Origin of the sequence: Geothrix oryzisoli (genome assembly GCF_022808865.1) — a bacterium.
GTDB lineage: Bacteria > Acidobacteriota > Holophagae > Holophagales > Holophagaceae > Geothrix > Geothrix oryzisoli.
This window is the reverse complement of sequence record NZ_JAKZLB010000004.1, coordinates 331,767-388,655: the sequence shown is the minus strand read 5'-3', so window position 1 is coordinate 388,655 and position 56,889 is coordinate 331,767. Positions and strand designations below refer to the sequence as shown.

The 56,889-nt window shown below is 65.7% G+C and carries 50 protein-coding genes, 1 tRNA gene and 1 pseudogene (2 of these 52 running past the window's edge); 19 read left to right on the top strand and 33 right to left on the bottom strand.

Features of this window, described 5'->3' with window-relative positions:
* On the top strand, window positions 1–2,270 hold the 3' portion of the coding sequence (locus tag MLE43_RS12960) for a serine/threonine-protein kinase (RefSeq protein WP_243304691.1). It extends 262 nt beyond the left edge of the window; 2,270 of the gene's 2,532 nt are visible here — the last part of the coding sequence; its start codon lies off the left edge, out of view; it ends in the stop codon at window positions 2,268–2,270.
* A 10-nt stretch (window positions 2,271–2,280) separates the two neighbouring features.
* Here MLE43_RS12960 and MLE43_RS12955 read toward each other — a convergent pair whose 3' ends face one another.
* On the bottom strand, window positions 2,281–3,027 hold the full coding sequence (locus MLE43_RS12955; protein ID WP_243304689.1) for a lysophospholipid acyltransferase family protein: 747 nt from the start codon (window positions 3,025–3,027) through the stop codon (window positions 2,281–2,283).
* Between the two features lie 45 nt (window positions 3,028–3,072).
* Here MLE43_RS12955 and MLE43_RS12950 point away from each other — a divergent pair, with 45 nt between their 5' ends.
* Window positions 3,073–3,291 (top strand): hypothetical protein, encoded by a 219-nt coding sequence (locus tag MLE43_RS12950; RefSeq protein WP_243304688.1) that lies wholly within the window; start codon window positions 3,073–3,075, stop codon window positions 3,289–3,291.
* A 13-nt stretch (window positions 3,292–3,304) separates the two neighbouring features.
* Here the strand turns inward: MLE43_RS12950 and ric are convergent, their stop codons facing one another.
* From ric to ispG, 3 genes are all read right to left on the bottom strand, one after another.
* Window positions 3,305–4,021 carry an iron-sulfur cluster repair di-iron protein gene (ric, locus tag MLE43_RS12945; protein WP_243304686.1) on the bottom strand — a complete coding sequence of 239 codons (717 nt, stop codon included), beginning with the start codon at window positions 4,019–4,021 and terminating at the stop codon, window positions 3,305–3,307.
* Between the two features lie 188 nt (window positions 4,022–4,209).
* A complete protein-coding gene (gene yidD / locus MLE43_RS12940; RefSeq protein ID WP_420843210.1) occupies window positions 4,210–4,440 on the bottom strand; it encodes a membrane protein insertion efficiency factor YidD in 231 nt (76 codons plus the stop codon).
* 67 nt (window positions 4,441–4,507) lie between these two features.
* Window positions 4,508–5,614, bottom strand: coding sequence for a flavodoxin-dependent (E)-4-hydroxy-3-methylbut-2-enyl-diphosphate synthase (ispG, locus tag MLE43_RS12935; RefSeq protein ID WP_243304681.1), 1,107 nt, complete (start codon window positions 5,612–5,614; stop codon window positions 4,508–4,510).
* A gap of 165 nt (window positions 5,615–5,779) precedes the next feature.
* Here ispG and MLE43_RS12930 point away from each other — a divergent pair, with 165 nt between their 5' ends.
* The 5 genes from MLE43_RS12930 to MLE43_RS12910 all read left to right on the top strand — a co-directional run bounded on the left by MLE43_RS12930 (window position 5,780) and on the right by MLE43_RS12910 (window position 15,469).
* Entirely contained in the window at window positions 5,780–6,115 is a 336-nt protein-coding gene (locus MLE43_RS12930) for an STAS domain-containing protein (protein WP_243304679.1), read from the top strand.
* Between the two features lie 4 nt (window positions 6,116–6,119).
* On the top strand, window positions 6,120–9,218 hold the full coding sequence (locus MLE43_RS12925; protein WP_243304677.1) for a BamA/TamA family outer membrane protein: 3,099 nt from the start codon (window positions 6,120–6,122) through the stop codon (window positions 9,216–9,218).
* 278 nt (window positions 9,219–9,496) lie between these two features.
* Window positions 9,497–9,721 carry a hypothetical protein gene (locus tag MLE43_RS12920; protein ID WP_243304674.1) on the top strand — a complete coding sequence of 75 codons (225 nt, stop codon included), beginning with the start codon at window positions 9,497–9,499 and terminating at the stop codon, window positions 9,719–9,721.
* A 597-nt stretch (window positions 9,722–10,318) separates the two neighbouring features.
* Window positions 10,319–11,506 carry a tyrosine-type recombinase/integrase gene (locus MLE43_RS12915; protein ID WP_243304672.1) on the top strand — a complete coding sequence of 396 codons (1,188 nt, stop codon included), beginning with the start codon at window positions 10,319–10,321 and terminating at the stop codon, window positions 11,504–11,506.
* A gap of 159 nt (window positions 11,507–11,665) precedes the next feature.
* A complete protein-coding gene (locus MLE43_RS12910) occupies window positions 11,666–15,469 on the top strand; it encodes a hypothetical protein (RefSeq protein WP_243304670.1) in 3,804 nt (1,267 codons plus the stop codon).
* Between the two features lie 168 nt (window positions 15,470–15,637).
* Here the strand turns inward: MLE43_RS12910 and MLE43_RS12905 are convergent, their stop codons facing one another.
* Both MLE43_RS12905 and MLE43_RS12900 read right to left on the bottom strand, forming a co-directional pair.
* Window positions 15,638–15,970 (bottom strand): hypothetical protein, encoded by a 333-nt coding sequence (locus MLE43_RS12905; RefSeq protein ID WP_243304668.1) that lies wholly within the window; start codon window positions 15,968–15,970, stop codon window positions 15,638–15,640.
* Window positions 15,971–16,114: 144 nt separating this feature from the next.
* Window positions 16,115–17,266: a hypothetical protein gene (locus tag MLE43_RS12900; protein ID WP_243304666.1), complete on the bottom strand. Its 1,152-nt coding sequence runs from the start codon at window positions 17,264–17,266 to the stop codon at window positions 16,115–16,117.
* A gap of 636 nt (window positions 17,267–17,902) precedes the next feature.
* On the opposite strand from MLE43_RS12900, the pseudogene MLE43_RS15115 reads away from it, so the two are divergent.
* Window positions 17,903–18,232 (top strand): annotated as a pseudogene (locus MLE43_RS15115) (SOS response-associated peptidase); the annotation flags it as partial.
* Window positions 18,233–18,532: 300 nt separating this feature from the next.
* Here the strand turns inward: MLE43_RS15115 and MLE43_RS15110 are convergent.
* From MLE43_RS15110 to MLE43_RS12850, 12 genes are all read right to left on the bottom strand, one after another.
* Complete coding sequence (locus MLE43_RS15110) at window positions 18,533–20,305, bottom strand: protein rep (RefSeq protein WP_420843209.1); 1,773 nt, start codon at window positions 20,303–20,305, stop codon at window positions 18,533–18,535.
* Between the two features lie 242 nt (window positions 20,306–20,547).
* Entirely contained in the window at window positions 20,548–20,754 is a 207-nt protein-coding gene (locus MLE43_RS12895; protein ID WP_243304664.1) for an excisionase family DNA-binding protein, read from the bottom strand.
* A gap of 139 nt (window positions 20,755–20,893) precedes the next feature.
* Complete coding sequence (locus MLE43_RS12890) at window positions 20,894–21,700, bottom strand: hypothetical protein (protein ID WP_243304662.1); 807 nt, start codon at window positions 21,698–21,700, stop codon at window positions 20,894–20,896.
* Window positions 21,701–21,981: 281 nt separating this feature from the next.
* Window positions 21,982–22,056 (bottom strand) — tRNA-Val (locus MLE43_RS12885).
* Between the two features lie 67 nt (window positions 22,057–22,123).
* Complete coding sequence (locus MLE43_RS12880) at window positions 22,124–22,282, bottom strand: hypothetical protein (protein WP_243304660.1); 159 nt, start codon at window positions 22,280–22,282, stop codon at window positions 22,124–22,126.
* Between the two features lie 85 nt (window positions 22,283–22,367).
* Window positions 22,368–22,490 carry a hypothetical protein gene (locus tag MLE43_RS14930; RefSeq protein ID WP_275976212.1) on the bottom strand — a complete coding sequence of 41 codons (123 nt, stop codon included), beginning with the start codon at window positions 22,488–22,490 and terminating at the stop codon, window positions 22,368–22,370.
* A gap of 90 nt (window positions 22,491–22,580) precedes the next feature.
* Window positions 22,581–24,413 (bottom strand): glutamine--fructose-6-phosphate transaminase (isomerizing), encoded by a 1,833-nt coding sequence (gene glmS, locus MLE43_RS12875; RefSeq protein WP_243304659.1) that lies wholly within the window; start codon window positions 24,411–24,413, stop codon window positions 22,581–22,583.
* Window positions 24,414–24,552: 139 nt separating this feature from the next.
* Complete coding sequence (locus tag MLE43_RS12870; protein ID WP_243304657.1) at window positions 24,553–25,446, bottom strand: FliA/WhiG family RNA polymerase sigma factor; 894 nt, start codon at window positions 25,444–25,446, stop codon at window positions 24,553–24,555.
* Between the two features lie 8 nt (window positions 25,447–25,454).
* Window positions 25,455–26,324 (bottom strand): MinD/ParA family protein, encoded by an 870-nt coding sequence (locus tag MLE43_RS12865; protein ID WP_243304655.1) that lies wholly within the window; start codon window positions 26,322–26,324, stop codon window positions 25,455–25,457.
* A 236-nt stretch (window positions 26,325–26,560) separates the two neighbouring features.
* The gene (locus tag MLE43_RS12860) at window positions 26,561–26,965 is read right to left on the bottom strand and encodes a YraN family protein (RefSeq protein ID WP_243304653.1); all 405 of its coding nucleotides are present in this window, start codon (window positions 26,963–26,965) and stop codon (window positions 26,561–26,563) included.
* Entirely contained in the window at window positions 26,949–27,455 is a 507-nt protein-coding gene (locus tag MLE43_RS12855) for a GNAT family N-acetyltransferase (protein WP_243304650.1), read from the bottom strand. Before MLE43_RS12855 ends, MLE43_RS12860 begins: the two co-directional genes overlap by 17 nt.
* Window positions 27,456–27,459: 4 nt before the next feature.
* A complete protein-coding gene (locus tag MLE43_RS12850) occupies window positions 27,460–28,029 on the bottom strand; it encodes a hypothetical protein (protein WP_243304646.1) in 570 nt (189 codons plus the stop codon).
* A 56-nt stretch (window positions 28,030–28,085) separates the two neighbouring features.
* Here MLE43_RS12850 and MLE43_RS12845 point away from each other — a divergent pair, with 56 nt between their 5' ends.
* Window positions 28,086–28,256, top strand: a complete 171-nt coding sequence (locus MLE43_RS12845; protein WP_243304643.1) for a hypothetical protein — start codon at window positions 28,086–28,088, stop codon at window positions 28,254–28,256.
* Between the two features lie 4 nt (window positions 28,257–28,260).
* Here MLE43_RS12845 and MLE43_RS12840 read toward each other — a convergent pair whose 3' ends face one another.
* From MLE43_RS12840 to MLE43_RS12820, 4 genes are all read right to left on the bottom strand, one after another.
* Window positions 28,261–28,899, bottom strand: a complete 639-nt coding sequence (locus tag MLE43_RS12840) for a 3'-5' exonuclease (RefSeq protein WP_243304640.1) — start codon at window positions 28,897–28,899, stop codon at window positions 28,261–28,263.
* Complete coding sequence (locus MLE43_RS12835; RefSeq protein WP_243304639.1) at window positions 28,896–29,318, bottom strand: hypothetical protein; 423 nt, start codon at window positions 29,316–29,318, stop codon at window positions 28,896–28,898. Before MLE43_RS12835 ends, MLE43_RS12840 begins: the two co-directional genes overlap by 4 nt.
* A gap of 76 nt (window positions 29,319–29,394) precedes the next feature.
* Complete coding sequence (locus tag MLE43_RS12830; RefSeq protein ID WP_275976211.1) at window positions 29,395–30,762, bottom strand: polysaccharide deacetylase family protein; 1,368 nt, start codon at window positions 30,760–30,762, stop codon at window positions 29,395–29,397.
* Window position 30,763: 1 nt separating this feature from the next.
* Complete coding sequence (locus tag MLE43_RS12820) at window positions 30,764–33,367, bottom strand: valine--tRNA ligase (RefSeq protein ID WP_243304635.1); 2,604 nt, start codon at window positions 33,365–33,367, stop codon at window positions 30,764–30,766.
* 218 nt (window positions 33,368–33,585) lie between these two features.
* Here MLE43_RS12820 and MLE43_RS12815 point away from each other — a divergent pair, with 218 nt between their 5' ends.
* Window positions 33,586–33,945, top strand: coding sequence for a cytochrome c3 family protein (locus MLE43_RS12815; RefSeq protein ID WP_243304634.1), 360 nt, complete (start codon window positions 33,586–33,588; stop codon window positions 33,943–33,945).
* A gap of 16 nt (window positions 33,946–33,961) precedes the next feature.
* Here MLE43_RS12815 and MLE43_RS12810 read toward each other — a convergent pair whose 3' ends face one another.
* The 5 genes from MLE43_RS12810 to MLE43_RS12790 form a co-directional block, all read right to left on the bottom strand.
* A complete protein-coding gene (locus MLE43_RS12810; RefSeq protein WP_243287683.1) occupies window positions 33,962–34,207 on the bottom strand; it encodes a CDGSH iron-sulfur domain-containing protein in 246 nt (81 codons plus the stop codon).
* Between the two features lie 476 nt (window positions 34,208–34,683).
* Complete coding sequence (locus MLE43_RS12805) at window positions 34,684–35,343, bottom strand: hemerythrin domain-containing protein (RefSeq protein WP_243304632.1); 660 nt, start codon at window positions 35,341–35,343, stop codon at window positions 34,684–34,686.
* A 5-nt stretch (window positions 35,344–35,348) separates the two neighbouring features.
* Window positions 35,349–36,299 (bottom strand): biotin synthase BioB, encoded by a 951-nt coding sequence (gene bioB / locus MLE43_RS12800; RefSeq protein ID WP_243304630.1) that lies wholly within the window; start codon window positions 36,297–36,299, stop codon window positions 35,349–35,351.
* Window positions 36,300–36,358: 59 nt separating this feature from the next.
* A complete protein-coding gene (locus tag MLE43_RS12795) occupies window positions 36,359–37,057 on the bottom strand; it encodes a response regulator (protein WP_243304627.1) in 699 nt (232 codons plus the stop codon).
* Window positions 37,054–38,961 carry an ATP-binding protein gene (locus MLE43_RS12790; RefSeq protein WP_243304626.1) on the bottom strand — a complete coding sequence of 636 codons (1,908 nt, stop codon included), beginning with the start codon at window positions 38,959–38,961 and terminating at the stop codon, window positions 37,054–37,056. The genes MLE43_RS12795 and MLE43_RS12790 overlap by 4 nt, the downstream gene beginning before the upstream one ends.
* 137 nt (window positions 38,962–39,098) lie before the next feature.
* Here MLE43_RS12790 and MLE43_RS12785 point away from each other — a divergent pair, with 137 nt between their 5' ends.
* The 5 genes from MLE43_RS12785 to MLE43_RS12765 all read left to right on the top strand — a co-directional run bounded on the left by MLE43_RS12785 (window position 39,099) and on the right by MLE43_RS12765 (window position 45,124).
* On the top strand, window positions 39,099–40,328 hold the full coding sequence (locus MLE43_RS12785) for an ammonium transporter (RefSeq protein WP_420843208.1): 1,230 nt from the start codon (window positions 39,099–39,101) through the stop codon (window positions 40,326–40,328).
* 95 nt (window positions 40,329–40,423) lie between these two features.
* Entirely contained in the window at window positions 40,424–41,587 is a 1,164-nt protein-coding gene (locus tag MLE43_RS12780; RefSeq protein WP_243304621.1) for an outer membrane beta-barrel protein, read from the top strand.
* Window positions 41,588–41,743: 156 nt separating this feature from the next.
* Window positions 41,744–43,876, top strand: a complete 2,133-nt coding sequence (locus MLE43_RS12775) for an alpha-ketoacid dehydrogenase subunit alpha/beta (RefSeq protein WP_420843207.1) — start codon at window positions 41,744–41,746, stop codon at window positions 43,874–43,876.
* A 67-nt stretch (window positions 43,877–43,943) separates the two neighbouring features.
* The gene (locus MLE43_RS12770) at window positions 43,944–44,735 is read left to right on the top strand and encodes a hypothetical protein (RefSeq protein WP_243304618.1); all 792 of its coding nucleotides are present in this window, start codon (window positions 43,944–43,946) and stop codon (window positions 44,733–44,735) included.
* Between the two features lie 185 nt (window positions 44,736–44,920).
* Window positions 44,921–45,124 carry a cold-shock protein gene (locus tag MLE43_RS12765; RefSeq protein WP_243287678.1) on the top strand — a complete coding sequence of 68 codons (204 nt, stop codon included), beginning with the start codon at window positions 44,921–44,923 and terminating at the stop codon, window positions 45,122–45,124.
* A 73-nt stretch (window positions 45,125–45,197) separates the two neighbouring features.
* On the opposite strand, the gene MLE43_RS12760 is transcribed toward MLE43_RS12765, so the two are convergent.
* The 6 genes from MLE43_RS12760 to MLE43_RS12735 form a co-directional block, all read right to left on the bottom strand.
* Window positions 45,198–45,548 carry a hypothetical protein gene (locus MLE43_RS12760; RefSeq protein ID WP_243304617.1) on the bottom strand — a complete coding sequence of 117 codons (351 nt, stop codon included), beginning with the start codon at window positions 45,546–45,548 and terminating at the stop codon, window positions 45,198–45,200.
* 88 nt (window positions 45,549–45,636) lie between these two features.
* Window positions 45,637–46,059: a hypothetical protein gene (locus tag MLE43_RS12755; RefSeq protein ID WP_243304615.1), complete on the bottom strand. Its 423-nt coding sequence runs from the start codon at window positions 46,057–46,059 to the stop codon at window positions 45,637–45,639.
* Between the two features lie 36 nt (window positions 46,060–46,095).
* A complete protein-coding gene (locus MLE43_RS12750; RefSeq protein ID WP_243304613.1) occupies window positions 46,096–47,646 on the bottom strand; it encodes a DHA2 family efflux MFS transporter permease subunit in 1,551 nt (516 codons plus the stop codon).
* A 7-nt stretch (window positions 47,647–47,653) separates the two neighbouring features.
* Window positions 47,654–48,652 carry an HlyD family secretion protein gene (locus MLE43_RS12745; RefSeq protein ID WP_243304611.1) on the bottom strand — a complete coding sequence of 333 codons (999 nt, stop codon included), beginning with the start codon at window positions 48,650–48,652 and terminating at the stop codon, window positions 47,654–47,656.
* A 1-nt stretch (window position 48,653) separates the two neighbouring features.
* Window positions 48,654–49,994, bottom strand: coding sequence for a TolC family protein (locus MLE43_RS12740; RefSeq protein ID WP_243304609.1), 1,341 nt, complete (start codon window positions 49,992–49,994; stop codon window positions 48,654–48,656).
* A complete protein-coding gene (locus MLE43_RS12735; protein ID WP_243304607.1) occupies window positions 49,991–50,605 on the bottom strand; it encodes a TetR/AcrR family transcriptional regulator in 615 nt (204 codons plus the stop codon). The genes MLE43_RS12740 and MLE43_RS12735 overlap by 4 nt, the downstream gene beginning before the upstream one ends.
* 165 nt (window positions 50,606–50,770) lie before the next feature.
* Between MLE43_RS12735 and MLE43_RS12730 the strand changes: the two genes are divergently transcribed.
* The 4 genes in view from MLE43_RS12730 to MLE43_RS12715 are tightly spaced (at most 27 nt apart) and all read left to right on the top strand, a layout consistent with a single transcriptional unit that may run on beyond the window.
* Complete coding sequence (locus tag MLE43_RS12730) at window positions 50,771–51,460, top strand: CerR family C-terminal domain-containing protein (RefSeq protein ID WP_243304605.1); 690 nt, start codon at window positions 50,771–50,773, stop codon at window positions 51,458–51,460.
* 1 nt (window position 51,461) lies between these two features.
* Window positions 51,462–52,769 carry a TolC family protein gene (locus tag MLE43_RS12725; RefSeq protein WP_243304603.1) on the top strand — a complete coding sequence of 436 codons (1,308 nt, stop codon included), beginning with the start codon at window positions 51,462–51,464 and terminating at the stop codon, window positions 52,767–52,769.
* Window positions 52,770–52,796: 27 nt separating this feature from the next.
* Window positions 52,797–53,942 carry an efflux RND transporter periplasmic adaptor subunit gene (locus tag MLE43_RS12720; protein WP_243304601.1) on the top strand — a complete coding sequence of 382 codons (1,146 nt, stop codon included), beginning with the start codon at window positions 52,797–52,799 and terminating at the stop codon, window positions 53,940–53,942.
* A 3-nt stretch (window positions 53,943–53,945) separates the two neighbouring features.
* Window positions 53,946–56,889, top strand: partial view of an efflux RND transporter permease subunit gene (locus tag MLE43_RS12715; RefSeq protein WP_243304599.1) — the 5' portion only. 257 nt of this gene lie beyond the right edge of the window; 2,944 of the gene's 3,201 nt are visible here — the first part of the coding sequence; its start codon is at window positions 53,946–53,948; its stop codon lies off the right edge, out of view.

Below are 56,889 nucleotides of genomic sequence, written 5' to 3'. Positions count from 1 at the left end.
TGGAGGGGGACACTCTCCGTGTCCTGGTGGGCCGGCCCCTGGAGGGGGGGCTCCTGCAGGACCTGGCCCGGCAGGCGGCTTCCGCCCTCTCCCACGCGCACCAGAAGGGCATCGTCCACCGCGACATCAAGCCCGAGAACATGCTCCTCACGGACGAGGGCCAGCTCAAGATCCTGGACTTCGGCATCGCCCGCCGCGGGGGCGATGACCTTGCGCCGGGGCCCACCTCCCACCACATGACCCTGGTCGAAACGACCGCGCCCGGCTACAGCCAGGGCACGCCCGCCTACATGAGCCCGGAGCAGGCCAACGGCCAGCCGCTCACCGGCCAGTCCGACCAGTTCAGCCTGGGCGTGGTGCTCTACGAGCTGGCCACGGCCATGCATCCCTTCCGCCGGGCCAGCCTGGTGGACACGCTCTACGCGGTGACCCGGGATGAACCGAAGCCTCTGGCCGAGCTGCGGCCCGACCTCCCCCGCACCCTCCGGGACGCCATCCACCGCCTGCTGTCCAAGGAGGCCAAGGACCGCTTCCCCAGCCTGCAGGCCCTGGCGGCCGGGCTGGCCGAGGACAACCCCACGGCCCAGACCCCCCATCTCGGCCAGCCGGCGCGCCGGCTCCGCCCGTCCAGGCTCCGGTGGCTCCTGGCCTCCGTGGCCACGCTCCTGGTGGTGGGATCGGGGGTCGGCGTGTTCCTGAACCGCCGGGCCCTGGCCACGGGGCTGGGCGCGGCGCGGCGGGCCTCCCGGGAGGACTTCACCAAGGGCCGGCGCGTGGTGGCCATCCTGCCCCTGGAGCAGCTGCAGCCGGATGCGGAGCACGCCTGGCTGAGCAACAGCTTCGCCGACGCCATGGCCTACGGCCTGGTCCGGCACGAGGATCTGCTGGTGGTGGACCGGCTGCGGGTGGTGGAGGCCATGAACGCCCTGGGGGATACGCCGGGACGCGCTCCCAAGGCCCTGGGCGAGCTGGGGCGCCAGCTGAAGGCCGAACTGCTGGTGCTGGGCAGCTACCAGGTGGTGGGCGACCAGCTCCGCATGGGGGTCCGGGTGGTGGACGTCGCCCACGGCACGACCCGGCATCAGTTCCAGCTGGACCGGCCCCAGGCCGACCTGTTGAAGCTGGAGGACGACCTGCAGCAGCGGCTGCCCCAGGAGATGGGCCTGGGCAGCGGTCCCGGCGCCCCGCGCATCCAGGCCCGGAACCCCCGCACCCGGGAACTCTACACGAAGGCCCTCCAGGTCATCACGGACGGCAACCAGGATTCCGTCCAGCTCGCCAACTCACTGCTGCTGTCCGCCATCGAGATCGAGCCCGACTACGCGCCGGCCCGGGCCGAGTACGCCTGGACCTTGGCGGAACTGGGGGCCACCCGGGCCCTGGGCCAGGGCCGATTCGAGGAGGGCCAGGCCCTGCTGCGCCAGGGGAAGGCCGCCGCGGAGGCGGCCATCAGCATGGACCCCGACGCCTCCCAGGCCTATCGCGCCCTCGGCTCGATCCTGCTCCGGCTGGGGGACCTGGAAGGGGCCAGCCGCTCGGCCCTCCAGGCGGTGCGCCTCGATCCGGCGGACCACAAGGCCTACGACGTGCTGGCGGACGTCTTCGCGGGCCTGGAGGGCGAGGACAACCACCAGGCCGCCCGCCGCTACTTCGAGAAATCGCTCTCGCTGTTCCCGGAGGGTTGGCAGGCCCACCACCGCTACGGGGTGCTGCTGCAGAACGAAGGGGAACTGGCGCTGGCCCTCCAGCACGCGGATCGCGCCATCTCCCTCCGGCCCGCTGCCGAGTACGCCTATGTCACCGCGGCAGATGCCCTGCTCTGGATGGGACGGGCGCAGGAGGCCGAGATCCGGCTGCGGGCCGGGCTTCGCGAGGTGCCGAATTCCAATGTCCTGCGCAGCCTCATGGCCTATGCCGCCTGGGAGCACCAGGACTTCGGCACCGCCGAGGGCTACCTGCGCGAGCTGGAGGGCGCCTGGCCCGCGGACCACTCCAACACCCTCCTCCTGGCGGGCCTGAAGCGGGCCCTGGGAGGCGATACCGCCGGCGTCCTGGCCCTCTTCGAGACCTACCGGCAGAAGCTCCTGGCTTCGGATCTCGCCGCCAAGAAGCACAACGAGAAGCGGGTGCTCTCCGTGAACCTCTACTTCATGGCCCGCATCGCCGCGAAGCTGGGGGCCGCCGTCGAGGCCCGGAACCTGGTGGATCTGGCCGACCGGCTGCATCCCGGCAAGCGCCGGGTCGCTGGCCAGGATCCCGCCTTCCGCTGAAGGCCGGCGGCTACAGCGTGCTCCGGGCCTCGGTCACCAGGACCTGGATGCGGCCGCGGACCTCGGTCATCAGGGCCTCCCGGTCCGCATGGTCCGAAGGGGCCACGGGTTCGCCCACCGCCACCACATACTGGCCCGGGCGCAGGCGGGCGCTACCCGGGGGAAGCACTTCCCGGCCGCCCACCGTGGCCATGGGCACGATGGGCACGCCGGCATCGATGGCCAGGGCGAACCCGCCCTTCTTGAAGGGCAGCATGTCGCCGGTGCGGCTGCGGGTGCCCTCGGGGAAGATCACCACGCTCTTACCGCCGCGGATCTCGTTGGCGGCTTCGTGGATGCTCTTGATGGCGCGTTCCCGGTCCCCCCGATCAATGAAGATCACACCTGCGACCCAGGCTGCCCAGCCGACGAAAGGCAGGTATTTCACTTCCTTCTTGGCGATGTAGACCGCGGGCACAGGCAAGGCGCCGATGAGGATCGGCGGATCCATCTGGCTCTCGTGGTTGGACATGAAGATCACGGGCTGGCGCCCGTCCCGGATGGCCTCGGGCAGGCGCTCCCAACCCCGCAGCGCGAAGGGGATCCGGCAGAACCAGGCCATGCCCCGGGCGTACAGGGGGCCGATCGTGAAGAAGGCGCGCCTCCGCCCCAGGAAGGGAACGGCCAGGAGGATGCCGATCACGACGGCCGGGACCAGGAGCGCGCCCCAGACGACCATCACAACCGCGCCCCACCCCGTGTTCCGCCAGTTGGCCACGACGCTCCTCCGTGCTATTCAAGCTAGCAGTTCTGGAGGTATCCCGTGGGCATCACCGAGCAGATCCTGGCCGACCACACCGCCCGGAAGGACCCCGACGGCGTCACCTGGTTCACCGCATCCGATCTGGCTCGGCTGGGCCTCCACGACCGGCTCTTCACCATCATGCAGACCGTGCAGCACACCCTCCGCATGCGGGGCGCCCGCCAGGTGGTGGAGAGTCATGGCTGCACGGACCGGTGGAGCGTGGTGGACACGCACTGAGCCTGGCCGCAGGTCAGGCCTGGACGCCGGCCTCCAGGGCGATGGCGCGCGGGTGGAGGATCTGGTTCTCCAGGTAGATGTGCAGGTGCAGGTCCTGCTCCATGGTCTCGAAGCCATCGTAGAGGGCCCGGAAGGTGTTGCAGCCATCCGGCGGCACGGTGTAGGCGCGGGTGAGTTCGCGCAGTTCGACGAGCAGGGCGCCCACGGCCTCGTGTTCCATCTCCATCACGCGGATGGGGCTCTGCACGGTACCGAAGCAGGAGGATCCGGACCGGCCCTGTTCCATCTGGCCGATGAAGGGGAAGAGGATCTGCTCTTCCTTCATCATGTGCGGCATGAGGTCGGCCACGATGGCCCGGTAGACCTCACCCACGCGGGCCAGCTCGGGGTGCCGCTCGCCGTGGGCCCGGAGCACCTTCTCGAGCAGCAGCTCCAGCCGGGGCATCTCCTCCCGGAGGTAGTCGTGGTGGGTGGCGACGATGTGCTGGGTGAGTTCCGTGAGGGGGGCCTGGGCCCAGTCCCGGGGGGAAGGAACGCCCGCCATGAAGGGCTCGAGGGCGGCCAGGCCGGCCAGGACCTGGGCCGCATCCTGCTTCGCCAGGCCGCAGGCCTCGCCGAGGCTGCGGTGGCCGCCACAGCAGTAGTCGATGCCCAGGCGCTCGAAGAAGCGCATGGTCTCGGGCCGCTCCATCACCAGTTCGCCCACCTTGGTGTTCAGTTCCACGCTCATGTCGGCTCCATCGGCGGGGACCATCCCCTGACACCCAAGATGGGGCCTTGGGTGCGTGAGGGGAATCACATCTTGACTAAAAAGGTCTGATTTTCTTTAATAACTCGAACATCCTATTTAAAACATTGATTTCATTTTTATTTAAGCCGCATCGGTGGCAGGAAGGCCTGCCTGGGGGCGGACTCCGTCTAGGGAACCGGATCGGGTCCGCCGTCGGTCAGCGGCGAGCAGCGGAGGAGGCGCCAGGTGGTGAGCAGGCCCCCGCGGAGGGTGCCGTACTTCTGGATGCAGCCCAGGCCGTAGTGGCTGCAGGTGGGGGTGAACTTGCACTGGGTGGGCAGGTGGCTGGACAGCGTGGCCTGGTAGGTGCGGATGGCGCCCCGGCAGACCCAGGCGGAGGGCTGGAAGCGTACAGGCAGGAAGGCCTCCAGCACCAGGTAGAGCCCGAAAGCCGCCAGGGGGTGGGCCAGCAGCCAGGCGGTCATCCTAGGCCTTCGCAGCATCCGCCTCGGCCTTGACCTTGCGGGCCTCCTCCAGGAAGGCGGGGACGAGGTCCTCCTCCTTCACCTTCCGGATGAGCTCGCCCTTGCGGTAGATGAGGCCCTCGCCCGCGCCGCCGGCCACGCCGAGATCCGCGTCCTTGGCCTCGCCGGGGCCGTTCACCACGCAGCCCATGACGGCGTAGGTGATGTTCTCGTGGTTGATCAGCTTGAGGCCTTCCTCGATCTCGTTGGCCACGCGGTTGAGGTCGATCTGCACGCGGCCGCAGCTGGGGCAGCTCACCATGCGGAAGCCGCCGGAACGCAGCGCCAGGGAGCGCAGCAGCTCGTGGCCCACGCGGCACTCATCCTCGCCGTCGCCGGTCAGCGAAACGCGGATGGTGTCGCCCAGGCCCTCGGCCAGCAGGATGCCCATGCCCACGCTGGAGCGGATGGTGCCGCCGAAGGGGGTGCCCGCCTCGGTGATGCCCAGGTGGAAGGGGTAGTCCACCTGCTTGGCCAGCAGGCGGTAGGCCTGCACGGTGCGGATCACGTCGCTGGCCTTGAGGCTGATCTTGATGTCGCGGAAGCCCTCACGCTCCAGGACCTCGATGTGGCGCAGTGCGCTCTCCACCATGGCCTCGGGCGTGGCGGTGCCGAACTTCTCCAGCAGGTCCTTCTCCAGGCTGCCGCCGTTGACGCCGATGCGGATGGGGATGCCCTTCGAACCGGCCTTCTCCACCACGGCCTTCACCCGATCCTGGCCGCCGATGTTGCCGGGATTGATGCGCAGGCAGGCGGCGCCGCCGTCCGCGGCCACCAGGGCCAGGCGGTAGTCGAAGTGGATGTCGGCCACGACGGGGATGGGGCTGCGGTCGCAGATCTCGTGGAAGACCTCCCCGGCCTTCTTCGTGGGCACGCTCACGCGGACGATCTCGCAGCCGGCGTTGGCGTAGGCGTAGATCTGGTTGACCGTGGCCTCCACATCCCGCGTGTCCGTCTTCGTCATGCTCTGGACGCTGATGGGGGCGTCTCCGCCGACGGGAACCTTGCCCACCAGGATCTGGCGGGTCTTCCGGCGGGGGGCGAGGGGCAGGAGTTCCTGGTCGGACATGGGGCCTCGGACTTCAAAGATTCCAGTGTACCCACCAATGAAACGACCCGGGGGACGCCGGTTTTCCGGGAAGGGGGCTCCATGCCGGAGGATTCCAGGCCGCGCTGGGGCTTGCGCTGGGTCTTGGCAGGCTTGCTACACTGGCCCCTCACCACCGAGGCCCCCATGATCATGAACACACGCAAGCACAACGATGTGCTGATCCTCTACCCCGAGGGCAAGATCACCCTGGGCGATGGCGATCAGGAACTGGGCGAGGCGGTCCGCACCTCCCTGGCCGAGGGCGCCCGCAAGATCGTGATCAATTTCAGCAAGGTGAGCTACCTGGATTCCTCAGGTGTGGGCGAACTGGTGGGCTGCTACACCTCGATCAAGGGCAAGGGCGGCGAGCTGCGCATCTGCGGCATGAGCGGCAAGATCTTCAGCCTCATCAAGATGACCAGCCTGCATTCGGTCTTCCAGGTGACGGACACCGAGGACGAGGCCCTCGCGGGCTTCTAGGGCGGTGCGTTTCCGCGCCGCCCTCGGATGCAGCCTCCTGGCCCTGGTTTCCGCCATGGGCCAGGAGGCTGCGTCGGTCCGGACGGTCCTTTCCATCCGCATCGAAGGCGGGAGCGAGGATGACCGGCGGTTCGCCCAGGCCGCGGCCGGGCTGGAGGTCGGGCGGGCCATCGACGCCGCGGCGTTCCAGCAGGCGCTCGCGGCGGTCCGCCTGGTGGACCGCTACCGCACGGTGGAGGGCAGCTTCACCCCTGATGGCGCAGTGGTCATCCACCTGGAACCGCTGCTGCCGGTGGAGAGCTGGCGCTGGGAAGGGGATCCCCTGCCCGACAGCCTGCGCAAGACCCTGCTGCCGGAGCTGCGGAAGGGGCAGCGCCTGGGAGCCCAGCACCTGAATGCCCTGGAGCGCAACGCCGAGCAGCGTCTGCGGGAGGCCGGGTACCGCCAGGCCGATGTGAAGGCGACCGTGGAGGCCGAAGGGCGGCAGCTCCGGCTGGCGCTGAGCCTCGGTCCGCCCCGGCTCATCCGGGATGTCCGCCTTGAAGGGGATCCTGCGCCCTACACGCGGGAGTCCCTGTTGAAGATCGCGGCCATCAAGCCCGGGCGCACGCACTGGACCCCGGCGGTCCAGCGGGAGGCCCAGCGCCGCCTGCGCCAGCGACTCGTGAAGGACCGGCGCCTGGAGGCCGCCATCCGCCTGGTTCCCGCCGTGGATGACGGGAGCGTGCTCATCCTGGACGTCCGGCCGGGGCCGAAGGTCACGCTGAAGGCCAAGGGCCTGAACCCACTCGGTCCCTTGTGGGGCCGCCCGCGGCTCACGGAGTTCGTGCCGCTGGTCCGGGCCGAGCGCTACGCGCCGAGCCTGCTGGACGAAGGCGACGGCCGGATCGCGGCCTATTTCCGCGACCAGGGCTACCCCGAGGTCAAGGTGTCGCATGTCCGCGAGGTGACGGCCGGCACCGCGGACCAACCCAAGGCCGTGACCATCACCTACACCGTGGACCAGGGACCCCGCCGGGTCCTGGGCAAGGTGTCTTTCGAAGGGAACCGCGAGCTGTCGGAGGCGGAACTGTCGCGGGCGGTGGCGCTTCCCAGGCGGTTCCTCCTCCTGCCGCCCCACGCCAAGGCGGAGGCCATGAAGGCCCTGGAGGACCGCCTCACGGCGTACTACCTCCAGCGCGGGTTCCCCGAAGTGCGGGTGCGCCGTCGGGTGGAAGGCGGCCAAGGCAGCGCGGTGGATGTGCGCCTCGTCATCCGGGAGGGTCAGCGGCGCTTCCTCGATGCGCTGGTGCTGGAATTGCCCGCGGATCCGGCCTACCCCAGGGATCGGCTGGCGCGCAGCCTGCTGCTGGTGCTGGGGGACCGTCCAGTGAAGGGGGCCGGCGCCTCGACCTACCGTTCAGACCGGCGCCACCTCCAGGGTTTTGAGGGCACCCTCGAGACCACGCCGGAAGGAGCCCGCCTGACCTTCAAGCCCGCGCTTCCCCTGGTGCGCAACGACCTGGCGCTGGTGGTCTCGGACCTGCGCCAGCGTCTGTCTTCGGCGGGGTCCGCGAACCCGCAGGTGAAGCTGACCTTCGAGGATGACGAGACCAAGCCGGTGGTGCGCATCCAGGTGCCCGCCCAGCCTCTGGATCGCACGCGGCGGCTGGTGGTGCAGGGGAGCGACCGGACGCGCGCCGAGGCGGTGCTGCGGGAGACCGCCCTGGCCCCGGGGATGCCGCTGGATCCCGCGAAACTGGACGAGAGCCAGGTCCAGCTGGGGGGACTCGGGGCCTTCCAGCGGGTGGACCTGCTCACCCTGAAGGATCTCGAGGGCCAGGAGAAGGAACCCTGGCAGCGCGGAGACCTCGCCCTGCGCCTGCAGGAGCGGAGTCCCTGGGTGTTCACCGAGTCCTTCGGCTACGACAACACCCAGGGCTACCACTTCGGCCTGAATGCCCAGCGCCTGAACGTGGGCGGCATGGGGCGCACCCTGGATTTCGGCCTCCGGGCCGGGGATCAGACCCTCGACAGCCCCTTCCTGCGCCGGGCCTTCCCCACAGGGGAGATCAAGCGGTCCGTGGACAGCTACAGCATCGGCTACACCGACCCCTGGTTCCTGCCCGGCTCACTGGATTCGCTGCTGGCGCCCCGCACGCGGTTCCGGCTGGAGGGCGCCTACATCGAGGAGGCCCAGGCCGCCTTCTTCGCCCGCCGCCGCCGCTTCACGCCGAGCCTGGAGTGGAAGGTCAGCCCCGTGCAGTCGGTCCAGCTCGGCTACCGGTTCGAGCGGGTGGAGGTGGCCTCCAATACCGACAGCAATGGCGTGCCGCTGCTCGCAGGCCAGGACCTCTTCCTGCTGGCGAGGACACCGCCCCGCAGCATCATTTCCGCGCCCTACCTCCAGATCGCCGTGGATCGACGGGACCGCCCCTACGATCCCACCCAGGGCACCTTCTTCCTGGGCCGGCTGGAGCTGGCGAACCAGTTCTTCGGGACCTCCGCCAACAGCAGTTTCGTAAAGGCGGACCTGCGCTACCAATGGAACTGGCCCGTGGGCTTCCACGCGGAGAACGGCGTGGTCATGATCAGCACCCGATTGGGGCTCGCCCGGCCCACGGCGCAGTCCGCGAAGGATCTGCCGCTGTCCGAGCGCTTCTTCGGCGGCGGCTCCTTCACCGTGCGTGGCGTGGAGCCGGACATGCTGGGAAACATCCAGCACACGGACACCAAGGCCAACGTGCTGGCTCAACCCATCCCCCTCGGCGGCCAGGCCATCGTGGTGTTGAACCTGGAATACAGGTTCCCGCTGTTCGGATGGCAGAGCGTCTGGGGCGAGGTGTTCGTCGACGCCGGGCAGATCTACCACAGCCCCGCCCCCCAGGACTACGAATTGGACCTCACCACGGTCCCGGCCACCCCCAGGGCCATCCCAGCCCAAGCGCCACAATACCCCCCCCTGCGCATCACGCCAGGCATCGGTCTGATCCTCAAGCTGGGGTTCCCCCTGAAGATCGAATACGCCGCCGACTGGAAGCGCATCATGGGTCGCCCCCGCACCCAGGACGAGCGCGACACCCAGCTCAAGAGCCTGCTGATCTCGGCGGGGTTCCAGTTCTGAGCGACGTCGAACCTCCCGCTGCCTGAGCCGGGATCGGTGGCCTCCCAGGGGGGCCCGCCCAGGAAGGGCGAGCGTCTACCGCTGGGAGCCCGGAATCGACCGTTCGCCTGTTTTTTCTGCCTGGGTCCGAGCAGGGACCCATATTGACGGCCTTCGTTCCGGGTCCATCCAGGGCCATGCGCATGGGTTTGGGTGACCCGGCTTCTTGATCGCCGCTGTCGCGAACGGGTTGCGGCCATGGCGGCGTTCCACCGGCAACCCGGTTTCAGGAGGACCCCATGTTGTCCAAAGCTGCCCTGGATTTCCTGCTTCGCCTGACGGACTGGTTCCATGGCCACTGGGAGGATCCCGAGTGGGGGAAGCGCCCCACCACCCAGATCCTCATTGCGCTGGCGCTCCGGGACTTGGCCACCGGCCTCCACGACGCAGAGTCCCGGGGCCAGATCCAGGCGGCCGCCGACAAGGTCATCGCGAAGCACGGCCAGGCCATGAGCCGGGCCTGATCGCTTAGGGGATCGGCGGGTTGGAGAGAACCATCAAGGCCACTGGCCATGGCCTTCACTAATCAGGGCGGTCTCGAACCATGCGTCCGGCTGGGCACGGGCCCTACCTGCCCGCCGGACTTTCTCGGCGGCCCGAGACCGCCCGATTGGAGATACAGAAAAGGCCGCTTGTCAGCGGCCTTCAGTGGTTGGCGCGGGCGGTCTCGAACCGCCGACCCCTACCGTGTCAATTTTGAGAAACGCGATTTTCAACACTTACGTGGACTTTGGCGGACCTGTCCGGATTTCGACGAACTCCATAAAAATATGATAAAAAAGGGACTTGTTGATTTTTAGGTTGTGGAGGTCCACACTCGTCTGTGCCGAGTTTTTGACGCCATTTTGACGCGGTACGGGGTGCAAACCATGGCCAGGACGAAGCGGAGCGCTTCCCTCGACAGCCGAAACAAGCGGTTGGAGCTCACCCCCGGGGATCTCCACCTCGAACAGATCCGAGCCGGGTCCTATTTGCTGTACCGACGCCCGACCAACGGATCGGCGGGGAACTGGTTGGTTCGGTGGTACGACCCGGATACCCGGAAACAGCGCCAGGAGCGCATGGGCACCGCGGATGACTTCGCGGTGGCGGATGGGATTGGGGTCCTCAGCTACAAGCAGGCCACCGACAAGGCCGAGCTTTGGTTCAAGACCCGCAACCGTTTCGCGATCCTCGCTGCGGAAGGTGAGGTGGTTCCTGTAGGCCCCTACAGCGTGGCGGATGCCTTCAGGGATTACCTGTACGACGCCAAGCGCCGGGGCATGAAGGGGCTGCTCATCACCGAGCAGACGGCCAACGCCCACATCATTCCTGTCCTGGGTGCCGTGGCTGTCGCCAAGCTCACCCGGCGGAAGATCGAGGATTGGCATCTGGCCCTCTCCGAGACCCCCCGGAAGACCACAGGCAAGCCCAAGGACGAGGATCCGGAGGACGAAGCCGAGGACGGCAGCGCTCCAAAGGCTGAAGAAGCGCCGAGGCCTCCCATGTCGGAAGAGGAGACGCGCAAGCGCCGGAACACCTCGAACCGGGTGCTCAGCATCCTGAAGGCGGCCCTCAATCACGCCCTCGCCAGCAACAAGGTCCTCGAACCTGCCCCATGGCGCTTCGTGAAGCCCTTCAAGAACGTGAGCTCCTCCCGGGTGCGTTATCTGACCATTGCGGAGCAGCGGAAGCTTGTGGAGGCCTCAGAGCCCGATTTCCGAGCCCTAGTGCAAGCGGCCCTGTTCAGCGGTGCCCGATACGGAGAGCTCACACGCCTGCGGGTCCAGGACTTCAGCGCCCGGAATGGAAGCCTCTACATCGAGTTCTCGAAATCGGGGAAGAGCCGCCACGTGTTCCTCACTGAGGAGGCACAAGCCTGGTTCAGCCAGATCGTTGAGGGACGCGATTCCTGCGAGCTCCTCCTGACGCGAGGGAATGTGCTCCGCACCAAGCGGAAGGGCCTCGTGGAAGACAAGGGTTGGGCCCCCTACGATCAGGTCTATTGCATGAACCAGGCGTGCGAGGCGGCCGGGCTTCCGCCTTTCACCTTCCACGAGCTCAGGCACACGTATGCCAGCGCTCTTGTGAACCACGGGGTTCCACTGGCCTATGTCGCGGCCCAGCTCGGGCACAGCGATACGCGCATGGTGGAGCGGTACTACGGGCACCTCAGTCCCAACGCCCAGGCGGATTCCGTGAGGACACACGCTCCCAAACTCGGTATTGGCGCAACCAAAGTTCAACCTCTGAGATTTACCGGCGCCTGAGTTAACGGGGGAAGGTTGACCTTTTGTCTAACGCGCAATGATCAATTCATCTAATCATTTCGATCCCATTGGGAAAGATCGATTGTAGTACATTCGGTAAAGCGAAAACCCGGTGCCTTAAGAGCTGACAAGCGTTTTGATCTCTACGGGGGGAATGTCTTGTACGTCTTCGTAAATGAATCCCATCTTGATGCATGGGTTCGATCAAATCCCGCTATCGCGCCAGGGCTGATAGCTGAGCTGGTACAACGCCTGATTGCAGTCACTGCAAAGGAACCATCTGATAAACGGTTCCAAGGGCGCCAAGGCACCAATCAGCACGGCGTGGATGGGTGGCTTGAAGTGCCAGAAGCGACGCCACCATACATCCCAAAGAGAAAATCAGTCTGGATGTTGGGCACCGGCATAGATTCAAGAGGAAAAGCAAATGAGGACTACAAATCTGCCACAGCTGCAGTCCCTGAGGCTGATCGTAAGGAATCGACACTGGTACTTGTGACCCCTATTTCTGCTTCAAAGGGCTGGAAGTTTACTTTCCTCAACGGCGGACAACAGGAGTGGGTTAAAAAAAAGAAGGCCGAGAAGAAATGGGCAGACATCCGGATCATCGATGGAACAGCCCTCAATGAATGGCTGATGTCTCACGAAGGTGTAAGCCATTGGCTGGCTACACAGGTGCTTCCTATCTCGCCAGGAGGCATGGAGACTACGGATCAAAGGTGGCTGACAACAAAATCATTCGGGGAACCGCCACCATTGAATCCAGATGTCTTCACAACAGGGCGAGATCTGGCATGTCGAAAACTTGATGAAGCTTTCCAGACTAGTGGTGGTCTGGTCACTCTGAGCACTCATAGTCCAGATCACATACCTGATTTCGTTTCAGCCTATGTCGCATCGCTTCCGGAGCTCCAGCGTGATGAGGCCGTTGGACGGTGCGTAATCGTCCGCGACCTCGACACCTGGGTGCGCCTTACCGGCAGCAAGGAACCCTTGATCTTGGTGGTTGGTCCCACTCTCGACCTAACTACCTCCGATGGGACCAATTTGATTCAGCGGGCCAGGAAGAATGGTCATTCAGTAATCCGGGGAGTCCTTCCTGGTGGCGTCCCCGATGTCCTCACGGCTCCTCTCCCGTGGCCGTCAGTTCAAAAGCTTACCGAGGCGTTAAAAGCATCGGGATACCCCGAGGAACGAGCGAGGAACGTCGCAGAAAAAACGAAGGGAAACATCCCCTTCCTCCTGAGACTCCTCCAAGGCTTATCAATGCATCCAGACTGGTCGCAACGGGGTGATGCCTCAGAACTTGCGATCGCGACCACAATAGGCTCGTGGGACGAATCATCAGAGGCGGATCTACAAGCCGTGCGTCGTGTCCTGGGAAAACCCTATGGGGAGTGGATTGAGAAGATTCGGGAATTCCTGTTTCTTCCTGGCACTCCCCTGCAGCAAAAAAATAAGATCTGGAGGTTTCACACGAGATTTGAGGCATGGCTCGGTGTAGGACACCGCATTTTCGAAAATCAAGTCCGGATGGGCACCGACTTGGCGATCGATGTCCTGTCTGAATCAAACCCTGGGCTTGATCTAGGCAAGGACCAGCGATTTGCTGCTTCGATCTTCGGGAAATCAAACCAGTACTCGAGCTCTCTCAGGGAAGGGCTTGCGGATTTCTTAGCCCTGTTGGGAAGTCACCCCGAAGCTCTCATTTCTTGTGGGGTAGGAATCCCGGAGAGAGAAGCAGAGAGAGCAGTGCGAAGGCTACTTGCAAATCACGATTGGAGGCGCTGGGCGTCGTTAACAAATCTGCTCCCACAGCTTGCGGAGGCATCGCCAGCAGCATTTCTAGAAGCCGTAGAGTTTGGACTGGCCGATCCAAACGCATGTTTCGAAACACTCTTTGAGCAGAATGGGCAGTTTCCATTTGGGATGTCATACATGCCAGGCCTCCTTTGGGCATTAGAGACGCTCGCGTGGGATGAAAACCTGCTCCCCAGGGTATCGAATGCATTGGCCGAGCTTGATGCGATCGACCCAGGGGGAAACTCTGGAAATACGCCTGAACACTCACTCAAAACCATTTTGATGCCTTGGCTACCTCAAACCACAGCCTCAGTGGATTTGAGGTTGTCGACACTTCGTCGTCTTGCCGATGATTACCCGGCGTTGGCCTGGAAACTGTTTCTGACCTTCCTGCCTAGCGCTCATGCAGTGTCTGATATGAGCAGGAGGCCGGCCTGGAGAGATTTCATTCCGGCAGATTTCAAGGAATCTGTGTCAAATCAGGATTATTTGGCCCAGATTGAGGCCATCTCGGGTATGTCCCTTGATCTGGGATGGAGGCAAAGGGAGTATTTGCCTGAGCTGCTCGCAGAAGTCAATCGCCTTGCGCCCGCGCAGATACATCGACTGAACTCGCTACTGCACTCGGAGGAGTTCATGTCGCTCGACGAAGCGATTCGTCTGGACTGCTGGAGAAATCTAAAGAGATCTTTACGTCGGCATCGGCAGTACCCAGATACGGGTTGGCGATTAGATCCGCAAGTCTTCGAAGCTCTTGAGGTGACTTGCGATCTAATCAAGCCGGATTCAGTCGAGCTGTTAGCTAGAGAACTCTTCCACTCCCGAGATTTCGAATATTTCGACGACGACGATGAAGACCTTACTCTCCGGATGGAGAGATTGATTGATTCCCGTCGAACCACTGTAGAGAAGCTGTTCGGCGCGGAAGGACTTCCTGGTTTGTTACGCCTTGCGGAAAGTAGTGAGGCACCGTTCAAGGTCGGTATTGCCGTTGGAGATTCGGAAATTTCGGGAATCGATCAGGCTTTACTCCCCGCTCTACTAGGCGCAGAACACGAGCCGATTGCGAAATTCACTAACGGATATGTTGTCGGGCGCTTCTCACGTCAGAGGTGGGAGTGGATAGATTCCCTAACCTTGCAAACATGGGATGAATCTAAGCTCCCTGCGCTATTCTCTCTTCTCCCCTTCCATCAAGATACCTGGTCGAGAGCAGAACAACTGATGGGTGAGAATGCTCGGCTCTACTGGGCAGTAACAAGGGTAAATCCTTACGAACCCGACGTTGACCTCGTTTCCGCAGCTTGTTGCCTGCTAGACAATGGCCGCCCCGACATGGCGTTGCTATGCATTAAACGAATGGTGCATGAACGCCTGCCGTTTGATGAACAGATTGCAGTGAAATCCCTGTTGGAAGTTGCTACCCGTGAAGATCAGCTTCTCGCTATAGATTTCTACAGCGTTGGAGAAGTGATCAAGCACCTCCAGGAATCACCCCAAACCTCTATTGACGACCTTATTGCAATTGAATGGACATACTTGCCATTCTTCGAACACCACTTCGGGATTACCCCCAGAGGCCTATGGGAATCACTGTCAAGAGACCCAGCAAGATATATCGAAATGATAGAGATCCTCTACCGCCCGGAGGACCAAGAAAAAGCGCAGTCAGAGCTCACTGACCGAGAGAAGGCAAACGCATCCAATGCCTATCATCTATTAAGAGGCTGGGCCATCCCACCGGGGATGAATCCAGACGGGACTTTCAATGAAGCCGCCCTTGAAAAATGGATCTCGGTGGTTCGTGACACCTGTGCTTCGAACGGACGTCTTAGGCCTGCTTTGCTGACTCTTGGCGAGGTGTTGATTCACGCCCCTGCGGATCTCGATGGCTTTTGGATTAATCGAGCGGTCGCCAAGGTTCTTGATGCAAAGGATGCGGAGCTGATTAGGTCCGGATTTAGAATGGGTGAATTCAATTCGCGGGGGGTCCACTGGGTTGACCCGGAGGGCAAGCCTGAAAGAGATCTCGCAGCCCGGTATCAAGAGAGGGGAAGAGCAGCCGACCTCGCCGGGTATGTTCGACTCGCTGCTACGATGCGGGAGCTTTCCGAATCCTATCTTCGAGAAGCAGAAAGAGTCCAAACTATGCATGAGTGATTCATGTATGGAAAGTTTTTCCCGCGCAAAATGAAAGGCAATCCGTATCTCAACGGTATTAGTGCCTGACTTGAGCAGAGCCGAGGAAGCGAAACGAAGAGAAAGAGCGGAAGGCAATGTAGGCGGGGTCCGAGTTGAGCGGAGGGTTAGGCAACTTGGGCCACAATGCTATTTCATTTGAATACCGCGAAGCCGGTCGGCACGAGCCACCAATTTCCCCGATGGAGAACGGAATTCTAAACTTCGAGCTTGGCCTGTTACGCAGGCATCAGCGTTTGCATACGTGGTGACGATCCCTTCCGTTTGCCGGTCGGACCAGGAGAAGTAGTCCTGTCCAAGGGTGACTACCACCCACCCGTCTTCTACTGCGACACTGGCGACGATATACGGGCGCATCTTGGCCAAGGCCTTTTTCGCAGCAGCCTTATCGCAAGCGTGAGCTTGGGTGGCCGTGAAAGCGGCGAGAACAACAACAAGAAGAAATCTGGTCAATCGCGCCATGACTACTCCTGTTTGGTTGATGAAGCTGCCTAACGAATGAAGCTAACCGGCCCCGCCTGCACCGAGGCGCTGAGCGGAGCCGAGGAAGCGGGAGTTTGAGAGGGAGGGGATGCAATGCAGGCGGGGTCCGAGTTAAGCGGAGGGTTAGGCATCCTGGGACCCTACAGAGACAAACTCTGATAGCCCATTGCTGGCAAGAAGATCGTCGAGTTCGGATTCTGGAATTTGTTTTCGAGCACGAATCGAAGTAATCAGAGGATTAAGTTCAAAACTGTATCGTACTTCGCTATTGTTTTGAACACCTTCGAGGATGCGATGTATATGGACAGGGGTTAAATCACTGGCATTCATCATGAGTTGTTTGCCAAGCGCATTGGCCTGATCGAAGGACCGAGAGGATAGATACAGGTCAATCAAGCGATCTGCAATTTGCCCCGGGAGTTCAAAGAAATAGGTATTCTTGAAGTCATCACGTGTTGCTCGATTCACCCGTTCTTCGGCAATGGCCCGCAATGGTTCGAAAGATAGGATGCCTTCGATCTCTTCAAAAGTATCTGACGGAAGCATTTTTACGTAGTTTTGTAGTCGTTGTTGAATATCCAATTCAAGATTTCCCCAACAATCTGGAACACCAAAAGTTAGGAGATGAATCGCACGAATTAATTCAGTGTCATCTAATGCGCGAATCAGATGGGATAGCTTAGATGCGATGGTATTGTGATAGTGACCTGGATGCATTTTAGATATTGCTGATAACGCAGCAGTGATTTTGTATCGTTGCTTATAGTCGAGGTCTTCTTTAACCATTTTTTTAATGAGTACGATTGTAAAGTTGCGAACGAGTGATTCTCTTGGCTTCCGGAGCGGGCCAGAAGAGAATGCAATGATGGCCTGTGATTCTTTCGTAGGAAAATATTCGGAATCAACTTCGTTTGTAAGGCGCTGCAAAGCATATTTCCCTTGCGCCGGTGGGTGTTGGAGGAGATGTGTAACTGCAGAATGTATGTGAGCTCTTGCAAGCTCTGCTGAAGGCGCATACGCCTGGTCTTCCGCAACCAAGGATGGATGCGCGCATCTATTTCTATCTGTTTGAAGCCTTTCTAAATCGATAAATTCGATAGGCGATAGTAGCTCAAAACGATCTCGTGCGAGCACCAGTAGATCCTTCTCAAACCTGAGTGCCCTAGAGATGTCGCCTTCTTTTCTAATTTTTTCAAGCTCTTCAGCCTGTTTTTCTGCTTCGGTGTCACCTGCTATTGAGAGTTCGCGAATTTTGTCGATGATGTCGAAACACACGGCGATCCAGGTCCCAACAATCGCAGACCTAAATGCCCCAGCACGATAGCTTGAGACAGCTTCAAAGAGGTATGCCTTAGCCCTTTCGTCCCGACAAGAAAGTACCAATTCGTCTAGGTCCGTAAGAGGCGAGGACATGTTTCACCTGATGAGGGGATGCCTAACTTTGAATAAGGGGATAGGCCTAAGACCCGGCAGGTTCGCCTAAACGAATAATAGGATGGGCCTAGGGGACACAGGATTCATCATATCAAACCCGAACATCACTTAAACATTTAGGGCAATCCTAAATTTTCCGGTTGAAACGGCATCAGTCTTGACGAGCCGCCCATGCCGGGGTCTCGTCTGTCCCGGGGTTGGAAAGCGCATGCGGACATCTCCGGTAGACGGAGGGTATGAATAAAAGGCAGGGGCTAACAAATCGAGGGGGCCTCGAACTTGCTTGCCCAGTCTTGCACTCGATACGTGACAGATGAGAAAGCCCAGGTAGCTCCTCGAATGCGGCATGTTGGCAAAGCAGTTCTGAACCATGAATGTGGATTCCGGGCATCGTCCATCCTATGTGCGGCCGCTACACCTTCACCTTTAGCGCCGAGAGCCTGACGGAAGCCTTCGGGCTGGTCCCCTAAGGAGAAACAGCCGTTCAATATCCACCCCATCGATGGAGAGCTCTTCGCGTTCGTGAGCTTGTTGGAGGATTGGCAGGGGCTGAATGGCGAGGTCATGATTAGCGCCTGCATCGTCACCAGGGAAACGAACGAACTAATGGCCGGAATCCATAACCGGATGCCCGCAATCCTGCCCAAGGACGCGTGGGCCCCTGGCTCGACCAAGCAGCTCAGGTTAAAGAGGTCCAGCCCATGCTTGTCCCTTATCCCCCCGGATCTGATGGCAGCCCATCCAGTGGGGAAGGCCGTGGGGAACCCCAGGAATGATGGGCCTGAGTTAATACTGCCAGTGGTGTAGAGCCGTGTACGAGCGGTACGTGAGTCGTGTGCGAGCTGTGCACGGGCCGTGTGCGAGCTATGCACGGGCCGTATGCGAGCCATGTGCGAGCGGTGTATGAGCCGATCGTGTTCGGGTCGTGTTCGAACCGCGTTGGAACCAGGTTCGAACCGTGTTGGAGCTGTGTTGGAACCGTGTTGGAGTCGCATGAAAACCATGTGAATCCCCGGAGGGACCAAGTATCAGACTAGGTAAATCGCTGAGGCACGCTCCGCACGACGACCACATCGCGGGGGGACTTCCATGGAGCATGCGTGCCACTTAACGAGATACGTCAACTCCCGTGATTGCCAGTGGAGGGAGGGGGTGCTGATCGAGTGCAAGGGCCTTCCAGCAAGTATTGGGGTGTCTTACGAGATGCAGGAGGTTTTCAAGGTGCGCATTCGCATGGCCATCCGCGAATTGTTCATAGGCTAGGTCCTGGATTCGCTCCTTGGCCAAATCGCATGCATTCTTAACCTCTACTTTTGCTTGATCCTCGGTGTTGGGAAGGTTCGCCATCAGGGCACGATGGGCATCCAAACGCGCAAGGGGGTCCAAGAGAATAGAGCTGGCTTCCCTATTCGCTGCTAGGCGCATGTTGGTCCAGCCATCTGCCCCATGCGCCAGGGCCGCCTTAATGGCTGCTTGGGCCCTCCCCCAGCTGTAGCGCTTTGATGGCAGGACAGCGGCAAATTTGAGGGTCCTTGCGCTCTTCTGGCTTTGCTCTTGCCAACGTTTCACCTTCCATTCTCCCAAGAGTGCGCGGACACCGCAGATTGATGCATTCCCCCTTCGTTCAAATTCCACGACTGTGGGACCAAGGCCTGCAAGAGGCATTACGCCAGCGCGTCGGTACCTTCCCCGGGGTCCACAGGGAACCCCCACCACACGACCCGGGAGAGCCTGCCCTTGGGTCGGTATGGGATTGGTCTCCAAGATCTCCCCCCACCGCTCCAGAGCCCCCTGACGAGGGTCCTTCAGGCGTTCCGGAGGTCCATCTCGAATTTCCCCGGTTTCCGGGTTGACCACCTCGACACGCCATGGCGGCCGGCCCTGGTTCAGGTAGGTACCTGCGAGAGCTTCTTCAGCCTGGAACATTCGTGATGGAAGAAGTGTATTGGCCGCCCTCCGAAGCACAGAGCAACCTCCTCCAACGGAGAATTTGCGCAGGCCTTTCGTAGCTCCAACCAGATGGGCCAATCCCCCTGGCCCTCCACGAAGGTTCTTGAGGTCCTCGGCCTTGGTTAGGTATTTGAAGATATATCGGGCGGCCCTGACGAGGCCGCCCCGTCTTTTCAAATCCCCGGGTCGACCATCCTTCCGGCCCCAGCGTTTGGATTCGAGACTTTCACAATCAACAACGAACCTCCGGCCATTCTCGCGGGTACCTCCAAGCTCCTGGGTCCACACTCTCCCGAGCTGTTGATAGCTCACCTTTGGTGCCCAAAAAATAACAAGCAGGTGCACATGCAGGTTCCAGTCTCCATCCTGTCCTGTCACCACTTCCGATCCACGCACCCAACCAAAGGCGAACCGGTTCCACCATCTTGTTCGCTGAAGTTTTGCAAAGGCTTTGTGTGCCTGTTCTCTCAAGGTGTAGATGCAACGCCCATTCGGAACAGTCAACGTAACCAATCGCCCATGCCCTTCATGAAGTCCAAAGTCTCGCGACAGAATGAGCATCCGTTCGATCTCTGCTGTGAGTTGGGCCTGGCGTGAGCGCCCACAAGTGGGGCACCAGGCATGTTTACAGCGATGAATTCCGATCTGCCGCCGGAGGCGCTCGTGCCCATGCCGGTCTTTCCAGAAAACCCGCACGATATGCTGCGACCACCAGACTGTCCCACAGCTCTCCAGGCGCTTGACATCAGCCAGTAGAAATCTTTTTTCGAGTGCTTTACAGGCCTCAACCACCTCTTTGAAGAGGTCTGGATAGGGGCTCACTTGATCCCGAATCCAACGCGCCACTTCCTCCAGAGGAAGGCGATGGTGAGGACCAGAACTCTTCTCGGCCCCCGCAGCGGCCTCGAAGTACCCCCATCGCCTCCCCATGCGGGCCAAGGCGAGGAGATCAACCGCGCTGTTGGGATCAAGCACCCGCTTCTGGAGATCCTGTTCAATGCTGAGGCTCAGAGCTTCAGCAACCTCTAGCGGATGAGGCCGACTTCCTGTGGATTGATTCCTGAATTGCCAAGTCATCTGTTGCCCCAAACCTAGGGACCGGGCGCGAAAAATGTTGCGCCCTAGTCAAGACTAGGGGGGCCTCGCGGCCCCCCAGGTTCATCGACGATGTTCTAGGCTCGAACCGGTTCACCGGCCAAGCGTTCAAGCCAGGCGCTTACCTCCGTCGCAGGAATCAAAGTCCTGCGCCCGACCTTCACAATGCGAAGGCGCTTCTCGCGAATCTCTTCAAAGACCCGCGACCGGCCCAGGCTCACGAGTCCGCAGAATTCCGCGATGCTGTAGGCGGCTTTTGCAGGGGATGTTTCTTTGTTGTCCATGTGGATCTCCTCAAGGGCTCGGATGCATTCGAGCGTCATGAGGAAGCATCAGGATTTCACAACTGTGGGGGAAGAGAGGCGAACAGTGATGACTGTGGGGGGAGTCATCCCCACAGTGGAAACGATCATATTTGCCGGTCTAGGCGTCGTTGAATATTTCTAGAATTTGGTCACTCAGGATGATTTTGGGAAATGGAAAACTCCTGTTTGGAACATCCTCCAAGGTCCACAGACGTTCTGGATCGAGCAGTGGCTTCCGTGAATGTGACGGTTTGAAGTTCAGTCCAAATTCTTCAAAGTCCTTCGCCAGCGCCAGCACTAATGGGACGTGATGAGAGAGGATAATCTCAGTAACGGTCTCTTGGGTGGGAGACTGGATCTCCAAATGAACGAGGCTCTCTTTCGTACGATCAGCGAGGGTTTCTGCCATCCATTGGTTGATAAAAAAGTTCGCTGCCCAGAGGTGGGCTACAGATTTGAATTCATCCCAGGCTTCTCTCAGGGCCTCCTTCTTGGGGGGTTTTGGGAAGTACTGATTTCTCGTTTGGAAGAGGAACGTCCAGAGCCTTCTCAAGGAAATCTCCCCCTCGATCTGCCCGGAGTGGTTCTTCCGGAGGATATAGGCCATGCAGAGGGTTCCACCGACCCAATTACCGCGCATCATGCGGTTCTTCATATCTGCAAAGACCTCGTGCGATTTAGGCATGTTTGAGATAGAAGTCCAGCCCCCGAGTTGTTTCCGAATGAATTCGAGCCCCTGGATGAAGTCGGGATTGTCTCTCAATTGAGGTTGGGCATCCGCCTGTTCCATGAGCCTGAAGAATTCCACTCCGAGGAAGCCCTTCATCTTCTCTGGTTCTTGAGGCCAACACATCACGGAGAAAAGGCCTTGAGGCGGAATAGGTCGGGCTTCACTCGTTTCAGTTTGGAATCTGAGCTTGGGCATGCCACGTACTCCAGGGCCTTCTCATTCATTCAAGAAAGAAGCGTCCAGTATGGTGCGCAGAAGAGCATGCCGATCCGGACGAACCAAGGATCACGATTCAGACTGCCGTTGGGCAAAGAGCTCATCCCTTAGAGGAGAAGAGGGACTTGGATCCGGCTTGGCGTCCCTCTACATGCATCCTGGACCGCCGGAATCCTTGGAGGAGTTTTTGACGCCATTTTGACGCGGAGGGGGTACGCAAAAGAGCCAGGATCCGTAAATCCTGGCTCTTCTTGGGTTTGTGGTTGGCGCGGGCGGTCTCGAACCGCCGACCCCTACCGTGTCAAGGTAGTGCTCTACCCCTGAGCTACGCGCCAGCGCGAAGTTCCATTCTAGCGGAACGGGGGCGGCTGTCGAGCCTCCAGGCGGGGGTGGCGGGTCGTTTCAGCGGTTCCAGTACCAGAGCAGCAGGGCGGCCAGGGTGCCGAGGGTCACCAGGGCCCATTCGCCGGCGTAGGGGTGATCCAAGGCGAACCGGGTCAGGGGCACCTGGGGATGCAAGTGGGGATGGCCATGGGGGTGGGGATGGGCATGGGCGGTCATGGGGACCTCCAATCCTGAGGACCACGGTCCATACCCAACATGGGTCGCGAACCTGCCCGGCGCCATCACAACCCTCCTGAAAGGGTCAATGGTGGATGGAGGTGGCCGGCCACAAGAGCCAGGCGAACAGGGCCCCGGCCAGGATCAGCAGCCAGTCGATCGAGGGGTCGTGCGCGAAATCGTGGCGGCGGAGGAAGTGGGCGGCCATGGCAGCCTCCATCCAGGGGACACCCGTCCGCGTTGAAGATCGGTTCGGGCCCCGGTGGGCGCTGTGACTTTCCTGGAACTTCGGGTCGGGCTATTCGACCGTCACGCTCTTGGCCAGGTTCCTTGGCTGGTCCACGTCGCAGCCGCGCAGTACCGCGATGTGGTAGGCCAGCAGCTGGAGGGGCACGGCGTAGACGATGGGCGCCAGCCAGGGGTGGACGGCGGGCAGTTCCAGCACGTCCTCGGCGATGCCGGACAGGCCCGTGTCGCCTTCGGTGACCAGGGCCAGGATGCGGCCGTCGCGGGCGGCGGCTTCCTGGAGGTTGCTGAGGGTCTTCTCCCGGTGCGCGTCGTGGGGCATGAGGGCCACCACGGGCAGGGTCTTGTCGATGAGGGCGATGGGGCCGTGCTTCATCTCGCCGGCGGGGTAGCCCTCGGCGTGGATGTACGAGATTTCCTTCAGCTTCAACGCGCCTTCCAGGGCGATGGGGTAGCAGGGGCCCCGGCCCAGGTAGAGGAAGTCGGTGGCGTCCTTCCAGCGCTGGGCCCACTGGATGATGCGGGGTTCCAGGCCGTTGAGGCGCTCCAGATGGGCGGGGAGTTCCCGCAGGCCCTGGAGCAGCTCCGCCTTGAGCACCGGGTCCACGGTGCCCTTGGCCTCGCCCAGCTTCAGGGCCAGCAGGGTCAGCACCGCGAGCTGGGTGGTGAAGGCCTTGGTGGAGGCCACGCCGATCTCGGGGCCGGCGTGGGTCAGGATGGTGGCTTCGGCCTGGCGGGTGGCCGTGGAGCCCATGACGTTGCACACGGCCAGGGTGCGGGCTCCGCGAGCGGCGGCCTCCTTCATGGCGGCCAGGGTGTCGGCGGTCTCGCCGCTCTGGGTGATGCCGATGAGGAGCGTGCCCGGCTGGATCACGGGCTCGCGGTAGCGGTACTCGCTGGCGTAGTCGACTTCCACGGCCACCCGGCTCAGCTGCTCGATGAGGAACTTGCCCACGAGCCCCGAGTGCCAGCTGGTGCCGCAGGCCACGATGTGGATGCGGTTGAGGTCCGCCAGCTCCTGGGCGCTGAAGGGCAGGTCCAGGGGGATGGTCTCGCCGTCCAGCGGCAGGCGGTTCAGCAGGGTGTTCGAGAGGGCCTGGGGCTGCTCGAAGATCTCCTTCTGCATGAAGTGCTTGTAGCCGCCCTTCTCCGCCGCGATGGGATCGTACGGGATGGTGTGCACCGTGCGCTGCACCTCGCTGCCGTCCAGGCGGAAGATGCGGGCGCCGTCGCGGGTGAGGTCCACCAGGTCGCCATCCTCGAGGAAGATCACGCGGCGGGTGTGGGGCAGGAGGGGCACCACGTCCGAGGCCAGGAAGGTCTCGCCTTCGCCCAGGCCCAGCACCAGCGGGGGACCGCTACGGGCCGCGAGGATGCGGTCCTTGTCCGAGGCCTGGAGGCAGGCCAGCGCGTAGATGCCCCGCATGCGGCCCACGGCCTCGCGGAAGGCCTCCGGAAAGGCCAGGCCCCGCTTCATCAGGTGGGAGACCATCACGGGGAAGCACTCCGTATCGGTCTCCGAGCGGAAGGTCTCGCCGGCGGCCTGCAGTTCCGCACGCAGCTCCAGGAAGTTCTCGAAGATGCCGTTGTGGACGGCCACCACCTGGCCGTCGCCGCTGCGGTGCGGGTGGGCGTTCTCCTCCGTGGGCCGGCCGTGGGTGGCCCAGCGGGTGTGGCCGATGCCCAGGGGCGTGGGGTCCGCGAGATCGACCTTGCCCGCCAGGTTGGCGAGCTTGCCCGAGGCCCGGATGACCCGGAATCCGTCGGCCGGATCGGACAGGGCCACGCCCGCGCTGTCGTAGCCGCGGTACTCCAGGCTCCGCAAGCCGTTCACGAGGATGCCCGCCGCACCCTGCTGGCCGATGTAACCGACGATTCCGCACATGGGGGACTCCGATCTGATCTTTCCGACCTTAGCCGGGCCGGGCCGAGGTTCCAATGTGGCGGGGGACACACGCCCTGAGGTCACCGGGAAACCACAGGTGTGGCGCGCGGACCGCGGCTGGCCGTGGCCCGGGGGCGCGTCAGCCCCGGATCTGCTTCTCCAGCAGCTTGCTCCGCAGCTGCAGCATGGCCTTGGTGTGCAGCTGGGACACGCGGGATTCCGTGATGTTCAGCAGGATCCCGATCTCCTTCATGGTCAGCTCGTCGAAGTAGTAGAGCTGGACCACGAACTTCTCCTTCTTCGGCCGCTTTTCGATGGCGGACCGGAGGATGTCCTTGATCTCCGCGGTCTGGAAGATCTGATGGGGATCCTCGGCGTCCGGATCGGGCACGAAGCTGATGAGGCTTTCGCCTTCGCCGTCCTCGCCGACCTCGACGAAGGTGCCGAGGGTGACGCCCTTCAGGTCGTCCAGGCTCTTGTGCAGGTCATCGAGGGGGATGCCCAGGTGGTGTGCGACCTCCTCATCCGTGGCCGCCCGCCCCTTCTGCTGTTCGATGAGCCGGTAGGCGTTCTCGATGTCCTTCTTCTTGCGCCGGAGGCTGCGGGGCACCCAGTCCAGGTCCCTCAGGCCGTCGAGAATGGCACCCTTGATCCGCAGCTCGGCATAAGTTTTGAACTTGATGTTGCGGGTGGGCTCGAACTTCTCGATGGCGTCCATCAGGCCCAGGATGCCGCTGTTGATGAGGTCATCCAGCTCCACGTGCGAGGGCAGGCGGGAGGCGATGCGGTGGGCCACGAACTTCACCAGGGGCACGTAGTCCTTGATGATCTGCTCGCGGTTGTCCCGATCGAAGGCTTCGGGAAGTTCCTGGTCTGCTTCCCCGGGGGAGGCGGCCAGCTGCCTGGCCCGGATGCTGGCTGCCTGCAGGGCGGCCCAGGGCCTGAGCGCTGCCGGCGCGGAGGCCACGGCAAGGGCCAGTTCGTCCTCGAGGGACGGGCCGGAATCGGCAGGCTGGTCTGGGGTCGCGACCATTCGGGTTCCTAGGGGGTGTCACCGGGGGCGGGCACGCTCCAGAATGCCGCAAAGTCATCCGGCTGCAAGGATACCTGGCCCAGCAATTGCCTGACGATGGCTCCGAAGGCCCGGGAGGCCGGGCTGTCGGGGAAGAGTTCCACCACGCCCCGTTGCTGGCGCACAGCCTGGAGGACGTGGGGATCGTGGGGAACCATGCCCAGCACCTTCAGCTGCTTGCCGAGGAACCGCCCGGTGGCCTCCTGGAGCTGCTCGACGGTCTCGCGGGCCTCCTCCGCGCTCTGGCCGTTGTTCACCAGCAGCCACAGGGGTTTCGAAGGCTCGCGCAGGTGCAGGACCTTCACCATGGCGTACGCGTCCACCAGGCTCGTGGGCTCGGGGGTGGCCACGAGGATGACCTCCTGGGCGGCCAGGAGCAGCTTGAGGACGGAGTCGTGGATGCCGGCGGCCGTGTCGATCAGCAGCCAATCCACCGTCTCCGCCACGCGCTGGAGGCCCTGGACCAGGCGCAGTTCGCTCATGGTGTCGAGCCGGGTCAGTTCCTGAAGGCCGCTGCTGGTGGGCAGGACCTGCACGCCCATGGGCCCCTCCAGGAGGATTTCCTCCAGCACCTTCTCGCCGTGCAGGGCCTGTTCGAGGGTGTACTTCGGGGACAGGCCCAGCAGGATGTCCAGGTTGGACAGCCCGAAATTCGCATCCAGGACCACCACTCGCTGACCCTGCGCGGCCAGGGCCAGCGCTAGGCCCGCCGTGACATTGGTCTTGCCCACGCCGCCCTTGCCCGAGGTGATGGCCACGACCCGGGCGGCGAAGAGGGGGGCCTCAGCTCCCTGGCCCAGGGGCAAGGTCCGGAGGCGGGGGTTGGGGTGGTCGTTCATGCCAGACCTTCCGCCGGCCCGGCCTGGGGATCGGGGACAGCCGGGCCTTCCCGCCATGCCTGGCGAGCCCGGGATGGAAACAGACAGTCCTGGAAGGTCAACATACCGACACCCGCCGGGTGCGGGGCGAGGCTTGTGCCAAGGCGACCGTCAGGGACTCGGATCATCGGAGGGCCGTGGATTGGCCCTGCGGGGACACGGGGGCCACCCCAAAAAACCGACGATCGCCCGCGCGGTCATCCGATGTCCGAGGCACCGATCTCCGACGATCGCCTGGCCTTGAGTCCCTCCCAGCGCTCGGGGGGATGGAATTTCCAGCGCCAGCCGGCCCAGCTCACCCGCTGGAAGCTGACCTGCCCCGGCCAGGGGAGGCGATCCAGCCAGGTGCGGAGGGCCCGTTGGAGGCGGAGCCGCTGCTCGGGCTCCAGGGCGGTGTCGGCGCCGACCCAGGCTCCGGGGCGGCGGGCCTTCACCTCCAGGAGGCGGAGTTCGGAACCCCGGCTCAGGAGCAGGTCCAGTTCGTAGCGGCCCAGCTTCAGCCGCCAGGCCACCAGGTCCCAGCCCCGGGCCCAGAGCAGCCAGAGGGTCAGCCGCTCGGCCCGGAGCCCCAGCCGGCGGGCCGCCTCACCGCGGCGCGGCATGGGCGAACTCAAGGGCATAGAACACTGTGTCCACCGCCATGCGGGGGAAGTCCGTGGGCAACCCCTCCGGCGCCACGCGCTGGAATCCGTTGCGCTCGTAGAACCGGTGGGCCGCGCGCATGTGGGGCAGGGTGCCGAGCCAGATCCCCGGGAGGGCCTGGCTCCGGGCATGGTCGAGCAGGGTGTCCAGCAGGGCCTGGGCCAGGCCGCTGCCGCGCAGATCCTGGTGGAGGAACATCTTTCTCAGGGCCGCTCCACCTGCGGGGGGACAGCCGAAATCAATGAGCCCGATGGTGCCGACCAGGCGACCTTCCGCAAGGCCCACCCAGAACCCGCCCCGGCCGGTCTGGTAGACCTCGGGGATCCGCGCCAGATCCGGCTGGTCCCGGGCGGTGATGGGAACCCCGAACTCGATCTGCTGGATCGGGAGGATCAGGTCGAGCACCTGGCTTTCGAGGCCGGGCCGGAACGGCTGGATCAGGAAGGCCATGGTCCTACTCGTCCCGCCTCGGCAACAGCAGGCTGCGCTGGACGCGCTCGAGGTTGCCGTGGATGCGGACGATCTTCCAGGCCAGGATCATGGCGTAGCCCAGCCAGACCCAGAGGATGCGGGGGTCCACGGGAGTGCGCTTGAGGACCTCCGTGCCCAGGTCGAGGCGGAGGCCCTGGAGGTACCAGGTCACGGCCCCGAAGGCGATGATCAGGTAGCCCCAGCGGATCCAGTAGGGACGCAGGCCCTCCTTCACCTTCCAGCGCAGCAGCAGCCAGCGGTCGAACCGGTCGCTCTTCTCCTCGGCGAAGTGCAGGGCCAGCAGCTGGTCCACCAGGGGCGCGTAGCGATGCACTTTCAGTTCCTGGATCTCCTCGTCCCCGTTCACCTTGCGCAGGAAGGCGCTGCGGATCTTCCCGATGCATTCCTCCCAGGGGGCCTCCTCCCGGTGCAGGGAGAGGTGCAGGCGCACCAGCCCCACCCACAGCAGGGCCTGGGCCAGCAGCACGGCCCACAGGGACCAGCCCTGCCAGCCCTGGGTGCGGACGAGATCGAGGAAGCGGGTGAGATCCATGCGGGGAGTGTACCGCTATCCTTCCAGGGCCGGCATGACGCCGGAGGGAGGCTCCCGTGGCGGAGGACCTGAAGACGGCGGCGGCCTGGGCGAAGGATCTGGGCCTGCCCGAGAAGAAATTGAAGGACGCCTTCAAGGCTGCCGGCATCGAGCCGGACGCGAAGAAGGGCGTCTGCGCCTACTACGCCAAGGCCTCCGCGGAAAAGGCCAAGAAGGCCATCAAGTAGCCCGCTACACCTTGTTCCACGGCACCTCGCCGGCGGCCAGGAAGGCCTCGCCATCCAGGCCCTTCTCCTCCGCGCGCTTCATGAGGTGCTGGAGGACCTCGGCGGTGGCTTCGGCGTCCTGCAGGGCGCGGTGGGCGCGGGTGTTGGTGATGCCGAGGAACTCGCAGAGCTCGGCCAGGCTGCGGCGCGGCAGTTCGGGAATGAGCTTCTTGGCCAGCAGGCGCGTGCAGACGAGGCGGTGGCGGCGCCAGACGCCCTCCGGCAGCCAGGCTTTGAGGAAGCTGCCGTCATAGGGGGCGTGGTGGGCCACCCAGACGCGGCCCTCCAGCTTCGGCATGAGCTTCAGGGCGACCTGCTCCCAGGGGGGCGCGCCCGCCAGCATGGGCAGGCTGATGCCCGTGAGGCGCTGGATCTCTTCGGGCAGAAAGCCCTGGATGGCCGCCAGGCTGGACCAGCGGTCCTCCACCACCGGGCCCGAGAGGCGCACCATCCCCACCTCGGTGATCTCGGAAGGCTGGATGAACCGCCCATCCTTGCCCCAGCGGGCCTTGGGGCTTCCGCCGGTGGTCTCCAGGTCCAGCACCGCGAACCGCAGCTCCCGCAGCGCGGGCGATCCGGTTTCGAGGAGCGGCTCCTGGGTCATGCGCTGACCAGAGTCTTCAGGCCGTCCTTGAAGAGCACGTCCACCTTGCGGCCCATGCGCCGCTGCACGCGGCCCAGGCCGAAGGAGGGATGGTCCATCCAGGCGCCCTCCTCCCAGCGGTCGGCCACCGAGTAGGGCCGGGCCTGGGCGCCGCCCTGCTCCCGGGCGACCACGTCCTGGAACTGGGCGACCAGCGAGCCCGGCCGGGGGCCGCCGGCCTTCGCCGCCGCCGGGATCCGCGGCGAGCGGGGCAGGGGCTCCGGCTTGGCCGCGCGGAATTTGTGCACGGAGCGGCAGTTCCCGCAGATGAGCCGGTCGGGCACGCCATTGGTCACGGTCAGGATCTGATGGCGCGTCTCGCCGCCACAGCGCCCGCAGGGCGCGTCCACATCCTGGCCGGCATAGTAGATCTTCGTCATGTCATCCAGGTTAGCATCGCCGGCATCCGCCCGCGGCGGAGGATGGCTGCAGCCCTGGATTCCCCGGGGCCCCGCCTCAGGGCCGGTCGGCCAGCCGGAGCTTCCCCTCTGTGTCCAGTCCCGCGAAGGTGTAGCCCTCGGCCCGGAGCTTCGGGATGAGGACCGGCAGCACCTTGCCCGCCCGGTCATGGATGTCGTGGAAGAGGATGATCCCGCGCTGCTCGTGGGCGATGGCCTTCAGCACGCGGTCCGCCACGGAGCTGGGCACGGGATCGGCCCAGTCGAGGCTGTCGATGTTCCAGAGCACCGAGCGCAGGTGGTAGGCCTCCAGGGCCTGCAGCTGGAGGGGCGTGCGGGCGCCGTAGGGGAACCGGAAGAGCTGGCTGTGGGCTCCGGGGATGGCCCGCAGGAGCTGGTCGGTCTCGCGGATCTCCAGGTCCAGCGGAGCGCCGGTCTCCTTGCTCAGCTGGGCATGGGTGTAGCTGTGGTTGCCCACGACGAAGCCGCCCTTCACCAGATCCTCGGTGAACGCCGCCAGGGGGCCCAGCTTGATCCGACCGGAGGCATCCTGGGCCCCCAGGTTCCGTCCCACCTCGAAGAACAGGGCGGGCACATGTTCCTTCTCCAGGATGGCCTTGATCTCCTCGGTGTAGACCCGGTGCGGTCCGTCATCGAAGCTGAGGACGAGCACCTTTGCGGGCAGCCCGGTGCCGTCGATCTCGCCGCTGCCGGCCAATCCGGCGGCCGGGCTGGGGATGGCGGCACCCTTCAGCAGGGTGTCCAGGGGCAGGCGGTGCTGGAGGTCCGCCACATAGGCGTTCCAGCGCTCCCGCTGTCCGCCCTGGGCCGGGTGCCCCGGGCCCCCGAAGACGCGCTGGTATTCGGCTTCGACCAGGGCCTCCACGCGATCCGCCTCGGCTAGGTCCCTGGCCAAGCGCCGGTTGAGCCGCACGCCTTCGGGCGTGGTGTCCTGGCGCAGCGACTTCTGGAGCACCCGCAGGGAATCCCGGAAGGCCAGTCGGTCCAGCTCCAGCAGCTCGGGGTCGGCCTCCATCCAGTCCAGGAGCGCGCCGACCACCGGGTCCCGCTGGGCCGCCGGGAGGGCCGCGAGCCGCGTGAGGGCCCCGTTCAGCTGGTGGACCAGGTCCCGGCGCTCATGGTGGAGGCGATGGCCCACGGCCAGGGCCCGCTCCCGTTCCGCACCCTTGAGGGCGGACTCGTCGGCGAAGAGCACGATCAGCTGGCGATGAACCTGGAGGTCGGAGCGCAGCGCCTCCAGCAGAGGCCCCGTCCCCGGCGGCTCCGGATGGGCGGCGGCATCGGCCAGGGTGGCGGCCATGACCAGGGGCGGCTGGGCCGGGGGGTGCGTCTGCTGGCGGCGGATGGCCCACACCCCTCCGACGGCCAGGGCCAGCAGCAGGAGGGGCAGGGCTTTGTGGGTCATGTCAGCCCAGCAGGGCCCTTACCTGGACCAGGCGGTGCTCCCTCTCCTCGGCCTGGCCGCGCAGCTTGGCCACGGCGGCCTCTGGGGCCTTGGTGACGAAGCTGTCATCGGCGAGGCGGGCGCGCAGGGGCTCCAGCTCCTTTTCCAGCTTGGCCAGTTCCTTCTCCAGCTTGGCCTTCTCCGCGGCGGGATCCTTGAGGCCGGCCAGCTCCAGCGCCACCGCGCCCCCCGCCACCACCGCCACGGCGCGGGTGGATGAGGCGAGGTCGTCCTTGGTGAAGGTGACGGACTCCAGGCGGGCGATGGACTTCAGGGCCTCGGTGAACGGCTCCAGTTCGGAGATGGCGCAGAAGGCGGGCACCCGCTTGGCGGGATCCACGCCCTGCTCGGCCTTGAGGCGGAGGAAAGCGGAGAGCACCTCCTGGAAGCGGGGGATGATCGTGCGGTCGCCGCCCTTCGTCTGGAGAACCGCTTCGCCGAGGGGCCAGCTTCTCAGCGCCAGCAGCGCCGGCTCCGATTCCGGCAGGCGGGGCGCGATGACGGCCTCATGGATTTCTTCGGTCAGGAAGGGCACGAACGGATGCAGGGCGCGCAGCAGGATGTCCAGGAAGTGCAGGATGGTCGCCTTCTGGGCCTTCGTCCCGCTCTGGAGTTGCACCTTGGCCAGCTCGATGTAGGTCGCGCAGAAGTCGTCGTAGACGAGGTGGTACAGGCGCTCGGCGGCATCGTGGAACCGGAAGGCCTCGATGGCCTCGGTGACGGCGCCGAGTTCGGTTCTCAGCCGTTCACACAGCCAGAACTCGGCTTCGCCGAATTCCGGTTCTGTCGAAAGCGTGATGGACTCGTCGAGATTCATCTGCACGAACCGCGAGGCGTTCCAGAGCTTGTTGCAGAAGTTCCTGGAGGCCTCCAGCCGCGCGGGGCTCATGGCGATGTCCGTGCCGGGGGCGGCCATGATGGCGAGCGCGAAGCGGAGGGCGTCGGTGCCGAACTCCTCCATCACCTCGAGGGGATCGATGACGTTGCCCTTGGTCTTCGACATCTTCTGGCCGCTGGCATCGCGCACGAGGCTGTTGAAGTAGACCTTGCGGAAGGGCACCTCGCCCATCCAGGTGAGGCCCGCCATGGCCATGCGCGCCACCCAGAAGAACAGGATGTCGTAGCCCGTGATGAGCACGCTGGTGGGGTAGTAGCGCTTCAGCTCCTCGGTTTCCTCGGGCCAGCCGAACACGCTGAACGGCCACAGAGCCGATGAGAACCAGGTGTCCAATGTGTCGGGGTCCTGAATCAGTTCACCTGCTCCGCATGCGCAGCATGCAGAGGGAGCCTCCATCTCCACATGCAGTTCGCCACACTTCGCGCAGGTCCAGGCCGGGATGCGGTGGCCCCAGACCAGCTGGCGGCTGATGCACCAGTCCTGGATGTTGGTGAGCCAGTGCTCCCAGACGGCGGCATGGTGCGAGGGGGTGAACTGGATGCGGCCGTCGCGGACGGCCTCCAGGGCCATGGCCGCGGCCTCCTTCACGTCCATGAACCACTGCTCGCTGACGAGCGGCTCGAGCACGGCGCCGCTGCGGTCGCTGAGGCTGATCTTGTTCGTGTAGTCCTCCACCTTCACGAGGAAGCCCTGCGCCTCCAGGTCCGCCACCACGCGCTTGCGGGCCTCGAAGCGGTCCAGGCCCGCATAGGCGCCGGCGGCGGCGGTCATCTTCGCGTCGAAGCCGATGATGGTGATGGAGTCCAGCTTCAGGCGCTGGCCCGCGGCGAAGTCGTTGGGATCGTGGGCCGGCGTCACCTTCACGCAGCCGGTGCCGAAGGCCGGATCCACGAAGCTGTCGGCCACCACGGGGATCTGTCGGCCCGTCAGGGGGTGGTTCATGAGCTTGCCGACCATGCCCTGGTAGCGCTCGTCGTCGGGGTGCACGGCCACGGCCGTATCACCCAGCATGGTCTCGGGCCGCGTGGTGGCGACCACCACCTCGCCGCTGCCGTCCGCCAGGGGGTAGCGCAGGTACCAGAGCTTGCCCTTGCGCTCCTCGTATTTCACTTCCAGGTCGCTCAGCGCGGTCTGGAGGGCGGGATCCCACTGGATCATGCGGGGGCCGCGGTAGATGCGGCCCGCCTTGTAGCTCTCCACGAAGACCTTCCGGACGGCCTTGTTCAGCGCGGGATCCAGGGTGAAGCGGTTGCGGGTCCAGTCCACGGAGCAGCCCAGGCGCTTGAGCTGGTGCTCGATGGCGCCCTGGTTCTTCTCCTTCCAGTCCCAGATGCGCCGCTCGAAGGCGTCGCGGCCCAGCTGGTGGCGGTCCGTGCCCTCGGCCTTGAGTTGGCGCTCCACCATCATCTGCGTGGCGATGCCGGCGTGGTCGGTGCCGGGCACCCACAGCGCGTCATAGCCCTGGGCCCGCTTGAAGCGCGTGAGCACGTCGTGCAGCGTGTTCACCAGCGCGTGGCCCATGTGCAGGTTGCCGGTGATGTTCGGCGGCGGGATGACGATGGACCAGGGCTCCTTGCCGCTGGCGGGAGCGGCCTCGAAGGCCTTGGACTCCTCCCAGACCGAGTACCAGCGCGTCTGCGCCGTCCTGAAATCGAAAGCCTTGTCCATCTCTCGCATTGCCATCTTTTTCTTGCCTTTCCCGGCTCCAAATCGACTCTGCCGATTTGGAGGGATGTGAACGGAACTGCATCTGGAGCGGCCAGCCCAATGAATCAGTTTACCCGTGGGAGGACTGGCCTTCCAGGCAGGGGCTTCCAGGCGGAGCATCTTGAAAGTAATGCGATATCATGGTCATCATTACTTTTGCGGCAAGGATGGGAGGGCACATGCGTCTTCTGCGGATGGGGACTCTGGGTCTGTCGGGGCTGCTGGCCGCCGGGATCGGCCTGGCCCAGGAGCGCCCGCTGCCGGCGCCCCACGTCAAGGCGAAGCTGATCTGCCACGACTGCCACCAGAAGGAGAAGCCCTCCACGGCGGCGGTGCCGGACGAGGCCTGCATGGTCTGCCACGGGGACTACCCGGCCATGAAGGCGCTGACGAAGGACGCCAAGCCCAATCCCCATGCCCCGCCCCAGGCCTCGCCCCACGAGCCCTACCCCTGCACAGACTGCCACCGCCAGCACAAGGCGCCGGTGGTGAAGTGCCTGGAGTGCCACGAAGGGAAACTCACCTTCAAGATCAAGTGAAGGCGCGGGTCCCCGCTCAGAGCTTCTTGTGGGTGCCGTCGCACATGGGCTTGGTGCCGCTGTGCTTGCAGCCGCAGAACCACTTGGTGCCGGTGATGTCGGCGGTATAGGCCAGGGGCACGAACGGGCCGCCCTTGTGGGAACCGTCGCAGAACGGCTGCTTCTTGCTGTTGCCGCAGGCGCACCAGTGGTAGGTCTTGCCCGCTTCGACCTCCACCTGGTACGGGCCCTTCTGGGCGATGTGGGGCGTGGGATCCGTCATGGCGTGCCTCCTGTCGGGGTGCCTGTGGATGGGAGTCCACTATAGCCCTACCGTCGAGGAGGGGGGCTTAGAGTGCCTAACAAAATCCCGACGAGGCCGCGAGAAAGTCAGGTGGGATGCACCGCAGATATCAGTTTGTCTCGCGTATCGCCGAAGGCGATACCGAGAAGGAAGGGCCCGCAGGGCGATGCGGGACATCGTTCAAGGGCCGTGACGCCGCGGAGCGCCCACCTGGCTTTCTCCCTCCGGGCGAGGGCCGGCGGGGAGGCTCCACCTCCGCGAGCTTGCGAGCGGGAGGGCCCTGCGGGGCAGGGCCCATCAGGTGGAGGGCGATGCGGCTACGCCCTCCGTCTGACGGCACACTTTGCGTGCCTCCCACTCACCTGCGGCTCGTGGAACCGGAGCCTCCCTCGCGTTCCTCGCCTCGCTCGCCCGGCGACCCTCGCGCGGCCCCGTGGGGGTTTGGTTAGGCACTCTCAATCGTCCCGGCGCTCCTCCGCCTCCTCCCACTCCAGCTCGGTCCACCACTCGTATTCGAGCCCCTCGCAGGTGATGCCGAAGGAGGGGCAGGCGACGCAGCCGTCGCCGCGATGGACCTCGGCATCGTGCAGGGGCGGGTAGGCCTTGAGCAGGGGGAGGGCGCCATCCCGCGCCGCGGCCTCGGCCCGGGTCATGGGGCGGGAGGGCAGTCCCCGCACATGGAAGCGGCGCAGCCGCTCCTCGCCCTGGGGGTAGAGCACCGAGTTCTCGGCGTCGATGTGCCGCCACAGGGACCGGCTGTAGTCCACGGCCAGCGCCTCCACCTGGCGGCGGTCCTCGTCCGCAGCCAGGGCGGAGCCCAGCAGGCCTTCCAACCCGTCCAGCAGGCCCGCCATGCGGCGGTGCTCGCCCGTGAGGGCCGCGATGGGACCGCGGTGGGCGGGGAGCTCGGCCCGCTCCGCCAGAGCCCTGAACAGGACATCCTCCTCCTTGTGGTGGTGGAAGTCGCCGGCATAGCGCCGGAAAAAGGCCATGAAGCGGGCGCCGTCGGCCGGATCGCCCCGGCCCTCCAGCCGGGCCTTCACGAAGGTCCGCAGGGAACCGAGCACCTGCTCGATGAGGTCGTGTTCGGCGCGGAGGTCGTCGATGAGCTGCATGATGCCTACAGCTTAACGGGAGCGCCCTCCACCCGCATGCCGAGGGCGTTCAGCAACCAGTGGTCGTGGTTGCCGCCGGGGTTGGGGGTGGTGAGGAGCTTCTCGCCCGTGAAGATGCTGTTGGCGCCCGCGAAGAAGCAGAGGGCCTGCAGTTCGTCGCTCATCCGCGTGCGGCCGGCGCTGAGGCGGATGCGGCTCTTGGGGAACAGGATGCGGGCCGTGGCGATCATGCGCACGAGCTCGAGCGGGGGCAGGGGATCCACGTTCGCCAGGGGCGTGCCGTCCACGGCCACGAACTGGTTGATGGGGATGCTTTCGGGAGCGGGCTCCAGCTCGGTCAGTTCCTGGAGGAAGTGGATGCGCTGGTCCACCGTCTCGCCCATGCCCACGATGCCGCCGGAGCAGACCTCCAGGCCCGCGGCGCGCACGGCGGCGATGGTCTCCAGGCGCTCGTCGAACTTGCGGGTGTGGATGATGGTCTCGTAGAAGTCGCGGCTGCTGTCGATGTTGTGGTTGTAGACCTGGCAACCGGCGCCCTTCAGCCGCTTGGCCTGGGCCTCGTTGAGCATGCCGAGGGTGACGCAGACCTCCATGCCCATGCCCGAGACGCCCTGCACCATCTCGAGCACGGCGTCGAAGTTGGCGTCGTCCTTCACCTCGCGCCAGGCGGCGCCCATGCAGTAGCGGGTGCTGCCGTTGGCCTTCGCTTCCGCGGCGCCGGCCAGCACCTTCTCCACTTCCTTGAGGGGCTCGACCTTGAGTGCGGTCTGGTAGCGGGCGCTCTGGGGGCAGTAGGCGCAGTCCTCCGGACAGGCGCCGGTCTTGATGGAATCCAGCGTGCAGAACTGGATCTCCTCCGCGTTCCAGTGGGCCCGGTGGGCCGTGGCCGCCCGGTAGAGCAGCTCGGGCACGGGCAGGTCGTGGATGGCGCGGATCTCAGTAGGGGACAAAGACATCGGCGGGCTCGCAAAGAGGCGATTGTACCGGAATTCTGGATCAATGCCTGGATCCTGGATCACGGCGTGGGGGCATCCAGATTCAAGCGGTAGCCTACGTTCGGCTCGGTGATGAAATGCCGGGGGCGGGTGGGGTCAGCCTCGAGCTTGCGGCGGAGCATGGCCATGTAGATGCGGAGGTAGTGGGTGTTGCCCTCACCCCCGGGACCCCAGACTTCCGCCAGCAGCTGGCTGTGGGTGGCCACCTTTCCGTTGCGGCGCACCAGCGCCTCCAGCAGGCGGTATTCCAGGGCGGTCAGTTTCACGATCCGGCCCCCCAAGCTGACCTCCCGCCGCTCGAGGTCGATCCGGAAGCCGCCGCTGAAGACCACGGGCTCGGCCACGTCGGCCGGGATGGTGTGACGCAGGGCCACGCGGATCCGGGCCAGCAGTTCCGCGGCGCCGAAGGGCTTGGCGAGGTAGTCGTCGGCGCCCTGGTCGAGGGCCCGCACCTTGTCGCGTTCCTGGTTGCGGGCGCTGAGGATCACCACCGGCTTGCGGCTCCAGCTCCGGATCCCCTTCAACACGGCCATGCCATCCATGTCGGGCAACCCGAGGTCCAGCAGTACCAGATCCGGGTTGTGGCTGCGCGCCATGGCCAAGCCCTCGGCAGCGGTGGCCGCGCTCAGCACCTGGTACTTCTGGCCGGAGAGGGTGGGGATCAGGAAACGGCGGAGGGCCTCCTCATCCTCGATGATGAGAATCAGCGGCTGGCTCACAGGGCACCTTCCGGGGGCTGGGGCGGGGTGCCATCGAGGGGCAGGGCGAAGCGGAAGCTCGAACCGCCGCCGGGTCGCCCCTCCACGTGGATCCTTCCCCCATGGGCCTGGACGATGGCCCGGCAGATGGCGAGGCCCAGGCCCACGCTGCCTTCAGGCGCCTCCGGCAGGCGGAAGAACTTGTCGAAGATCCGATCCTCGAAGCCGTTCGGGATGCCCGGCCCCCGATCGGCCACCTCGAGATGGACCCAGCCGGGCTCGTCCCAGGCCCTCAGATCCGTGTCCTGTCCCGGTGCGTGACGCTGGGCGTTCGTCAGGAGGTTGACCAGCACCTGCTCGATGAGGACCGCATCGAAAGGGGCCAAGGTCAGGCCCTGCGGCAGGTCCACATGCACGGGCAGCGCCCCTTGGCGGCGCTCCATCCGGCCCAGGGCCGAGCCGACGACCTCTTCAAGGGGCTGCCATTCCTTCTGGACCTGGATGCTCCCGCTCTCCAGCCGCGTGAGGTCGAGGAGGTTCCCCAGCAGATGGGCGAGCCGTTCGCTTTCGTCCTGGATCATGGTGAGCAGGTCGCGCCGGGTGGATTCTGGAACCTGGCCGGGCAGCAGGAGGCTGCCGGCCGCGCCGTGAATGGCGGCGAGGGGCGTCCGGAGATCATGCCCGATGGCCCCCAGCAGGGTGCTCCGCATGCGCTCCGTCTCGCTCTCCACCTGGGCCCTGCGTGCTTCCTCCAGCCAACGCAGGCGTTCGAGGGCCAGGGCGATCTGGACGGCGAAGGCCTTCAGCAGCTCCCAGGTTCCGGGCGGAAGGCCGAGTGTCTCGCGCGGAAGGACCTGGAGGACGCCTTCGCTGCGATCGGTCCCGGTGAGCGAAAGGCAGTAGGTGCGGCCGAGGGAGAGCGGTTCCAGCGGATCCCCGAGGCGCTCACCGACATCCAGCCGCGGCAGCAGGTCTTCCGGCGGGGGCAGGCCCGGATCCAGAGAGGGGGGAGGCAGGGCCCGCCATCCAGAGCCTTCGGGAAACAGCAGGCAGGCCTCCACCTTGAATACGCGCCGGATGTGTTCCGCGGCGGAGTCAGCCACTTGCCTCGGGGTGAGGCTGCGTGCCAGCTCCCGGCCCAGCAGGTACAGCGAGGCCGTATGCACCTCCCGGCGCTGCACCTCCCGGGCCTGGTCCCGCAGTCGGTGGAGGAGCCCGACCACGGCCTGCGCAGCGAGCAGCATGGCCAGGAAGAAGAGCAGGTTGGGCCAGTGAGCCGCGGCGTCGCTGAAGCGTGGCGTCTCCAGCAGGAAGTTATAGAGCAGCGTGGCCAGGACCGCGGCCAGCACGGCGAGCCCCTGGCCCCATCGATGGGCGATGAAGGCCACCGCGGCCAGGTAGACCGGCAGCACCAGGGCGATGTTCCCCTCCCGCGGCACCAGCCAGGCCAGCCCCGAGCAGGCCGCCAGGACACTGAGGGTCCCCACCATGGCCCCGAAGCCGGTGCCCCGGTGTTCTGGTCCCGCGGAATCGCTCCGGTCATCCAGGACCTCGATGTACGTGTCGAGGCCACGGCGCTGGAGTTCGTCGGCGGTGGAATGGCCCACCCGGGCCCAGGGCCACCGGTCCCGCGAGCGTCCCAGCAGCAGGGCCTGCGCGTGGGAGCTGCGGGTCGCTTCCGACAGTCCCTGGGCCAGGGTGGGTGCCTGGATGACCCGGACTTCGGCGCCCAGGCGCTGGGCCTCCTGGAGCCACACCTGGACCTGTTCGCCATCCTCCGCCAGCTGGGCGCCCCCGGTTTCCACATGGACCGCGATCCACGGGGCGGATCGTTTCCGGGCTAGGCGGAACCCGGCCTGGATGAGGCGGAGGGCGCGCGCCTCAGCTCCGAGGGCCACCAGGATGGGGCGGGGCGCGGTTTCCATGGAAGGTCCAGGGTAAACGGTGGGGTCGCATAAAAAGCGCGTAAAAAGTCGGACCGGTGGACCCGCGTCACAGGCCCTCCTCTGCATACTTCCGGCATCTGGCGAATCCGGATGAGGAGGTTCCTTTTATGGCGCCCATGCCACTGAATGTCGGAAATACAGCATTCATGCTTCTCTGCGCGAGCCTCGTCATGCTCATGACGCCGGGTTTGGCCTTCTTCTACGGCGGGCTGGTGGGCCGCAAGAACGTGCTGACGATCATGACCCAGAGCTTCGTCTCCCTGGGCTGGACCACGGTGCTGTGGTTCGCCTTCGGCTATTCGATGTGCTTCGGCCCGACCTGGCACGGCATCGTGGGCGATCCCACCCACTACGCCTTCCTGAAGGGCATCACCCTGACCACCATGTTCACGGGCAACGACGCGGGCATCCCCCTGATCGTCCACGTGGCCTACCAGATGATGTTCGCCATCATCACGCCGGCGCTCATCACGGGGGCCTTCGCGAACCGCGTGACCTTCAAGGCCTACTTCCTCTTCCTGACGGGCTGGCTGGTCTTCGTCTACTTCCCCTTCGTCCACATGGTCTGGAGCCCGGAGGGCATCCTGGCGAAGTGGGGCGTCCTCGACTTCGCCGGTGGCATCGTGGTGCACAACACCGCGGGCCTTGCCGCCCTGGCGTCGATCCTCTACGTCGGCCGCCGCAAGGTGGTGGAGAACGTGCCGCACAACATCCCCTTGATCGCGCTGGGCACCGGCCTGCTGTGGTTCGGCTGGTACGGCTTCAATGCAGGCTCGGAGCTGAGGGTGGACAGTGTCACCGCCAGCGCCTTCCTGAACACCGATATCGCGGCCTCCTTCGCTGCCGCGGCCTGGCTTTTCGTGGAGTGGATGAACGCCAAACAACCCAAATTCGTGGGTCTGCTCACCGGCGCCGTGGCGGGTCTGGCCACGATCACGCCCGCGGCGGGCTATGTCTCCCTCAGCACGGCCGCCCTCATCGGCATCCTGGCGGGCGTGATCTGCTACTACGCCGTGGCCTTGAAGAACAAGCTGGGCTGGGATGACGCGCTGGATGTCTGGGGCGTGCACGGCGTCGGCGGGTTCATGGGGGTGATCTTCCTGGGCATCTTCGCCTCCAAGGCGTGGAACCCGGCGGGATCCGACGGTCTGCTGCTGGGCAACGTGGCCTTCTTCGGCAAGCAGTGCGCCGCGGTGGCGATATCCTCCATATGGGCGTTCGGCTTCACCTACGGGATGCTCTGGATCATCGATCGCATCACGCCCGTCCGCGTGGGGGCCACGGCGGAGGAACATGGGCTCGATTCCGAGCTGCACGGTGAAGAGGCCTATCCCCAGGGGCTTTGAGTGCCGCGACCTTCCCGAGTGGAGGGCCGGTTGTCGAGTATCGCGGGCCGGGCGGCTCTCCGGAGCCGCCTGGCCTTGGTTTCACGGAGACAGGCATGCGCGCCCTTTCCCTGATGTGGCTGCTCCCGGCCCTGGGGGCCACCCTTACGGCCCAGGCCCCGCCGGTTCCGCCACCGGCCCTCACTTGGCGGGGTTCTCTCTGGGCCTCTGCGGTGACCCAGAACCGCGAGACGCCGGATGGCTCCCTGCTCTTCCGGCCCCTTGAAGCGGGGCAAAGTCAATTTTCTCTCGATGGTCTCATGCTCGGGGCGGATGCGACCTTCGCCGAGGGCTGGTCCGCCAAGGCCACCCTGCTCGCGGGGCAGGCGGGCCGGGCCGTCCAGACCGCCACGGGAGAGACGGGCAGCATCGCCGCCGTGGAGGCCATGCTGGTGTGGACCGGCGGGCGGGATACTTTTCGCGCCGGGCGGATGATCACCTTCATCGGCATGGAATTCCTCGATGGCTCGCAGAATGTGACCACCAGCCGGGGCCTGCTCTTCAGCTTCGCGGATCCCTTCGGCCAGGTGGGGATCCACTGGCACCACGCCTTCAGTCCGATCTGGAGTTCGGATCTCTGGGCGTTCAACGGAGAGGATCGCCTCAAGGACAACAACCACGGCAAGACCGTGGGACTTGGGATCACCTACAACCACCGGGGAGCGCAGGAGAAGTACCTGTCGCTTCATGTCTACTCCGGACCGGAGCAGGATGGTCTCGGATCCAGCGCCAATAGCGGTGCCGAAGGGCGGAAGCGCGAGCGGGTCTGCCTCATGGGCCAGTGGGTCGGCGGCCCCTCCACCCTTCAATGGGAGGTCTCCCTTGGACGGGAGGCCTTCGCGGAGGGCAGCATTCTCGGCGCCACGGCCCCAGTCACGGCCGCCTTCCGGGGGTATGGGCTCATCTACAGGCATCAGGTGACGCCCTCCGTCAGCCTCTTCGCCCGGTCGGAATGGTTGACCGATGACGCGGGCGTGCGCTTGTCCGCGGACCCTTCGATCCGGGCGAGCCTCGGGCTCGGAGGCACGGGCTATGCGGGTCGCCTCGGTGCCGGGCTCCGTGCCCAGTCCCTCAGCCTCGGCATGGAAAAGAAGCACGGGCCGGCCTTCGCCCGCCTCGAACTCCGGAGGGATCGCCTCAACCGGGATCTGAAGGACGCCCAGGGGGCAGCCTTCCGGGACGGCGTATCCGGCACCGTAAGCCTGGGGGCGAGTTTCTAGACCCTTTCGTCATGAATTGATCTGCGGCGGTCTGTGTCGCATGTACGAAATGGTTCGGGAAAAGGGAAGGTCTGTGGAAAATAAGCGGATAAATCGGGCTCACCCGGGCCCATGCTAGATTTCGGGATGGATCTGGAAGCCCACCCCAAGCCAGGAGTGCCTTTGGCCGCTCGTTCCGACCTGTCAGCGCCCGCCACGACCCTGACCCGCGAGCAGCGGGTCCGGCTCTTCCGCACGATCTATGCGGCTCGCCGCATCGACGACAAAGAGATCACGGGCAAGCGCCAGAACAAGGTCTTCTTCCAGATCAACGGTGTGGGTCACGAGGCCATCCAGGCCGCGGCGGCGATGTGCTTCCGGCCCGGCCACGACTGGTTCTTCTTCTACTACCGCGACCGGGCCCTGGCCTACGGCCTGGGCTACTCCACGAAGGAGATGTTCCTGGGCTCCGTGGGCTCCGTGGACGACCCGGCCAGCGGTGGCCGCCAGATGCCCAGCCACTGGGGCCACCAGGGCCTGAACATCTTCACGACCTCCAGCCCCACGGGCAGCCAGTTCCTGCAGGCCGTGGGCGCGGCGGAGGCGGTGCTCCGCGCCGAGCAGGGCGGGCTCCAGGAGGTGCTGGGCACGGCCGCCGACCAGGTGGCGCTGGTCACCACCGGTGATGGCACCTGCAGCCAGGGCGAGTTCTGGGAGGCCATCAGCAACGCCGTGAACCTGAAGGTCCCGGTGGTCTTCCTGGTGGAGGACAACGGCTATGCCATCAGTACCCCCAGCGAGGTGCAGTACCCCGGTGCCAACATCGCGGCCCTGCTGCAGGGCTACGCCGCCCACGGTCTCCTGATCCTGGACGAGGTGGACGGCTGCGACCCCCTGGCCAGCTACGAGGCGATGAAGGCCGCCGCCGACCATGCCCGCGCCCGCAAAGGGCCGGCCCTGGTGCGCGCCAAGGTGATCCGGCCCTACAGCCACTCTCTGTCGGATGACGAACAGCTCTACAAGTCCAAGACCCAGCGCGAGACCGAGGCCCGGCGGGACCCGGTGACGACCTACGCGAACCAGCTCGTGGCCTGGGGCGACCTGAGCCCTGAGCAGCTGCAGATGTTGAAGGAGGAGGTCCAGGCCGAGATCGACGCCGCCTGGGACGAGGCCGAGGCCGCCCCCCGGCCCGAGCCGGGCAGCTTCTACCAGCACCTGTACAGCGAAGAGGTCGACCCCACCTCGGCTGCCTTCGACACCGAGCAGGCCGCAGGCGACCAGGCCACCGGCGCCAAGACGATGCTGGATCTCATCAACACGACCCTGAAGCACGAGATGGCCCGGGATCCGCGCATCCTCCTGTTCGGCGAGGACGTGGCCGACGCCAGCCGCGAGGAGATCCTCGGCGAGGTCAAGGGCAAGGGTGGCGTCTTCAAGACCACGCACGGCCTCCAGAAGCAGTTCGGCGCGCACCGCGTGTTCAACACGCCCCTGGCGGAGGCCACCATCATCGGCCGGGCCATCGGCCTGGCGGCCCGGGGCTTCAAGCCCGTGGTGGAGATCCAGTTCTTCGACTACATCTGGCCCGCCATGCAGCAGCTCCGCGACGAGCTGGCCACGATCCGCTGGCGCTCGAATGGGGCCTTCAAGGCGCCTGTGGTGGTGCGCGTGCCCATCGCCGGCTACCTCATGGGCGGCGCCACCTACCACAGCCAGTGCGGCGAGAGCACCTTCACCCACCTCCCGGGCCTGCGGGTGATCTGCCCCAGCAACGCCCTGGACGCTGCCGGGCTGCTCCGCACGGCCATCCGCTGTGACGATCCGGTGCTGTTCCTCGAGCCCAAGCACCTCTACCGGCAGACCCACAACAAGGGCAACGATCCAGGCCCCGACTTCATGATCCCCTTCGGCAAGGCCCGGGTGGCGCGCGAGGGGGCCGATCTCTCGGTCATCACCTTCGGCAACACCGTGCACCGCGCCGTGCAGGCCGCGCGGGAGGCCGAGAAGGAGGGCCTCTCCGTCGAGATCATCGACCTGCGCTCGCTGAACCCCTACGACTGGGCGGCCATCGAGCGCACGGTGAAGAAGACCCACCGCGTGATCGTGGCCCACGAGGACACGCTCAGCTGGGGCTATGGCGCCGAGATCGCGGCCCGCATCGCCGACGAGCTGTTCTTCCACCTGGACGCCCCCGTGCGCCGCGTGGCGGCCAAGGACACCTGGGTGGCCTACTATCCGGCGCTGGAGGACGAGATCCTGCCCCAGCCCAAGGACTTCCTCGAAGCCTACCGGAAGCTCGCGGCCGTCTAGGGCTCCCGGTCTTAGAGCCCCCACACCTCGCGAGAGACCGATAGGATGAGCCATGACCGGAGGGTCCATGCGCTTGGCTCCCATGCTGTTCCTGCTCGCGAGCATTCCGGCCTTCGCCCAGCTGGGGCGCTCCTCGGACGGCGGACCCGTGCCTCTGTCCGGCTGGACCCTCGGGCTCCAGAGGGTCCAGCCCTCGCTGTCCGCCAGCCTCGAGGGAAGCCGCGATGGGAAGGCCTCCCTGGTGGATACGGACGCCGACCTCGGACTGGCGCGGGACGGCAACCCCCTCGGAGTCCTCCTGGAGTACCAGGGCGCGGCCCATGGCTTCCAGTTCACCTACGATTCCGCGCGCTACCGCGGAAACCGGGATCTGCCTCGCGCCATCTTCCTGGATGGGACCCCCTACGCGGCGGGGACGCCGCTCCAGACTCAGGCGAAGGTGGAGGTCCTGGAAGGGCTCTGGACCTACAAGTTCGTCCGGCGCCCCGATGCCTGGCTGGGCTTCGACCTGGGCGTCCAGCTCCTCCGCATGGATCTCAAGGCGCTTGCGGCCACGGCGATCCCCAGCACCCAGGCGGCCCGTCCCACCGGGGTGCTGCCCCAGGTGGGCCTCACGGGTTGGTCCTCGGGGGTGGATGGCCTCCTGGAATCGAGGGTCTATGCCCGGTACATGACCTACCGGGGGGCCACGTCCTTCCGCTACGGCGTGGACGCCAGGGCCTACCTCTATCCGAAGTTCGGACTGCGGGCGTTCTTCGAGGACGGTCGCGTGCGCGTCCCCCGCGGGTCCGTGGAGGGAGACCTGGAGGTCCGGGCCGACCGGCGGATCACGGGGCTGGGCCTGGTGATCCGGTTCTGAAGGCCGGCGGGCGCTCCGGCGGCTTCCCGGAAAAGACTGCCCGCAGAAAAAAGCGGTGGACGGCGGCAATCCTGTCATGCTGTTTGGCGTGACCCGCCAGGGGCGGAATTCACATCAACGCATGACGGCCTTGTCTGGGGAAAGTCATCGCTACATCATCACCAGACATTCTGCAGGAAACAGTCATGGCACAAGGCACCGTCAAGTGGTTCAACGCTGAGAAGGGCTTCGGCTTCATCACCCCCGATGAGGGCGGCGCCGACCTCTTCGTCCACCACACCGCCATCCAGGGCGGCGGCTTCCGCACGCTGGACGAGAATCAGCGCGTCAGCTTCGAAGTCGCCCAGGGCCAGAAGGGCCCCCAGGCGACCAACGTTCAGAAGCTCTAGTCTTCACTTATCGTTCAACAGAAAAGGCGGCCCATCGGGCCGCCTTTTCATAGGTGCCGTCCGACCGATGACCTCAGTGGTGCCCGTGGCCGTCGGTGACCGTGGGCTTGCCGATGAACTCCGCCTTGCGGCCGAAGAAGATCACCCACAGGCCGTAGAGGGCCAGCACGACGACGCCCAGGGTCAGGAGGGCATGCCGGAGCGCCGCCAGGCCGGTCCAGTGGAAGCCCAGCAGACCGATGATGAGGCCCAGGAAGCCGGTGCCGATGAGCAGGAGGCCCCAGCGGGCCGAGGCCAGGGGGTTCTGTCCCACTTCTTCGGGAAGGGTGCCCAGGGGATTCTTCACCTCGCCGGCCACATGGGTGCCCTGGAAGATCAGGATAAAGAAGAGGATGAAATAGAAGACCAGGAAGAGCATGGGCATACCTCGCCTTTCTTCCTATCACGATTTCCCCGCCCCTGGGCGGAATTCGGTGCATGGGTCACAACCTGCGGGGCCCCCGGACAGGGGGTCAGGCACCCTCGTCCAGGATGGTCCGGCCGGCCCGGATGACCGCTTCCTTCCGGCTCAGCCACTGGTGTTCCCGGTGGTTCCGCTGGAGGTAGACGGTCAGGCAGGCCCCGGCCAGGAGGAGGCAGAGGACGGTCAGGCCCACGAGGGTGGGTGCGGTCTCCTTCGGGGCCTGGGGCCAGAGGGTGGGGAGGCCGGCGGCCCCGGCCAGGCAGGCCAGACCGAGGATCGCGGTCTGGGCGGCCCGGAGGCGCCAGGGGCGGATCTGTTTGGCCACGGCGACTCGGGAGAGGTCCCGGACGAAGTCCAGCTGCTCGTCCGCGTTCGGGGTTCCGTGCACCGCCTCCAGCTCGAGTTTGGCCAGGGAGAGGGCGAGTTCTCCCGAGGCGTCGTCCAGCCTCGCGGTCCGGCTCCGGATGGTCATGGTGGGGCTCCTTTCCTGGAGAAACGGGGGCCGGCCTCAGTGGAAGGAGAGGCCGCCTCCTTGGGGATTCCGAAGGGTCAAGACGAAGGGCAGGGCCAGGAGGAAGACCACGACCAGGAAGCCGAGGACATCCACGAAGCTCATGAGGAAGGACTGGCGCGTCACCTCCACGCCGATGAAACCCTGGGCGAGGGCCCGCACGGAGACCGGATCCAGGCCCGCCCGGGGGAACAGCCCCTGGCTGAGGTTCGCGAAGCCGGTCTGATAGGCCCCGCTGAAAGGGGTCACCTGCTCGGCGAGGCGGGCGTGGTGGAACTGGGCGCGCTGCGCCAGGAGGGTGCTGGCGAGGGCGATCCCGACGCTGCCGCCCTCGTTCCGCATGAGGTTGAACATGCCCGAGGCCGTGCCCACGAGCGCGGGCGGGATGCGCTGGACCGCGGCCGTGGCGATGGGGACGAACACGAAGCCCAGGCCCAGGCCGTGGAAGATCCAGGCGGTGACGAGGTAGGCCATGCCCGTCTGGAGGTTCACATGGGTCAGGAGCCAGGCCGAGTAGGCCATGGAGGCGGCCCCCGCCGCCACGATGAGGCGCACGTCCACCTTGCCCATGGCCAAGCCCACCGCGATCATGGCCACCACGGAGGCCACGCCGCCCGGACTCAGGATGAGCCCTGCCCAGGTGGGGGTGAACCCCAGCAGGTTCTGGACGAACAGCGGCAGCAGGATGAACGCCGCATAGAGGCCGACGCTGATGATGAAGATGATGGCCATGCCGCCCGCGAACTCCGGCAGGCGGAACATCCGCAGGTCCACCAGCGGGTTCTCCGCGGTGAGGGAGCGCCAGATGAAGAGGGTGATCCCCAGGGCCGCGAGCCCGGCGCAGACCTTCATGGCGTTGGAGGCGAACCAGTCCAGGCGCTCGCCGCGGCTGAGGAAGAGCTCCAGGCAGCCCAGGCCCACGGCCACGAAGATCAGGCTCCAGTAGTCCACCGCGCCTTCGGGCCGCCGGAGGTAGTCCGGATCCTCCACGAAAGTGAAGGCCAGGTAGTACGCCACCACGCCCACGGGGAGGTTGATCCAGAAGATCCAGGGCCAGGTCCAGTTGTCCGTGATCCAGCCGCCCACCAGGGGCCCGAGGATGGGGCCGAAGATCACGCCGATGCCGAAGATGGCCGAGGCCAGGCCGTGCTCCTCCTGCGGGAAGGCCTCCAGGGTGATGGCCTGGGACATGGGCACCATGGCGCCCCCGGCCAGCCCCTGGACCACCCGCATGAGGATCAGCCACATCAGGCTGGGCGCCGCCCCGGCACCGAAGCTCGCCAGGGTGAAGATCGCCAGGCAGAGCAGGTAGAGGCGCTTGCGGCCGAAGGTGGCGCCCAGCCAGCCGGTGATGGGCAGGATGATGGCGTTGGCCACGAGGTAGCTGGTGATGACCCAGGTGATCTCGTCCGTGCCCGCGGCGAAGGTGCCCTTCATGTGGGGGAGCGCCACGTTGGCCACGGAGGTGTCCAGCACCTCCATGAAGGTCCCCAGCATGGTCGTCAGGGCGACGATCCACTTGTGGGCAGTTCCCCGCGGCACATCCATGGCGGCCTCAGCGGCTCCGGGTGTCGATCTCGGCCGCCACGCTGAGGCCCAGCCGGAGCCGGTGCTCGGGATCGGCGCCGGGATCGAGGGCGATCTTCACGGGGAGCCGCTGGACCACCTTCACCCAGTTGCCCGTGGCGTTCTCCGCGGGCAGCAGGCTGAAGGCGGCGCCGGTGCCCGCGGAGAGGCTCTCCACGGTGCCCATGAAGGTCCGGCCGTCGAGGTCCGTCGTCATCCGCACGCGCTGGCCGGGGCGCACCCGCCGGAGCTGGGTCTCCTTGAAGTTGGCCTCCACCCAGAGGGCCTCCTGGCCCAGGGGCACCACCGCCAGCAGGGGCTGGCCCGCGGCCACCACCATCCCCGGCTCCGCCAGCTTGCGGCTCACGGTGCCGTCGCAGGGCGCCGTGATCGCGCAGTAGGAGCGCTGGAGCCGGGCCTGGTCCAGGGCCGCCTGGGCCACCTGGACCTTGCTCCGGCTCACGCCCAGCAGCCCCTGGGCCGCGGCCACCTGCTTCCGGGCCGCCGCCACCTGGGCCGTGGCCACCTCCTCGGCGGTGGTGGCCTGGTCGTGCTTCTGGCGGGGGATGGACTGCCGCGCCAGGAGGGCGTCCATGCGCCGCTTCTCGAGGCCCGCCAGGGTCCGCTGGCTCTCGGCGGCCTGGACCTGGGCCCGGGCCTGGGCGATCTGGGCCCCGTTCAGGGCGAGGGCGCTCCGGGCCTCCGCCAGGGAAGCCTCGGCCCGCGCAATGGCGGCGTCATAGTCGCGGGGATCCAGAATGGCCAGCGCCTGGCCCATCCGGACCGCCTGGTTCTCCTGCACCGCCACCTGGAGCAGCGGCCCGGGGATGTGGCTCGACACCGCCACCACATGCCCCTTCACGTAGGCATTGTCCGTGGCCACGAACACCTGGCCGTGGCGCCAGCGGACCAGGGCCCAGACGGTGCCCACGGCGGCCAGGGCGAGGATGATCGCCAGGGAGATCCACTTCTTCGTCTTCGCATCCATCTCATCGCTCCCGGGGCGCGTGCGCCTCGAAGAAGGCCGGCAGGTCCTCGCCCAGCACAGCGAGCAGGGCGGTCTGCTGGGCGTAGGCCCGGTAGCGCCGGTCCTCCAGGGCACTGCGGCTCTCGGCCAACACCGATTCCGCGTCCAGCACATCCGTGTTGCGCACCAACCCTTCCTGGTACTGGTCGCCCACCATGCGGAGGTTCTCTTCCGCGGAGGCCACGTTGAGGCGGGCGGTGTCTACCTCGCGCAGGGACTGGCGGAAGGCCCGCAGGGCCGCAGCGGCCGCGGTCTCGGCCTGGCGCTCCGCCTCCTGCAGGTCCCGGCGGGCGCGGCCGGTCTCCGCGTCGGCCTGCCGGACTCGGGCTGTGCGGATGCCCCCGTCGAAGAGCTTCCAGGAGAGGCCGACGAACAGGCTCGTCTCGTGCTCATGGGTCAGGAAGGAGTTCTGGCCATAGGTGTGGCTGGCTTCCGCGGCCAGCGTGGGAAGGAGGTCCTTCCGCCGGTACGTCGCCTGGTCCGCCAGGGCCCGGGCCCGCGCGCGGGCCGCCTGCACAGCCTCGTTCCGCTGCCGTGCGCGGGCGCGGCAGGCGGGTTCGTTCCAGGGCAGCTCCGGCGGACCGGCCAGGGTCTCCGGCAGGTCCTGGGCCGTGTCGGGGCGCAGGCCCATGGCCACGTTCAGGCCCTCCAGGGTCGAGGCATAGGCTTGGCCGAGGGCCTGCTCCGCATCCCCCACCGCCCGCAGCGCCACTTCGGTGCGCAGGAGGTCGTTGCGCGCCACGACCCCCTGCTCGAAGAGGGCCCGGGCGTGGCCCAGGTGGAGCTCCAGGGCCTCCCGGCGCTGGACCAGGACCCGCATCTGGGCCTTCAGGTTCAAAAGGGCGAAGTAGCGGGCGGCCACCTCGCTCTGCGCCTTCAGGAGGTCGGCGCCGCCGGACCGCGCCACCGCCTCTTCGCGGGCACGGGAGGCTGAGAGGGCCTCGCCCCGCCGGCCGAAATCCCAGAGCAGATACTGGACGGAGGCCCGGTAGCGCCAGGCCTGGCTGTCCGACGTGGGGAACACCTGCGGCGGCACCGTGAGGGGGCCGATCCGCATGGGCTGGCTCACCAGCTCCGGGCGGTGGTCCGTGGTCCAGTAGCCGCCCTGGATCTGGACCTCGGGCCAGTAGAGGCCCCGCACCTGGGCGGTCTCCTCGTGGGCTCCGGCCAAGCTGGCGCGGGCCGCTTCGGCCGCCTGGGAGTGCTCGCCGGCCAGGCGCAGGGCCCGGGGGAGGCCCAGGGGCTCGGCGCCGGGCAGGAACCCCGCCAGGGCGAGGGTGAGGAGCAGTGGGGGCGTCCTCATGGCCGGGCCCCCGCCCCCTGGAGGAAGCAGGCCATGGCGCGGTCTACGCAGACCTGGGGATCCTCCTTGATGCCGTTCCGGTGGCTGCGGTAGAGGGAGGCCTCCAGCACCCCGAAGCAGAGCTGGGTGAGGAACTCCGTGTCCAGGTCCTGGAGCAGGCCGGCTTCCACGGCCTGTCGGAGGATGCCTTTCAGGCGACCCCGCTCGGTCTCGTAGATCTCCTTCTGCCGGGGGAGGAACCGGGACTCGAAGCCCCAGTCGAAGTAGAACCGGTGGTGGATGAAGAGGGGGAGCCAGAGGACCCGGTCCTTGAACTGGTCCGCGTAGGCCTGGAACATGGCCCGGAGCTGCTCCAGGGGCGGGCGGGCCTCCCGCAGGACCGCCTCCGCCCGGGCGGAGAAGTGCTCCGCCCGCCGGGTCAGCACCTGCTCGTAGAGCTCCCGCTTGGAGGGGAAGTGCTCGTAGAGCCCCTGCATCCCGATCTGGGCCTCCGCGGCGATCTCCTGCATGGTGGCCTCGTCGAAGGGCTTCCGGCCGAACACATGGGCCGCCGCTTCGAGCAGCAGGTCTTTCCTCTGCTGCTTTTCGAGATGTTTCCGATCCAGGACCATGGGGCCTCCGAATCCACATTCCGAATTTAGAATTCTAATTACGATCGTCAAGTCATGAATCAATGCACCTCAGGGGTGATTTTCCCCTTGACTGACTCAAACGATTGATTAAACCTTGAAGTCTGTTGTTCAACCGTTTGATTGGTTGCTTGGAAACGAGGGGTCATGAACGCACAGCCGACCGACGCATCTCTTGATACGCGCCAGCGCCTGATCGAGGCCGCGATCCTGACCTTCGCCGAGAAGGGCTTCGACGGCGCCGGCATCCGCGAGATCGCCCTGCGGGCCAAGGCCAACTCGGCCCTCGTGACCTACCACTTCAGCGGCAAGGAGGGGCTCTACCTGGAGGCCCTCCGGTACATCTTCGCCCGCAAGGCCTGCCGCGTGGCCGAGCTGGCCACGGCCCCCCCCCTCGAAGGGCCGGAGGCCCGGAAGGATGCGATCCAGCGGCTCAAGGACCACATCCGGGCCTTCATGCAGGACCTGATGGCCTGCGATCCCCTCGATCCCCAGGATCCGCTGGGGGAGGCGGCCATGGCGCTCATGGCGCGGGAGATGCAGGCGCCACGGGCGGCCTCCTCGGGCCTGCTCATGGAGCAGATCCGGCCCCATGTGGACCACCTGATGCAGTGCCTCCAGGTGCTGCGCCCCGACCTCTCCTGGGGCGACCTCCTGAACATGGGCATGAGCATCCAGGGCCAGCTGCTGTATTTCCGCAACTCCCTGGGCATCGCCCGGCTCATCCGGAGGAACCCGAACTACCCGGAGGACCTCGAGGAGGTCATCCGGCACTTCACCGACTTCAGCCTGCGGGGACTCGGCGTCCCCGAAGCCTTTCCCGAGCCGAGGAACTGACATGCTCCTGTTCGCCCCACCCGCCCTCCAGGCCCCGGCCCCGGCCATGCCACCCGCCCCTCAGGCCCCGCTGACGCTGGACCTGGCCGGCGCCCTGGCCCGGGCCCGGAATGAGAACCCCATGCTCCGCGCGGCGAAGGCCCGCGTGGATGAGCGCCGCGGGCTGATCACCAGCACCCGCGCCGACGCCCTGCCGCAGCTGACGCTCATCGGCGACTTCACCCGCGCGCGGGACGTCTCCATCCTCAACAGCGGCTTCGCGGACAGCGCGGCCCAGTTCGGCCTGTCGCCCAGCTCCCTGGTGGGCGCCCGCAGCATCTACACCAGCCAGGCCAACCTCACCCAGCCCCTCTTCTACTGGGGCAAGCTGGGCACGGCCATCGACATCGCCAAGATGGGCGAGAAGGAGGCCGGTTACGGCTTCAGCACGGCCGAGCTGGACACCCTCCACGGGGTGGCCAAGGCCTACCTGGCGGTGCTGGGGGCCCAGGCGGAGCAGGAGGTCGTGGAGACCCGGCGCAAGACCGCCGAGCAGTTCGTCTCGGACGTGAAGGCCAAGCTGGAAGCCCAGTCGGCCACGGAACTGGATCGCCTGCGGGCGGAGAGCGAGCTGCTGGCGGTGATTCCCGAGGCCCTCCAGGCCGACGCCAATGTGAAGCGGGCCCAGGAAGTGCTGAACGGCCAGCTGGGCCTGGATCCGAAGACGCCCCTGGCGCTGGCAGACCTGAGCCGTCCCGAGCCGTCGGCCCGGCCCGCGGGCGCCGAGCGCAGCGAGCTGGCCCAGCTGAAGCAGCAGGAGGCCATGTACCGCGCCAACGAGAAGATCATCACCTCGGACCTGCGTCCGAAGTTCGACCTCAGCGCCAGCTACGGCTACCAGGCGGGCAAGACCGAGAACCTCTGGAAAGAGCCCTACGACACCTGGAAGGTGAGCGTCACGATGAAGTTCCCCATCTTCGATGGGCTGCGCAGCTCGGGCAAGCGGGCCCAGAACACGGCCCAGCTCGAGCAGGTGAAGCAGGCCCGCATCGACCGTGAGCGATCCATCGCCATCGAACAGAGCACAGCGGATCGCGAACTCGAGAAGGCCATCGCCCTGGACGAGGCTGCCCGCAAGGCACACGACGCCACGATGGAGGCCTTGCGCATGAGCCGCGAGTCCTTCGACCAGGGGCTCATCACCTCCCTCGACCTCCTCCAGGCGGAACGCGCCGAGCGCCAGGCCGAGAGCCAGCGCCGCCGCGCGGAACTGGGCCTCTGGTCCGCCCGCTTCGACCAGCGCCGCGCCCTGGGCCTCCCTCCTTTGTAACGAACCCGACGATTCCTGGAGTCGACCATGAACCGCAAAACCCTCATCATCACCACCGGACTCGCGGCCGCCATCATCGCCGGGGCCGCCACCTTCCACCGCGGCAAGCGCAACGCCGAGCTGGACCACCAGGCCGCCGTGAAGGCCGAAGGGTCCGTGGCCGTCACCCTGGTGCCGGTCCAGGAGCGGAGCTTCCGTCCCGCCGTGGCCTTCACGGGCACGCTGCTGGCCGTGAACCGCGCCGAGCTGAAGGCCGAGGTCACCGGCCGGGTGACGCGCGTGGCCGTGCAGGAAGGGGATACCGTCGCCGCCGGCGCCCTGCTGGGCGCCCAGGACGAGGACGACTACGCACTGGGTGTCCAGGCGGCCGAGGCTCAGCTGGCCCAGGCCCGGGCCCAGGCCCTCCAGGCCCAGCGCGACAACGACCGCTCCGTGACCCTACTGGAGAAGCGCAGCATCACGCGCCAGGCCGCCCAGCAGGCCGAGACCGTCTACAACGCCGCCAAAGCCGCGGCCCAGGCCGCCGAGAGCAACCTGGGCCTGGCCCGCCTGCGCCTCCGGAAGGCCCGCCTCGTGGCGCCCTTCGCGGGCCAGGTGGCCCGCCGCGCGGTGCAGCCCGGCGAGATGCTGAACCCCGGCCAGACGGCCTTCGAGATCGTGGACAACCGCAAGCTGGAGATCCGCGCGGACCTGCCCGCCGAGGCCATGGCCCAGGTGAAGGTCGGCCAGCGGGCCACCTTCCGGAGCATCGGCGTGGACAGGCTCGTGGAGGGCCGCGTGGCCCAGGTGAGCCCCAGCCTCTCCCAGGACGGCCGCACCCTGCGGGTCCGCGTGGAGGTTCCGAACCCGGACGGGATGCTGAAGGGCGGCCTCTTCGTGGAAGGCGTCATCCTCGGTGAAGGGGAGACCAAGGCGCCGGCCCTGCCGGCCACCCTGGTGAAGGCTCAGGATCGCGATGCGGAGGTCTATGTCGCTGAGCAGGACATTGCCCGGCGCCACAAGGTGGTGCTGGGGCCGGAACAGGACGGCTACCGCCCGGTGAGCGGGCTGGGCCTCGGCGCCCAGGTCGTCGATAGCGGCAAGGACCTCTTGAGCGAAGGCAGCCGCCTGCGCGTGATCAGCGGCGCCGCCCCGACCAGCGCGAATGGCGGCTCCGCCGCAGGAGGGAAGTGACCCATGTTCCTGTCCGATTTCTCCATCCGCAGGCCCGTCTTCACGGTCTGCATCATGCTGGCGCTGGTGGTGCTGGGCCTCTTCTCCGTGAAGACGCTGGGCATCGACCAGTACCCCAACACCGACATCCCCACGGTCACCGTCTCCGTCGTCTATCCCGGCGCCAGCCCTGAGTCGGTCAAGCAGGACGTCGTCCGGAAGATCGAGGAGGCCGTCAACCCCATCGAGAAGATCAAGGAGATCAGCTCCACCAGCCAGGAGGGCCTGGGCACGCTGGTGATCCAGTTCCACCTGGGCCGCAACGTGGACAACGCCCTCAACGATGTGCGGACCAAGATCGGCCAGATCCGGCGCGACCTGCCCAGCAACATCGAGGAGCCCGTCATCTCCAAGTTCGATCCGGCCCAGCTGCCGGTGCTCTCCCTGGTGGTGAAGCCGGACGCCAAGCATCCGGGCATGGACGACCGGGAGCTGACCCGCATCGCCGAGGACTTCCTCAAGCGCCGCATCGAGAACATCCCTGGCGTGGGCAAGGTGGATCCTGTGGGCGGCAGCACCCGCGAGATCCTCATCCAGGTCGATCCGCAGAAGCTGGAGTCCCAGGGACTCGCCCTCCAGGCCGTGAAGAACGCCCTGGGCGGCGACACCATGGCCATCCCCAGCGGCAACCTGCTCCAGGGCAGCCGCGAGATGTCCGTGAAGGTGGACGCCAAGGCCAAGTCCGTGGCCGACTTCGACCATGTGGTCGTGGGCAACAAGGAAGGCCGCCCCATCGAGCTGCGGGAAGTGGCCACGGTGGTGGACGGCATCAAGGAGAAACGCAGCCTGGCCCGCCTGGGTGGCAAGGATGTGGTGGCCCTGGAGATCCAGCGGCAGACCGGCGGCAACACCGTGGCCATGGTCACAGCCGTGGAGAAGGCCCTGGAGGAGCTGAAACCCGAGCTGGCCCAGCAGGGTGTCGAGGTGGCCACCGCCAAGGACAACGCCCGCTTCATCATCGACAACGTGGACGACGTGAATACCTCCATCTACGTGGGCGGCCTGCTCACGGTGATCATCGTGTTCTTCTTCCTCAAGAGCTGGCGGTCCACGCTCATCACCAGCCTCACCCTGCCCGTGTCCGTGATCTCCACGTTCATCATCATGCGGGCGCTGGACTTCACGCTGAACACCATGACGCTCATGGGCCTCAGCCTGGCCATCGGCATCCTCATCGACGATGCCATCGTGGTCCGCGAGAACATCACGCGGCACGCGGAGATGGGCAAGGATCACGTCACCGCCGCCCGGGAGGGCACGGCGGAGATCGGCCCCGCCGTCATCGCCACCACCATGTCCATCCTGGCGGTGTTCGTGCCCGTGGCCTTCATGGGCGGCATCGTGGGCAAGTTCTTCTTCCCCTTCGGCATCGTCGTGGCCTTCGCCGTGGCCGTGTCGCTGTTCGTGAGCTTCACGCTGGATCCCATGCTCAGCGCCGTCTGGCCGGATCCCGAGCACGAGAAGAGCGCCGACGGACATGTGCACTACCAGGGCCGGAATCCCATCATGCGGGCGGTGGAAGCCTTCGGCCGCATGCTGGACCGATGGGAGCTCCTCTACAAGTCGGCCATCGAATGGGCCATGCGCCATCGCTGGACGGTGATGCTCGCGGGGGGCGGCAGCTTCGTGCTGGCCATGATGCTCTCGGGCCTTCTGGGCAATAACTTTATGCCCGACTACGACCGCGGCGATCTCCAGGCCACCTTCAAGGCGGAACCCGGCTCCAGCCTCGCGGCCACCCGCGAGAAGGCCCTGGCCCTGGAGAAGGCCATCCAGGCCGTGCCCGGCGTGGACTTTGCCTACACCACCATCGGCACGGGCCTGAACGGCACCGTGGATTCCGGCGGGATCTACGTGAAGCTGAAGAATGGCCACCGGCCGAACCATGTGGTGATCCGCCGGCAGATCCGGGAGGCCTTCCGCTCAGTGCCCGGTGTGGACGCGGCCATCGGCACCGCCAACGACTGGGGCACCACCTTCCCCATCATGGTGGCCGTGCAGGCCCCGGACCGGGATGCGGTCATCCAGGCGGTGCCCCTCGTGAAGGAAGCTCTGCGCAGCGTGCCCGGCGCCGTGGACGTCACCACCAGCCTGGACAGCGGGAAGCCCGAGCTGCGCCTCGTGGTGGATCGCAAGGCCGCCTCGGACCTGGGTGTGAGCCCGGCCCTGGTCTCCCAGATGGTCCGCCCCCTGGTGGACGGCGAGAAGGTCGCGAAGTACGAGGACGAGAAGGGCGAGCAGCGCGATGTGCGCGTCCGGCTCGCCGACCAGGAGCGCCGCTTCACGGCGCAGCTGGCCAACATGACCGTGCAGAGCACCAAGGATCTCGGCGGGGGCAAGCATCCGCTGGTCCGCCTCAATCAGGTGGTGCGCTTCGAGGAGGGCATCGCCCCCGCCAAGCTCCAGCGCCACGACCTGATGGAGGAGGTGGAGGTGGACGCCAACTTCGACGGCTCCACCTTGGGCGAGGTCAGCGCGGGTGCGGCGAAGAAGGTGGCCGAGCTGAAGGCCGGCGGCCAGCTGCCCGAAGGCGTCCGCGTGGAGTTCCTGGGGCAGACCCGGGACAGCAAGGAGACGGCGGGCTACATGGGCACCTCGCTCCTGCTGGCCGTCTTCTTCATCTACTTCGTGCTCGCCAGCCAGTTCGAGAGCTTCAAGCTGCCCGTCGCCATCATGGCCAGCCTGCCGCTGTCCATGGTGGGCATGGTGCTGATGCTGCTGGTGACCGGCGATTCCATGTCCATGATGACGAGCATCGGCATGATCCTGCTGATGGGCCTGGTGACGAAGAACGCCATCCTGCTGGTGGACCACGCCCTGCACCTGGAGCGCGAGGAGGGCATTTCCCGCCGGCAGGCCATCATCCGGGCGGGCACCGTGCGGCTGCGGCCCATCCTCATGACCAGCT

Coding starts and splice junctions, on each gene's coding strand:
- MLE43_RS12725 (WP_243304603.1), top strand. CDS start 51,462: ATGCTCCTGTTCGCCCCACCCGCCCTCCAGGCCCCGGCCCCGGCCATG.
- MLE43_RS12850 (WP_243304646.1), bottom strand. CDS start 28,029: ATGGATCTCACCCGCTTCCTCGATCTCGTCCGCACCCAGGGCTGGCAG.
- ispG (WP_243304681.1), bottom strand. CDS start 5,614: ATGTCCGACCAGGAACTCCTGCCCCTCGCCCCCCGCCGGAAGACCCGC.
- MLE43_RS12840 (WP_243304640.1), bottom strand. CDS start 28,899: ATGACCCAGGAGCCGCTCCTCGAAACCGGATCGCCCGCGCTGCGGGAG.
- MLE43_RS12740 (WP_243304609.1), bottom strand. CDS start 49,994: ATGAGGACGCCCCCACTGCTCCTCACCCTCGCCCTGGCGGGGTTCCTG.
- MLE43_RS12770 (WP_243304618.1), top strand. CDS start 43,944: ATGCGCTTGGCTCCCATGCTGTTCCTGCTCGCGAGCATTCCGGCCTTC.
- MLE43_RS12860 (WP_243304653.1), bottom strand. CDS start 26,965: ATGCCGCGCCGCGGTGAGGCGGCCCGCCGGCTGGGGCTCCGGGCCGAG.
- MLE43_RS12720 (WP_243304601.1), top strand. CDS start 52,797: ATGAACCGCAAAACCCTCATCATCACCACCGGACTCGCGGCCGCCATC.
- MLE43_RS14930 (WP_275976212.1), bottom strand. CDS start 22,490: ATGGCCGCCCACTTCCTCCGCCGCCACGATTTCGCGCACGACCCCTCG.
- MLE43_RS12730 (WP_243304605.1), top strand. CDS start 50,771: ATGAACGCACAGCCGACCGACGCATCTCTTGATACGCGCCAGCGCCTG.
- bioB (WP_243304630.1), bottom strand. CDS start 36,299: ATGTCTTTGTCCCCTACTGAGATCCGCGCCATCCACGACCTGCCCGTG.
- MLE43_RS12895 (WP_243304664.1), bottom strand. CDS start 20,754: ATGGACAACAAAGAAACATCCCCTGCAAAAGCCGCCTACAGCATCGCG.
- MLE43_RS12870 (WP_243304657.1), bottom strand. CDS start 25,446: ATGGTCGCGACCCCAGACCAGCCTGCCGATTCCGGCCCGTCCCTCGAG.
- MLE43_RS12780 (WP_243304621.1), top strand. CDS start 40,424: ATGCGCGCCCTTTCCCTGATGTGGCTGCTCCCGGCCCTGGGGGCCACC.
- MLE43_RS12890 (WP_243304662.1), bottom strand. CDS start 21,700: ATGCCCAAGCTCAGATTCCAAACTGAAACGAGTGAAGCCCGACCTATT.
- MLE43_RS12930 (WP_243304679.1), top strand. CDS start 5,780: ATGATCATGAACACACGCAAGCACAACGATGTGCTGATCCTCTACCCC.
- MLE43_RS12865 (WP_243304655.1), bottom strand. CDS start 26,324: ATGAACGACCACCCCAACCCCCGCCTCCGGACCTTGCCCCTGGGCCAG.
- MLE43_RS12745 (WP_243304611.1), bottom strand. CDS start 48,652: ATGGATGCGAAGACGAAGAAGTGGATCTCCCTGGCGATCATCCTCGCC.
- MLE43_RS12810 (WP_243287683.1), bottom strand. CDS start 34,207: ATGACGGATCCCACGCCCCACATCGCCCAGAAGGGCCCGTACCAGGTG.
- MLE43_RS12830 (WP_275976211.1), bottom strand. CDS start 30,762: ATGACCCACAAAGCCCTGCCCCTCCTGCTGCTGGCCCTGGCCGTCGGA.
- MLE43_RS12785 (WP_420843208.1), top strand. CDS start 39,099: ATGCCACTGAATGTCGGAAATACAGCATTCATGCTTCTCTGCGCGAGC.
- MLE43_RS12820 (WP_243304635.1), bottom strand. CDS start 33,367: ATGGACAAGGCTTTCGATTTCAGGACGGCGCAGACGCGCTGGTACTCG.
- MLE43_RS12735 (WP_243304607.1), bottom strand. CDS start 50,605: ATGGTCCTGGATCGGAAACATCTCGAAAAGCAGCAGAGGAAAGACCTG.
- MLE43_RS12755 (WP_243304615.1), bottom strand. CDS start 46,059: ATGACCATCCGGAGCCGGACCGCGAGGCTGGACGACGCCTCGGGAGAA.
- MLE43_RS12920 (WP_243304674.1), top strand. CDS start 9,497: ATGTTGTCCAAAGCTGCCCTGGATTTCCTGCTTCGCCTGACGGACTGG.
- MLE43_RS12855 (WP_243304650.1), bottom strand. CDS start 27,455: ATGGCCTTCCTGATCCAGCCGTTCCGGCCCGGCCTCGAAAGCCAGGTG.
- ric (WP_243304686.1), bottom strand. CDS start 4,021: ATGAGCGTGGAACTGAACACCAAGGTGGGCGAACTGGTGATGGAGCGG.
- MLE43_RS12905 (WP_243304668.1), bottom strand. CDS start 15,970: ATGGCGCGATTGACCAGATTTCTTCTTGTTGTTGTTCTCGCCGCTTTC.
- MLE43_RS12880 (WP_243304660.1), bottom strand. CDS start 22,282: ATGACCGCCCATGCCCATCCCCACCCCCATGGCCATCCCCACTTGCAT.
- MLE43_RS15110 (WP_420843209.1), bottom strand. CDS start 20,305: ATGGGGAGGCGATGGGGGTACTTCGAGGCCGCTGCGGGGGCCGAGAAG.
- MLE43_RS12750 (WP_243304613.1), bottom strand. CDS start 47,646: ATGGATGTGCCGCGGGGAACTGCCCACAAGTGGATCGTCGCCCTGACG.
- MLE43_RS12915 (WP_243304672.1), top strand. CDS start 10,319: ATGGGCACCGCGGATGACTTCGCGGTGGCGGATGGGATTGGGGTCCTC.
- MLE43_RS12815 (WP_243304634.1), top strand. CDS start 33,586: ATGCGTCTTCTGCGGATGGGGACTCTGGGTCTGTCGGGGCTGCTGGCC.
- MLE43_RS12805 (WP_243304632.1), bottom strand. CDS start 35,343: ATGCAGCTCATCGACGACCTCCGCGCCGAACACGACCTCATCGAGCAG.
- MLE43_RS12835 (WP_243304639.1), bottom strand. CDS start 29,318: ATGACGAAGATCTACTATGCCGGCCAGGATGTGGACGCGCCCTGCGGG.
- glmS (WP_243304659.1), bottom strand. CDS start 24,413: ATGTGCGGAATCGTCGGTTACATCGGCCAGCAGGGTGCGGCGGGCATC.
- MLE43_RS12760 (WP_243304617.1), bottom strand. CDS start 45,548: ATGCCCATGCTCTTCCTGGTCTTCTATTTCATCCTCTTCTTTATCCTG.
- MLE43_RS12765 (WP_243287678.1), top strand. CDS start 44,921: ATGGCACAAGGCACCGTCAAGTGGTTCAACGCTGAGAAGGGCTTCGGC.
- MLE43_RS12790 (WP_243304626.1), bottom strand. CDS start 38,961: ATGGAAACCGCGCCCCGCCCCATCCTGGTGGCCCTCGGAGCTGAGGCG.